Raw genomic sequence first — 53,721 nt, forward strand, 5'->3', positions numbered from 1 at the left:
GGGTGGAGAGGTTGAAGAACGGGCCCGCGACGGGGTTGGCCCCGCCCACGATCTGGCCGATCTTGTCGGTCCAGCCCGCGTACCAGACCCAGCGGTCGATGGCCGCGTCGACGACGGCGGCGGCCTTCGACTTGGACAGGCCTTCGGCCTCGCCGACCTCGCGGACGAACTGTTCGCGGCGGCCCTCCAGCATCTCGGCGATGCGGTAGAGGATCTGCCCGCGGTTGTACGCGGTCGCGCCGGACCAGCCGCCGAAGGCCTTGCGGGCCGCGACGACCGCGTCACGCGCGTCCTTGCGGGAGGAGAGGGGGGCGTTGGCCAGCCACTTGCCCTTGGAGTCACTCACCTCGTACACCCGGCCGCTCTCGGAACGCGGGAACTTCCCGCCCACGTACAGCTTGTAGGTCTTGAAGACGCTCAGCCGCGTCGAAGACTCAGACATCGAGGTAGCCCTCCAGGCCGTGGCGACCGCCCTCGCGGCCGAAGCCCGACTCCTTGTAGCCGCCGAAGGGCGAGGTCGGGTCGAACTTGTTGAACGTGTTGGCCCACACCACTCCGGCGCGGAGCTGGTTCGCGACCGCGAGGATGCGCGAGCCCTTCTCCGTCCAGATGCCGGCGGACAGGCCGTACTGGCTGTTGTTGGCCTTGGCGACGGCCTCGTCGGGGGTGCGGAAGGTCAGCACGGACAGCACCGGGCCGAAGATCTCGTCGCGGGCGACGGTGTGCGCCTGGGTGACGTTGCTGAAGAGCGTCGGGGCGAACCAGTAGCCGGCGGACGGCAGCTCGCAGGCGGGGGACCAGCGCTCGGCGCCCTCGGCCTCTCCGGTGTCCGCGAGTGCGGTGATCCGGGCGAGCTGTTCGGCGGAGTTGATCGCGCCGATGTCGGTGTTCTTGTCGAGCGGGTCGCCGAGGCGCAGCGTGGACAGGCGGCGCTTGAGGGAGTCCAGCAGCTCGTCGTGGATGGACTCCTGGACGAGGAGGCGGGAGCCCGCGCAGCAGACCTGGCCCTGGTTGAAGAAGATGCCGTTGACAATGCCTTCGACGGCCTGGTCGATGGGGGCGTCGTCGAAGACGATGTTGGCGCCCTTGCCGCCCAGTTCCAGGGTGACCTTCTTGTCGGTGCCGGCGATCGAGCGGGCGATGGCCTTGCCGACGGCGGTCGAGCCGGTGAAGGCGACCTTGTTGACGTCGGGGTGCTCGACGAGGGCCGCGCCCGCGTCGCCGTATCCGGTGAGGATGTTGACGACGCCCTTGGGCAGGCCCGCCTGGCGGCAGATGTCGGCGAAGAACAGCGCGGAGAGCGGGGTGGTCTCGGCGGGCTTGAGGACGACCGTGTTGCCGGTGGCGAGCGCCGGGGCGATCTTCCACGCGAGCATCAGCAGCGGGAAGTTCCACGGGATGACCTGGCCGGCGACGCCGAGCGGGCGCGGGTTCGGGCCGTAGCCGGCGTGGTCGAGCTTGTCGGCCCAGCCGGCGTAGTAGAAGAAGTGCGCGGCGACGAGCGGGAGGTCCGCGTCGCGGGTCTCCTTGATCGGCTTGCCGTTGTCCAGGGTTTCCAGGACGGCGAGCTCGCGGCTGCGCTCCTGGATGATCCGGGCGATGCGGAAGAGGTACTTGGCGCGCTCGGAGCCGGGCAGCGCGGACCACTTCTCGAAGGCCTTGCGGGCGGCCTTGACGGCACGGTCCACGTCGGCGGCGCCGGCCTGGGCGACCTCGGAGAGGACTTCCTCGCTGCTGGGCGAGACGGTCTTGAAGACCTTGCCGTCGGCGGCGTCGGTGAATTCGCCGTCGATGAAGAGCCCGTAGGAGGGGGCGATGTCGACGACCGAGCGGGACTCGGGAGCCGGTGCGTACTCGAAGAGGGATGCCATGGTGATCAGTCCACCGTCACGTAGTCGGGACCGGAGTAACGGCCGGTGCTCAGCTTCTGGCGCTGCATCAGCAGGTCGTTGAGCAGGCTGGAGGCGCCGAAGCGGAACCAGGTGTTGCTCAGCCAGTCCTCGCCCACGGTCTCGTTGACCAGGACCAGGAACTTGATCGCGTCCTTGGTGGTGCGGATGCCGCCGGCCGGCTTCACGCCGATCTGGATTCCAGTCTGCGCCTTGAAGTCGCGGACGGCTTCGAGCATGAGCAGGGTGTTGGCGGGGGTGGCGTTGACGCCCACCTTGCCGGTCGACGTCTTGATGAAGTCGGCGCCCGCGAGCATGCCGATCCAGGAGGCGCGGCGGATGTTGTCGTACGTGGACAGCTCGCCGGTCTCGAAGATGACCTTCAGGCGGGCGGCGCTGCCGTCGGGGCGGACGCAGGCCTCCTTGACGGCCTTGATCAGCTCGTACGTCTCCAGGTAGCGGCCGGCGAGGAAGGCGCCACGGTCGATGACCATGTCGATCTCGTCGGCGCCGGCGGCGACGGCGTCGCGGGTGTCCGCGAGCTTGACGGGCAGCGCGGCGCGGCCGGCCGGGAAGGCGGTGGCGACGGAGGCGACCTTGACGTCGGCGCCATTCAGCGCGGCCTTGGCGGTGGCCACCATGTCGGGGTAGACGCAGACGGCGGCCGTCATGGGGGTCGTACGGTCGGTCGGATCGGGGTTGACGGCCTTGGCGGAGAGCGCCCGGACCTTGCCCGGGGTGTCCGCGCCTTCCAGCGTCGTCAGGTCGATCATCGAGATGGCCAGGTCGATGGCGTACGCCTTGGCCGTCGTCTTGATCGAACGGGTGCCGAGGGAAGCCGCGCGGGCCTCCAGGCCGACAGCGTCGACGCCGGGCAGCCCGTGCAGGAAGCGGCGCAGCGCACTGTCGGACGTCGTCACGTCAGCGAATGCGGTGAGGGTGGTGGGCATGGTCACCAGATGAGCATATCTACGCGCGTAGCGACCTGTCACCCCCCTCTCCCGATTCCGGCCGATCCGCTACGGAATCGACACCTCCGCTCTCCGTTACCGGCCCATGACAGGAGAGCGATCAACCGCGCGCACACGATCAATAGATTGCTGCCCAGCAGCCCGTCAGAAGCTCACCGGACGAAAGCCCGACAGGCAGAACGCGGCATGCGGCTCTCCTCCACGTCCCGAACCACGCTTCCAGGAGTCGTTGTGCGAACCGCCCTCCATGCCTCCCTCGCCACGGCCGTCCTCGCGGGTGCGCTCCTCGCCCCCGCCGCGGGCACCGCGTACGCCGCCACCACCGCCGGGCAGGCTGCGACCGTCGTCCAGGGATCCCCCGCCGACCGGTTCTCCGGCACCCCGGTGCACCTCGGTGAGGGCCTGGTGGCGGTGCTGCGCCACGAGGCGGAGGGCCCGGAGGCCTGGATCCGGGCCGTCGGGCCGGACTGGAAGCCGGGCGACAACTACATGTACCGCGTGCTGACCGTGCTGGACCGGATGAACCCCGTCGACTCCGCGAACGGCCTGCGGCTGGAGATCACCCGGCTGAACTCCGCCGCGCCGCTCCTCACGGTCACGAAGGCGGGCGTCGCCACGTCCTTCCCGATGCCGCTGTCCGAGGCGGGCCGGACCCACGGCGCCGAGTGCGTCTCCGCGACGAAGCGGCTCGCTCTGCACGGGACGATGGTCGCCGACCTGACGACGACGCCCGACGGGCCGCTGGTGCAGCTGGTGGACGGGGTCACCAAGCAGCCCTACGACAGGCTGACGCGCACCGGCCCGGCCCTGGCGAAGGGCGACCGGACCGTCGCCCGCATCGTGAACCCGGGCGCGGCCCGGCCGTCGTTCGCATACGAGACGCCCGGGCAGGCGGACCCCTTCGGGATCGCGCTCTTCCCGGAGCTCCCCGCGGGCTGCGCGTTCACCTACGCGTTCCAGGACGAGGCCCCGGCCCCGAAGCCGGAGGCCACGCCGCCCGCGAAGCCGTCCGCCACGGCCGCCTCCTCCACCGTCCCCGGCGCCCCGAAGGCGCGGACCGCCGGCCGGACCGCCGCCCTGCCCGAGGACGGTGTCGCCGCCGGGACCGAGCCCTCCGCCGAGAACACCGGCGACTCCACGAACGCCTACGCCGGCGCCGGCCTCGCGGCCGTCGTCGCCGGCCTCGGCGCGGCCTTCGTCGCCCGCCGCCGCGCCCGCACCCAGCGCTGACGCACCCTCTCGTACCGCGCCTCCTCAGGGACGTCTCGCGCATCCGCACCGGCGAGGAGATCACGGTCTCGCGGGCCGACGGCACCACCGCCGTCTTCCGTGTCCGCGAGCTGGAGCAGGCCGCCGGGGACCGCTTCCCGACCGCCAAGGTGTACGGCGACACCACCCGCCCCGAGCTGCGCGTCATCACCTGCGGCGGCGAGTTCAGCGACGGCCGCCTGCCCGGCAGCATCATCCTGTACACCGATCTCGTGGGCTGATGTGCCCACGCGGGACCGTGGGGCAGAATCGACCCCATGAGCAGCCAGCAGCCGACCGATGAACCGGTCTACGAAGACCGGGTCTACCGCTCCACCATGGGCGTCGCCTCGGGGGTGCTGCTGCTCGCGCTGACGGCGTGGCTCTGCGGGGACGCCGTCCTGCGCGGCTCCGGGAACACCCCGTGGATCGCGCTGGCGGTGGCGCTGTGCCTGGTCCCGCTGATCGTGGCGTTCACGATCCGCCCGGCCGTCTTCGCCAACGACGACCGGATGCGCGTGCGCAACCCGTTCCGGATCATCGAGCTGCCGTGGGCCGCCGTGGACGCGGTGCGCTCCGGGTACTCGGCGGAGGTGCTGGCCGAGGGATCCAAGTACCAGCTGTGGTCCGTGCCCGTCTCGCTGCGCGAGCGGAAGAAGGCCAACCGCCAGCGCCTGCGCCACGAGGGGCTCCGCGACCGGGAACAGCGGTCCCCCGGCGAGAAGGCCCGGGTCCCGGCCGAGCCGATGCGGGCCAGTGCGGACCGGATCGTCGACGAGCTCCAGCGGCTGGCCGAGCGCGGGGCGGAGCGGGCCGGCGCCCAGGGCAGTGTGCGCGTGCAGTGGTCGTACGAGATCATCGCGCCCGCCGTGGCCGGCGCGCTGCTGCTGATCGTCCTGCTCGCGGTCCGCTGACCCGGCCGGCTGCCGACGGCAGGCTGTCGGTGGCCGACGGCGCCGGTCCGTGCCCGCCGCCACACCCGCCGGGCGGAACCGGGGCCACCACGTGGTGCGTCCTCGCAGGTGTGCAGCGTATTGAGGCCGACGGCAGTCCCGCCGGCGCCACCGCGATCCCCCTCCGTCTGCGACTCCTGGCCGGGGTCCTGCTCGCCGCCCATCTCCTGGCCGTCGGCTGGCTGACCCTGCGCCCTCTCGACGTTCCCTGGGCCGCCGCCGGCAATCTGTCCCCGCTGGAGGGGATCAGGGCCGACCTCGCCCTCGGACCGCTGGAGGCCACCCGGCGGATCGGGGAGGGACTCGCGCTGCTGGCCCCGCTCGGGGTGCTGGTACCGCTGGTCAGCGGGCGGCTGCGGCTGTCGCGGCTGGCCCAGTGGTCCTCGCTCGCGCGGACCACCGCCGCGGGTGCGCTGGTCTCGATGAGTATCGAGATGCTCCAGAGCGGGGTCCCGGGCCGGGTCGTCGACGTGGACTCGGTGCTGCTCAACACCCTCGGCGTGCTGCTGGCGCACGCTGCCGTCGTACCGGCTCTGCGGGCGCGGATGCGCCGCTCACAGGCCGTTTATCAGGGGGACACCCCGAGGATTTCCAGGGTCGGGCTCGGCCCGTGGACCGACGTTCTGTCCGCGGTCCAGCGGGAGTATTGAGGCATCGCAAGAAAGCGGTCCCGACGAAGGAGAACCTCATGAGCGCCCTGGTCCGCCCCCGTGACGGCCGTTGGATCGGTGGAGTCTGCGCCGGACTCGCACGGCGTTTCGGAATGTCCGCGAACACGATGCGCGCCATATTCGCGGTCTCGTGCCTGCTGCCCGGCCCGCAGTTCCTGATCTACATCGCGCTGTGGGTGCTGCTGCCGAATGAGAAGTCCACCTCGGCCGCCTGGTAGCGGGGCCGCCGCTCAGCCGGCCTTCCCGACCTTCTCCAGCTGCTTGTCGGTCACTTCCTGCGGCACCTGGACCTTCTGCTGACCACCCGCCACATTGAGGGCCATCAGCCGTACGACGGTGTCGCCCTCGCGTACGACGACGAGGTGGACCTGCGCCGAGACGCCCTGGGCGGCCGCGGTCGTGGTCCAGCTGACGCTCTCGTCACCGGCCGTGCGGTAGTCGGTGGCGCGGACCTCGCGGTAGCTGCCGGTCTGCTTGTCGACCGTGGCGGAGAAGCCCGTACCGCAGGCGGCGACGGCTGCCTTGAGCCGGGCCATCAGCGCCTTGGCGTCGCTCTCGGAGTAGGAGCTGACGGAGGCGGAGACCGCGAGACCCGCCTGCTTCTGGGACCCGATGCCGCGGTTGACGGTCTCGCGCGCGGCGGGGTCCGGCTTGTCTCCCATGATGTCGGCGAGCGGCTGGCAGGCCTTCTTGTCGGCCTGCGGCTGTCCGTCCGGGGCGTTGGGGTTCTTGCCCTGGGCGGAGATCTGGTAGCCGGGCAGGTCGCCCTGGGCGAGCGCGGACCGCTCCAGCTTGGTGCCGCCGGTCTTCGGCGGGGGCGATCCGCCCGGGGCCGGGGACGCCGCGGGGGCGCCGGGCGCGCCGCCGGTGCCGGCCTCGGACCCCTTGGGGTCGGGGGACCTGCCCGTCGCGGGGGCCTCCGTGCTGCTGCACCCCACTGCGGCGAACAGCAGGGCGGGGACCAGCGCGACCAACGTCGCTCGTGCCTTCACTCGTGCCTTCATGCGCATGACCGAGAACCTCATACCCCGTGCGTCGGCGGGCAGTTGGTGGTGATCGTGGCACACCGCACGGCGGCACACACACCTCGTCGAAGGAGCGTGCGACCGCCGTGCGCGCGTTCGCCGTTTCGCTTCGGTGTCAGCCGTTGAGGGCGCCGGTGACCGGACCCAGCAGGCCGGTGACCGCGGCGGTGGGGTCGCTCGGCTGTCCCTCTTCGGCCTTCATCTGCTGCTGGCTGGTGACGCCCTCGAGCGCGCCGGTGGCGGTGCCCAGCGCGTCGGTGATGCCGATGGCGGGAACGGCGGCGGAGGCGGTACCGGCGGCGACGGCGGCGAGGGCGGCACCGACGGCGGCGGCACCGAGGAACTTGGCAGCTGACTGCTTCATGAAAGGTATTCCTTGCGACGGGGAATTGAGCGGCTCCGCAAACTAGTCACTTCAAACCCCCGCCCGCAAACATCCGTTAATACGAGAAAGCGCCCGGAAATTGCCTCTCCCGGGCGCTTTCAGTACGTCATGCCATGGCCTACGCCGAGACAGAACCGCTGGTGGAGGCGGTCTGACGGAAAAGCCACTCCGACTTCAGCTCCGCATAGCCGGGCTTGATGACCTCGTTGATCATGGCCAGTCGTTCATCGAAAGGAATGAACGCGGACTTCATCGCATTGACGGTGAACCACTGCATGTCGTCCAGCGTGTAGCCGAAGGTATCCACGAGGTGCTCGAACTCGCGGCTCATGCTGGTGCCGCTCATCAGGCGGTTGTCGGTGTTGACCGTGAGCCTGAAGTGCAGCTTGCGCAGCAGACCGATCGGGTGCTCGGCGTACGAGGCGGCCGCGGCCGTCTGCAGATTCGAGGTCGGGCACATCTCCAGGGGGATGCGCTTGTCCCGGACGTAGCTGGCCAGGCGGCCGAGCTTGACCGAGCCGTCCTCGGCGACCTCGATGTCGTCGATGATCTTCACACCGTGACCGAGGCGGTCGGCGCCGCACCACTGCAGTGCCTGCCAGATCGAGGGCAGGCCGAAGGCCTCGCCCGCGTGGATCGTGAAGTGGTTGTTCTCGCGCTTGAGGTACTCGAAGGCGTCGAGGTGGCGGGTGGGAGGGAACCCGGCCTCGGCGCCGGCGATGTCGAAGCCGACGACGCCGTTGTCGCGGTAGCGGTTGGCCAGCTCCGCGATCTCCAGCGCGCGGGCCGCGTGGCGCATCGCCGTCAGCAGGGCGCCGACGCGGATGCGGTGGCCGTTGGCCTTGGCGCGGCGCTCGCCCTCACGGAAGCCGTCGTTCACGGCCTCGACGACCTCTTCGAGGGTCAGGCCGGCTTCCAGGTGCTGCTCGGGGGCGTAGCGGATCTCGGCGTAGACGACGCCGTCCTCGGCCAGGTCCTCGGCGCACTCGGCGGCGACGCGGTAGAGGGCCGCCTTCGTCTGCATGACCGCGCAGGTGTGCGCGAAGGTCTCCAGGTAACGCGGCAGGGAGCCGGAGTCGGCGGCCTCGCGGAACCAGATGCCGAGCTTGTCGGCGTCGGTCTCGGGGAGGTTCTCGTAGCCGACCTCGCGGGCCAGCTCGATGATGGTCCCGGGACGCAGTCCACCGTCGAGGTGATCGTGCAGGAGCACCTTGGGAGAACGACGGATCTGATCCGGGGTCGGCAGGTTGGGGGTCTCGCTCGTCATCTGCGCACTCTACTCCTACGCGCGTAGAGCGTCGTGTCCCCGGCGGGCGTCGATATGTAACAGAGACCGCGCGGACGGATGGCGTACACCCGAAGGTCTGAGACTGTTCCGCCATGGCACAGCATGCGCCGCCGGCGCGCGGGGCCCGCCTGGGGCGGGCGGCCGGCGCGAGAACCGGCTCGGATCCGACGCGAAGCCCGGTCAACGGGGTGGTGCTCCTGCTTCCCGGGGCGTCCAGATTCTCCCCCGGTCCCCTGCGTCCGCTCGCGCGGGCGCTGGCCCGGGCGGGCGGTAGGGACGGCCTGGTCACGCACGCTGTCGTCCATGGCGGGGAGTCCCCGCGGGAGGAGCAGGCGCGGTGGGCGGCGGAGGAGGTGGTGCGGCGGTACGGGGACGTGCCGGTGTGCCTGGCCGGCTACGACGCGGGGGGTCTGGCCGCGCTGCGGGCGGCGGGCCACGAAGCCGTCAACTCGGTTCTGGCACTGGCCCCCTGCCTGGCGGAGGGGACGCCCGCCGACTCCCCTGAACCGGTGAAACAGCTCTCCGGGCGGCAGGTGCTGATCGTGCACGGCACGAACGACGCGCGCAGCGACCCGGAGATCTCCTTCCGGCTCGCGGAGCGCGCGAAGAAGGCGAACCGGTCGACATGCCGGTTCGAGGTGCACTCGGACGGCCACAACCTGCGCGAGCACCAGACGGAAGTGGTCGCGCTGGGCGTGGACTTCGTCCTGGGCGCGGTCTTCTCGGGGCGGTACTCGCGTCCCGTCACGGACGCCCTGGCCGCGCCGCCGCCGCTGGGTCTGAGGATGCCGCTGGCCTCGGGGTTCGGGAGGTCGCTGCGGGGGTGAGGCCCTCGGTGCGGCGCGGGCCCGTACGGATGCCGCGCCGCGGGCCCGCGGCGTACCGTGAGAAGTGGACTCGGGGTGCTCGCATCATTCCCGGAGGCGATCCGTCATGGCCGCGATCGACCGCAGGACCTTCGACGAACCGGACGAGACGAGGCCGTTCGCCGACGGCATGGGCCGGCTGGATCTCGTGGACACGGGGGACGGCGCCGTCGGACGGGCCGTCTTCGAGCCGGGCTGGAAGTGGTCGGAGCACATCAAGCCGCTGGCCGGGACGGACAGCTGCCGGGCCGACCACACCGGGTACGTCGTGAGCGGCCGTATGAAGGTCGTCATGGACGGCGGGGAGAGCGCCGAGTTCGGTCCCGGCGACTACATGCGGGTGCACCCCGGGCACGACGCCTGGGTGGTGGGCGACGAGCCGTGCGTGGCGCTGGACTGGACCGGCTTCTCCGACTACGCGAAGCCCACCGGCTGACGGGTGCGCCCGCGGCCGCGCCGCGCCCCCGTACGCGCGCCGGTCCGTCCGTACCCGCCGTTCCGCCCCCTCTCGGTCGGATGGCACGGATGGACCGGCGCGACTGCGTTCCCCCTTCACGCCGTGTGACCACTGTGCCTCGCCGGCCTGTGCCGAATGGGTCCTCTCAGGCGTCGTCTTGCCGCCTTGCGGGAACACGAGGGGTTTACGAACCGGTCCGGACCGGGACGAATACGCACATGCCAGCCGAGGAGACCGGATCGTCCGGGACGCCGTCCGGCGCGACGTCCGGGGCGGCCGGTGTGTCCGGGGAGCTGTCCCCCGCCGCCCGGCGCCTGTACGCGTACGCCGTCGAGCGGCACGCCTTTGACGCCGACGAGGCCACGCGGGCCCTCGGCGTGCGCGCGGCCGCCGCGATCACCGAGCTGGCCGCGGCGCATCTGCTCCAGCGGGCGCCGGGCGGGGGGCCGGACCGGTGGAGCGCGGTGGCACCGCGGGCGGCGGCGGCCCGGGCCCTGGCCCCGCTGGCCCTGCTCGTACGGGAGACCCACGACGAGATGGACCGGCTGCGGGGCCGGCTGGAGGCGCTCGTACCCGCGTACGAGGCGGGCACCGCGCACCGGGACCTCAGCGGGGCGGGACATCTGGAGCTGGTCACGGACCTCGGCGCCGTAAGGGGTCTGATCGCGGAGCTGGCCGCGGCGTGCGAGCAGGAGCTGCTGACCTCGCAGCCGGGGGGCGGCCGTCCTCCGGAGACCCTGGAGGAGTCAATCGGACGAGACGAGTCGCTGCTGACCCGCGGGGTCCGGATGCGGACGATCTACCAGCACACCGCCCGGTACTCGCGGCCCACGGCGGCGTATGTGGAGCGGGTGACGGCGCTGGGCGCGCAGGTGCGCACGCTCGGCGACGGGCTGATGCGGATGCTCGTGTTCGACGGGCGTACGGGCCTGATGTCGGTGCCGGACCGCAGCGGGGCGGCGCTGGTGGTGCGCGAGCCGAGCGTCGTGCACTTCATGACCGCGGCCTTCGAGCGGTCCTGGCTGGGGGCGGAGCCCTTCCCCACGTCGGTGAGCCCGGAGGCGGCGCGGTCGATCTCGGACGAGCTGCGGCAGACGATCGTCCGGCTGCTGTCGGAGGGCCTGGAGGACAAGGTGATCGCACGCCGCCTCGGCATGTCGGAACGCACCTGCCAGCGCCACATCGCCGAGATCATGCGGGCGGTGGGCGCCAAGTCCCGCTTCCAGGCCGGGTACTTGCTGTCGCCGCACCCCGCCCCGACCCCCGCCCCGCCTGACCCGCCCGACAGGGCCTAGTACGGCCCGGGTCCGCTGTACCGGTCGTAGTAGGCGCGCAGCTCCGGGCGGCGGATGTCGGGGAGGTGGGCAAGGGTGTCGCTGAAGGCCCGGTCGTGGGGGTAGAAGCCGCGCCAGCGGTGCGGCGGCACGACGTAGTCGTCGCGCAGGACGCCTTCCGGGAGGGTGCCGGTCGCGGGCCGCGGCGAGGTCTCCGCCGGGAGTACCAGGTGGGCCCAGACCCCGATGTCCAGCGGCACCACGGGCGCGGTGCCGTGCGGGGGCCGCCACGGCTCGCCCGTGACCGGGTGGCGGGGCACGAGGAGGACCTCGCCTGTGCCGGACGGGGGCACGGGCCTGCCCGGCCCCGCGAGGCGGGCGGTGAGTACCGGGGGACCTGCGGGCAGGTAGTCGGCGACGGTGTCACCGACCAGGCCGGCGAGGGGGCCGGGCAGCTCCACGGGGCGGCCCTCGCAAGCCACCACCAGGTGCGCGAGGGCCACCGGGACGGCGGCCTCCCAGCGGCGGCTGCGAGAGCCGTCGAGTTCGACGGGCGCCACTGCGCAGGTCCGCAGGTCCAGCTCGTCCCAGTCGGGGACCGGGACGGCGGGCAGGCCCGAGGGCACACGCCGCACGGCGTCGGGCTCCAGCCACACCGTCTGCCACAGCCCGCAGTCGTCCATGCGCGTCGCCACCGGGCGTCCGCAGCCCTCGCACGCCAGGTTGGGCCCGTCACGGCCGTCGATGCCCATGCAGTAGCCCTCGCACTTCTCCAGGATCAGGGCCATGCCCCGGGAGTCACCGGGCGCGATGACGATCCTGTCCCGCGACCCGAAGGACACGGAGTACTGCGGCAGGTACACGCCCTGCTCGGCCGCCAGGTCCTCCCCCACGTCGCCCCACAGCCGCCAGGGCGGGCCGGTGGGCAGGGGTTCGACGGCGTACGTCGCCGGATCCATCAGCGGGGGATGCAGCTCCTCCCACGCTCCGTAGTGAGTGTGGTCGGGGAGGGCGACCCGGGATACCGGCGCCGTCAGCTCCGTACCGCACCCGGCGCACACGAACACGTCCAAACAGCTTCCCCCAGACCCCGGCAACCCTGTTGATTCTGCTGGCCGGAGCCGGGGACGGCCATCAGTTTTCGGGGTGGCGCCCCTCCTGCGCCGCGGGCTGTTCCAGTTCCGGGATGAGGCGGCCGCGGCGGGAGAGGAGGAAGCGTTTGAACTCGGCGACCGGCGGGGTGTCGGGGTGGCCGTCGAGCCAGGCGACGCCGATCTCGCGGACGGCGCGCGGGGCGGTGACGTTCAGCTCGACCACCCCGGGGCGGGCCACGGCGGGAGGCGGCAGCAGGGCCACCCCGAGGCCGGCGGCGACCAGGCCGCGCAGGGTCTCGGCCTCCTCGCCCTCGAAGGCGACGCGCGGGGTGAAGCCGGCTTCCGCGCACAGGTCGTCGGTGATGCGGCGCAGGCCGTAGCCGGCCTCCAGGGTGACGAAGGTTTCCTCCGCGGCCTCGGCGAGGCGGATGCGCTTGCGGCCCGCGAGGCGGTGGTCGTCGGGAACGACCAGGCGCAGCCGCTGTTCGTCGAGGCGGCGGGCGACGAGGTCGGGGGCGTCCGGCAGCGGCGAGGTGAGGCAGAGGTCGAGCTCGCCGGCGCGCAGCTTCTCCAGCATGGCCTCGCCGTAGTTCTGCACGAGGGAGAAGCGCACGCGCGGGTGGTCGGCGCGGAAGGCGCGGATGAGGCCGGGTACGGTCTCGGGGCCGAGGGTGTGCAGGAAGCCGAAGGCGACCTTGCCGTAGGCCGGGTCGGCGTCCTGCTGGACGGACTCGGCGGCGTGGGCGATGCCGTCCAGGGCCTGTTCGGCGGAGGCCAGGAAGGTGCGGCCCGCCGTGGTGAGGGCGACGGTGCGGCCCTTGCGCGCGAACAGGGAGACACCCAGGTCCTGTTCGAGGCGGACCATGGCCCGGGACAGGGTGGACTGCGGTACGCCCAGTTCCTGGGCGGCGCGGGTGACGTGCTCGTGCCGGGCGACGGCGACGAAGTACGCCAGCCGGGGCGCCAGCGAAGTTGTCACCGCCATGTCTTCTACGTAACGGTTCGTCGACATCCACACCCCTGACCTCTACTGATGCACCAGTGGATCGATTATCGCGATTCTGTGCATTGGACGCATGAAAAACGCGGGTCTACCGTCGAAGGCATGCCTCCCGTTCATACCGGGGCACCCGTCATCCCGGGTGCCTCCACCGCGTCGTCCCCCGCACCGGAACCCCACTCCCCCGGCCGCCCCGGCTACCGCCGGATGAGCCTCGCGCTCTTCGCCGCCGGACTGGCGACCTTCGCCCTCCTCTACTCCACCCAGGCGCTGCTGCCCGCGATCTCCGACGACCTCGGGGTGACGGCGGGTCAGGCCAGCTGGACGGTGTCCGCGGCCACCGGCGCCCTCGCACTGTTCGTGCTCCCGCTCAGCGCGCTCTCCGAGCGGTTCGGCCGGACCCGGATGATGACCTGGTCGATGGCGGTCGCCGTCGGCGTGGCGCTCCTCGTCCCCTTCGCGCCGAACCTGGAGTGGCTGGTGGTGCTGCGCGCCGTGCAGGGTGCGGCGATCGCCGGCATTCCGGCCTCCGCGATGGCGTACCTGGCGGAGGAGGTCCGGCCCCGGGCGCTGGTGGCCGCGATCGGCCTGTTCGTGGCGGGCAACTCCGTCGGCGGCATGAGCGGCCGCCTGGTCACCGGCTGGGCGGCGCAGCTGGGCGGCTGGCGCGCGGGTCTGGCGGCCGTCGCCGTGATGGCGCTGGTGTGCGCGGTGGCCTTCCTGGTGATGCTGCCGCGGGCGCGGTTCTTCCGCCCGGCGTCGCTGAACCCGCGCGCGGTGGGCCGTACCGTCGCCGGTCACCTGCGCGATCCTCTGCTGCTGCGGCTGTACGGGATCGGCGCGCTGTTCATGACGGTGTTCGGCGCGGTCTACACGGTGATCGGCTACCGGCTGGTGGACGAGCCGTTCTCGCTCGGGCAGGGCGTGATCGGGTCGATCTTCCTGATCTACCTGGTCGGTACGGTCTCCTCCGCGGCCGCCGGCCAGCTGGTGGCGCGTACGGGGCGGCGCGGCGCGCTGTACCTGGCGGTGACCACCACGGCGCTGGGACTGCTGCTGTCGCTGTCGGACTCCCTGGTGACGGTCGTGCTGGGGCTGGTGCTGATCACGGCGGGCTTCTTCGCCGGGCACGCGGTGGCCTCGGCCGCGGTGAGCCGGACGGCGAAGGCGGGCCGTGCGCAGGCCTCCGCCCTCTACCAGTCGGCGTACTACCTCGGTTCCAGCGCGGGCGGCACCCTCGGCGCCCTCGCCTACCACGAGGCCGGCTGGGCGGCGACGGTCGGGATCGCGCTGCTCGCGGTGCTCGGCGTCGTGTCGATCACCCTGTACGGGACGCACGCGGCCCGCGCGCAGCGGCGCATACCGGCTTCCGCGGTGGGCGCGCGCTGACGGGAACTTCGCTTCCGCCGGAGGCAACCCCTGCTCGTTTTCCGGGCATTCAACACGGAGAACGAAGTGCGGTGAGCAGGGGAGGACCGGATGGGGACGCGGAGGGCGCGCGGGCGGTCGGCGCGGCGCGCGGCGGTGTGGGGCGCAGCGGCGGCGCTGGCGCTGCCGTTGGTGGTGGTCGCGGGAGGCGGTACGGCAGAGGCCGCCTCCTGCAACCTTTCCACCGGGCCGTACCAGCGCCAGGTGGAGAAGTTCCTGGGACGGCCCGTGGACGGGAGGCAGTCGGCAGCCGACTGCACGGCCGTCCGGGCGTTTCAGAGAAGCCACGGGATCAGCCCGGCCCAGGGCTACGCCGGGCCGCTGACCTGGCAGGTGATGAGCACGATGCTCGCCCAGCGGGCGGCGGGCGACACCCCGAACAGGGCGGGCGACTGCCCGGTGAACCGGGGGCGGATCGCGTGCGTGGACCTGACGCGGCAGCTCAGCTGGATCCAGGACGGCTCCGTCCTGAAGTACGGCCCCGTCCCCGTCCGCACCGGCAAGGCCGGCACGCAGACGCGGACCGGCGCGCGGAAGATCTACCTCCGCCGCATCGACCACTGGTCGACGCTCTACAACGTGTCCATGCCGTACGCCCAGTTCTTCGACCGCGGCATCGCCTTCCACTCGACCACCAAGAGCATGTGGAACCCGCCCGGTTCGGGCGGCTGCGTGAACATGCGGCCCGCCGACGCGAAGGCGTACTGGAACCTGCTCGGGAAGGGCGAGGACGTCTACGTGTACGGCCGCAAGCCGGGTACGTAGCCTCAGGCGGCCGCGGGTGCGGGGGCGGCGGAGCGGGCCGACAGCTCTTCCAGCCGGCGCAGGCCGGCGCGGCGTTGGACGAGCGAGAGGCCCGCCACCGCTGCGCCGAGCGCCAGCCAGCCCGCCGGACCCGCGGTCATCACCACGCCGGTCAGCAGCAGCGGTCCGGCGGTCTTCTGCACGGACTGGGCCATGCCAGCCACTCCGAGGTACGAGGCGCGCGCCTCCCGGGGCGCGAGGGAGACGGCGAGCTCCCAGGAGCTCACCGAGCGCATCAGCTCCGCCGCGGTGGCCAGCACCGCCGCGGCGAGCAGGGCGGCGGAGGCGGCCCAGGCCCCGCGGCCGGCCGCGGCGGCCAGCAGGCCGCAGCACAGGAGCGTGGTCAGGCCGTAGAGGGCGACCGCTCCCGTCGCCCCGCGGGCGTCGCGGACCTTGGCCGACACGCGCAGCTGGAGGACGACGACGAGCACGGTGTTGATGACCAGGAAGGCCGGGATCAGCTCGTGCGGTGCGGTGGTGCGGCTCACCAGCCAGAGCGGGATGCCGATGCCCAGGATGGAGTCGTCGAGGTTCATCGGGATGTCCAGCAGGACGAACCGGAGGTAGCCGCGGTCCCGCCAGGGACTGCGCCCCGCGGCCGGGGCCGGGGCGGCGGTGGCCTCGGTGGCGGCGTCGGGTACGGGTGCGGGTGACGGTGCGGCCACGAGTCCGCGGCCGCGCGGTTCCCGGGTGTGCCACACCAGGGCGGCGGCCACGAGGAACGACAGCGCGTTGGCCAGGATGAGCACGTGGTACGCGCCGCGGGTGCCGACGGCGAGGCCGATGGCGGCGAGGCTCGCGCCGAGCGCGTAGCCGGCGTTCGCCGAACTGCGCGACAGCGCCTGGTAGGTGGCGCGCCGCTCGCCCGCGACCCGGGTGGCGAACAGCATCTCCAGGGTCTTGGCCGCCCGGTCCCCCAGGTGGGTCACGGCCACGACGCACAGCAGGAGCGCGAAGTCGGTGACGAGGAGCAGCAGGCAGAGGGTGACCAGGCGCAGCAGGTGGGCGCCGATCAGCAGGGAGCGTACGGGGAATCGGTCGGCGAGGTGGCCCGCCAGGGGCGAGCCGGCGATGCCCGCCACCCCGGACGCGCCGAGCAGGAGCCCGACCTGTCCGGCGTCGAGGCCGATGACGAAGGTGAAGTAGAGGACGCAGGCCGCGGCCCAGACGCCGGTGCCGGCGCGGTCCAGCAGCTGGGCGAGGAGCATGATGCGCGCGTCGCGGCCGCCGGGCGGCCGCCGCAGCTGGGCCACCAGGCCGGGTTCCCGCTCCGCCCGCCGTGTCTTCCGGATCTCCCCGCCGCGCCGCATCCCGGCCCCTCCCCCGTATAGAGGTATCTCGATATCGAGATACCTGGGGAAGCCTGCCCCACAATAATCTTGACGTCAAGATACTTGATGTCGATAGATCTGGATCCGGGCGGCTCCTCGCTTCCGGCTGCCGTTGTCGGTGCCCTCGGGTAGGTTCCGAAGGAGCCACGTACGCCAGGGGGACGGACCGCCATGAGTGACCTCGCCACCACCATCAGCAGCGACCTCGACGCGGCGATGGACCGCTACCGGGTCGAACTCACCGGCTACTGCTACCGGATGCTCGGGTCCGCCTTCGACGCCGAGGACGCGGTGCAGGACACCTACATCCGCGCCTGGCGCAGCCACGAGAAGTTCGAGGGCCGCTCCTCACTGCGGTCGTGGCTCTACCGGATCGCCACCAATGTCTGCCTGGACCTGCTGAACGCGGGGAACAAGCGGGCCCGTCCCATGGACCTGACCGCCCCTCAGCACCAGTCCTCCGCCGTGCTCAACCAGCGGCCCGAGGTGACCTGGCTGGAGCCCGTCCCGGACGGCCGGGTACTGCCGCAGACCGCGGACCCGGCGGAGATGGCGCTCGCGAAGGAATCCGTACGGCTCGCCTTCGTCGCGGCGCTCCAGCATCTGCCGGCCAGGCAGCGCGCGGTGCTCATCCTGCGCGAGGTGCTGGCCTGGAAGGCGGACGAGGTCGCGCAGCTGCTGGACACCACCGTGGCATCGGTGAACAGCGCGCTCCAGCGGGCGCGGGCCACGCTCGCCGGACAGCGGGTGCGCGCGAGCGAGTCGGCCGACCCGCTGGACGCCGAGCAGGCCAAGCTGCTGGAGCAGTACCTCGCCGCCTTCGAGTCGTACGACATCTCGCGCCTGACGACGCTCCTGCACGAGGACGCCGTCCTGTCCATGCCGCCGTACGACCTGTGGCTGCAGGGCACGGCGGACATCGCGGCATGGCACCTGGGCCAGGGCATCGGCTGCAAGGGCTCCCGCCTGATCCCGACGACCGCGAACGGCATGCCGGCCTTCGGCCAGTACCGGCCGCGCGAGGACGGCCGTCCCGGGCACACCCCGTGGGCGCTGCAGGTGCTGGAGGTCTCAGACGGCCGGATCGTCGGCCTCAACGCCTTCCTCGACACGGCCCGGTGGTTCCCGCTGTTCGGCCTCCCCGAGCAGCTCGACGAGTCCTACGAGGTCCAGCAGGGCGCGTAGGGCGGGCGCGGCACCGGTCACCCGCAGCGGCCGCCCCCGCGCGGTCAGCCGCAGCCGGGCCAGCACCTCCACGGCGCCCAGGCCCGGCGCGGTGACGGCCCGCGCGTCGCACTCCACCGCGCGGGCCCCGTCCGCGTACAGGCGGGCCAGGCGCGCACACAGCGTTGCGGCGTCGCGCGCGGTCGGGGCGGGTCCGGGCAGCACGAGTCGGGTGATCTCCACGAGGGGCTGACTCCCCCGCCCGCCGGAACTCATCGCCGCGGCCGGGCAATGACCCGATGCCGCCACCGCGACTTCGACGCCCACGTCGAACCGCGCCCGGGCGAGGCCCTGCCGCGGCTCTGAACTCAGGGGCGGGGGAAGCCGAAGGTGTCGAGGGCGAGGTCGAACGGCGCCGGGATGGGGACGGCCTCCCCGAACTTGCCCGCCCACAGGACGCGGTACGCGCCGTCACCGGGCTCGCCGTACAGGTGGATCGTGGGGCTGCCGGTCGCATTCGGGTCGATGAGCAGATAGAGCGGGATTCCGGCTGCGGCGTAGCCGTTGAGCTTGGCGATGCGGTCGTGGACGGCGTTCGACCGGGAGGTGATCTCCACGACGAGTTCGGCGACGTCCGCAGGAGTGAAGTTCTCCCCCCGGGGAACGGCCTTCCTGGGGACGACCACGAGGTCCGGGATGTAGAGGCCGTCGCGACTCGGAATCGCGACGTTGAGGGTCTGGAAGACACCCCAGCCGTCCGGGACCACCGAGTACAGCCGTTGCTGTACCAGGTCCGCGATCAGGTTGTGGTCGTTGACGGGCGGTGGTGCCACGGTGACGATCCCCTCGATGATCTCCACCTTGCAGCCCTTCGGCGCGCCCGTCCCCTTCCAGAGGCCGACCGCCGAGTCCCAGTCGTCACCGCTCAAGGGCGGGTGCTCGACCGCGAGTGCGCTCATGGTGTGCTCCTCAATCGTTCGTCACCGATCCCAGCATGCCGAACGGGACCGGCGGGGGTCCACCGGTCCCGTTCATCCGAAAGGGAAGCCGCAGGTCAGGCGATGCGGTCCAGGACGATCGGCGTGGCGGAGAAGGCCGTGCCCGCCGCGGCGATGTCGAAGGAGCCGTCCAGCGCCGCCAGGGCGTAGTCGAACTTCTCCGGGGTGTCCGTGTGCAGGGTCATCAGCGGCTGGCCGGCCGTGACGGTGTCGCCCGGCTTCGCGTGCAGCTCGATGCCGGCGCCCGCCTGCACCGGGTCCTCCTTGCGGGCGCGGCCCGCGCCGAGGCGCCACGCGCCGACGCCGACACCGTACGCGTCCAGGCGGGTCAGCACACCCGACTCCGGGGCGGTGACCACGTGCTGCTCGCGGGCGACCGGGAGGGCCGCGTCCGGGTCGCCGCCCTGGGCCGCGATCATCCGGCGCCAGTGGTCCATCGCGGAGCCGTCGGCCAGGGCCTTCGCCGGGTCGGCGTCCTTGATGCCCGCCGCGTCCAGCATCTCCTTGGCCAGCGCGATGGTCAGCTCGACGACGTCGGCGGGGCCGCCGCCCGCGAGGACCTCGACCGACTCGCGGACTTCGAGGGCGTTGCCGGCGGTCAGGCCGAGCGGGGTGGACATGTCGGTGAGGAGCGCGACGGTCTTGACGCCCGAGTCGGTGCCGAGGCCGACCATGGTGCGGGCCAGCTCGCGCGCGTCCTCGATGTTCTTCATGAAGGCGCCGGAGCCGACCTTCACGTCCAGGACGAGCGAGCCCGTACCCTCGGCGATCTTCTTCGACATGATCGAGGAGGCGATCAGCGGGATGGCCTCGACGGTGCCGGTGACGTCGCGCAGCGCGTAGAGCTTCTTGTCGGCCGGGGCGAGCCCGTCGCCGGCCGCGCAGATGACGGCGCCGGTGGTGTCGAGGACGTGCATCATCTCCTCGTTGGAGAGCAGTGCGCGCCAGCCGGGGATGGACTCCAGCTTGTCGAGGGTGCCGCCGGTGTGACCCAGGCCCCGGCCCGACAGCTGCGGCACGGCCGCGCCGCACGCGGCGACGAGCGGGGCCAGCGGGAGGGTGATCTTGTCGCCGACGCCTCCGGTGGAGTGCTTGTCGGCGGTCGGACGGGAGAGGGCGTCGAAGTTCATGCGCTCGCCGGAGGCGATCATCGCCGCGGTCCAGCGGGCGATCTCGGTCCGGTTCATGCCGTTCAGCAGGATGGCCATGGCCAGTGCGGACATCTGCTCGTCGGCCACGACGCCGCGGGTGTAGGCGTCGATGACCCAGTCGATCTGCTCGGGGCTCAGCTCACCGCGGTCCCGCTTGGTCCGGATGACGGAGATGACGTCCATGTGGTGCTTCCTTCTACGCGCATAGAGAGAGGGAGGAGAGGGGATCAGGGAACAGCAAGTGCGACGGCCCTCCGCCCGGCAGGGGCGAAGGGCCGTCGGCACGGCTATCTCAGGTGACCGGGCCCGAAGGCCTGCGGCAGCATCGCCGCGAGCGGCAGGACCCCGTCCGGGGTCTCCACCAGCAGCTCGTCGCCGCCGAACTCGTACAGCAGCTGCCGGCAGCGCCCGCACGGGACGAGGATCTCGCCCTTGCCGTCCACGCACGTGAAGTGCGTGAGGCGGCCGCCGCCCGTCGCCTGGAGGGAGGAGACCAGGCCGCACTCGGCGCACAGGCCCAGCCCGTAGCTCGCGTTCTCCACGTTGCAGCCGGTCACGACGCGGCCGTCGTCCACGAGAGCGGCGGCCCCGACCGGGAAGCCCGAGTAGGGGGCGTACGCCCGGGTCATCGCTTCCCGGGCGTACGTCCGCAGGGCTTCCCAGTCCACCGCGTGCTCCTCGGCCGCGCGCTCCTCGGTCACTTGCCCTGACCCTTGCGGTACGGCATGCCGTCCGCCTTGGGCATGCGCAGGCGCTGCGCCGACAGGGCGAGCACGAGCAGCGTGGTCAGGTACGGGGCCGCGTCGACGAACTGGCTCGGCACCTGGTCGGTCGTCGCGTACCAGACGAACAGCAGGGCGGCGAAGGCCGCCGAGATGCCGGCCTGGATGTACTTCTTCTTGTAGAGCTGCCAGACGCAGACGATGACCAGCAGGATCCCGATCAGCAGCAGCATCGCGTGGACGTTCTCGGCGCCACCGCGCAGCTTGAGGCTGTCGATGAAGCCGAACAGGCCCGCGCCCAGCGCCATGCCGCCCGGCATCCAGTTACCGAAGATCATCGCGGCGAGACCGATGTAGCCGCGGCCGCCGGTCTGGCCCTCCTGGTAGATGGGGCTGGCGACCTCGGACAGGTACACGCCGCCGAGGCCGGCGAGGGCGCCGGAGACGATCACGGCGATGTACTTGTACTTGTAGACGTTGACGCCGAGGGACTCGGCGGCGATCGGGTTCTCGCCGCAGGAGCGCAGGCGCAGACCGAAGGAGGTCCGCCACAGCACCCACCAGGTGGCGGGGATCAGCAGCAGGGCCACGATGGTCAGCAGCGAGATCTCGGTGATCAGGCCGCCGATGACGCCGGCGAGGTCCGAGACGAAGAACCAGTGCTTGGCCTGGAGGTCGGCCATCCAGTCCGAGAGGCCCGGAATGGTGATCTTGGCGATGGGCTCGACCTGCGGGGACTGCTTGGAGGAGCCGCCCGGCGCCTCGGCGAACGTGAAGTTCGACAGGTACTGGGTGAAGCCGAGCGCCAGGATGTTGATGGCCACACCGGAGACGATGTGGTTGACGTTGAAGGTGACCGTGATGATCGCGTGCAGCAGGCCGCCGACGGCGCCGCCGGCGATGCCGACGAGGACACCGGTCCACGGGCCCCACTGGTAGCCGGCCCAGGCACCGAACCAGGTGCCGAGGATCATCATGCCTTCGAGGCCGATGTTGACGACGCCCGCGCGCTCGGCCCACAGACCGCCGAGACCGGCCAGGCCGATCGGCACGGCGAGGGAGAGGGCGCCGGAGACCTGGCCGACGGAGGTCAGGTCGTCGGCCCCGGAGATCATACGGACCAGCGAGACGAGTGCGAGGCCGCCCGCGATGATCAGCAGGATCCAGGGCAGGGTGAGCTTCTTGCGGCCGCCCGGGGCGGGCGCCGCCTTCTTCGTGGAAACGGTGCTGGCGCTCACGCCGCGGCCTCCTTCTCGGTCTTCATGGCGTGGCCCGCGGCCAGCTCCTCGCCGACCTTCTGCTGCTGGCGGCGGATGCCGTAGCGGCGGATCAGCTCGTAGGAGACGACGACGGCGATCACGATCAGGCCCTTCATGATCGTGCCGATCTCCCTGGCGTAACCCTCCGTGTCGAGACCGGCGGACGCCTTGTCGATGAAGGCCATCAGGAGGGCGGCGAAGAAGATGCCGATGGGGCTGTTGCGGCCGAGCAGGGCGATGGTGATGCCGGTGAAGCCCACGCCCACGGGGAAGCCGAGGTTGTACGTGTGGGTCTCGCCCAGCAGCACCGGCATGCCGGACAGGCCGGCGACGGCGCCGGAGATGAGCATCGCGGTGATGATCATCTTCTTGGAGTCGACACCGGAGGCCGCGGCGGCGGACTCGCTGGCGCCGCTGGCGCGCAGGTCGAAGCCGAAGCGGGTGCGGTTGAGCACGAACCAGTAGACGACGCCGAGGGCGAAGGCGATGAAGGTGAAGCCGTAGATCTCCCCGGAGTCGCCCATGGAGACGGCCGGGAACCAGCCGGACTCGGCGATCTCACCGGTGGTGAGGTCGTTGGAGCCCTCCACCTGCACGCCGAGGTTCTTCGGCAGGATCAGCCAGGCGATGAGGCTGGTGGCGATGGCGTTGAGCATGATCGTCGAGACGACCTCGCTGACGCCTCGCTTGGCCTTGAGGACACCCGCGATACCGGACCAGAAGGCACCGGTCAGCATCGCGACGACGACGATCACCAGGATGTGCAGCGGGCCGGGCAGCGTTACGGCCGTGCCGACCAGCGCAGAGATCATCGCGGCGAGGCGGTACTGGCCGTCGACGCCGATGTTGAAGAGGTTCATCCGGAAGCCGATGGCGACGGCCAGGGCTGCCAGGTAGTACGTGCCGGCCTGGTTGACGATGAGGATCTGGACGTCCTCGTAGCCGCCGTTCTCGACCATGATGCGCAGCGGCTCGATCGGGTTGATACCCGTCGCCGCCAGCACGATCATGGTCAGCACGAACGCGCTGACCAGCGCGAGCAGGGGCCCGGCGATGGCGAGCAGCAGCCGGTCCTTGTCGAATTTCTTCATCGGGCCTCGTCCTCCGTCGTGTCACCGTCGGCAGCGGCGGAGTGGTTGTCGGTTGCTTCCAGGTGCCCCGTGGCGGCGCCCGTCATGGCGGTGCCGAGCTCCTCGGGGGTGACGGTCGCCGGGTCGGCGTCCGCGACCAGACGGCCGCGGTAGATCACGCGCAGGGTGTCGGACAGGCCGATGAGCTCGTCCAGGTCGGCGGAGATCAGCAGCACGGCCAGGCCCTCGCGACGGGCCTCGCGGATCGCGTCCCAGATCTGCGCCTGCGCGCCGACGTCCACACCGCGGGTGGGGTGGGCGGCGATGAGGAACTTCGGGTTGTGGCTCATCTCGCGGCCGACGATCAGCTTCTGCTGGTTGCCGCCGGAGAGCGAGGCCGCGGTGACGTCGATGCCGGGCGTGCGGACGTCGTACTCGCGCACGATCCGCTCGGTGTCCTTGCGGGCCGCCTTCGGGTCGAGGATGCCCTTCTTGGAGTTGGGCGCCTCGGTGACGTGGCCGAGGATGCGGTTCTCCCAGAGCGGGGACTCCAGCAGCAGGCCGTGGCGGTGGCGGTCCTCGGGGATGTAGCCGATGCCGCCCTCACGGCGCTTGCGCACCGACATCCTGGTGATGTCCGCGCCGTCGAGGGTGATGACGCCCGCGTCGGGGGCCATCATGCCCATGAGGGCCTCGATCAGCTCCGTCTGGCCGTTGCCCTCGACACCGGCGATGCCGAGGATCTCGCCCTTGTGGATGGTGAGGTTGATGTCGTCCAGGAGGAGACGGCCGGCCTCGGCCTTCTCCAGGGTCGCGGAGTCCGGGGCGCCCGCGGGGACCAGGACCTCCGGCTCGGCGACGACGGCGTCGGAGGCGGCGACGGTCAGGCCCGAAACCTGGAGCATCGGGGTCGTGGTGACCGTGGACTCGCGGGTCTCGGGCGACGGCAGCTCCGCACCGACCATCAGCTCGGCGAGCTGCTTGGGGGTGGCGGTCTTCGGGTCGGCGGTGCCGACCGTGGTGCCGCGCCGGATGACGGTGATGTCGTCGGCGACCTTCAGCACCTCGCCCAGCTTGTGCGAGATGAAGATGACGGTCAGGCCCTCGGACTTGAGCTCGCGCAGGTTGTCGAAGAGCGCGTCCACCTCCTGCGGCACGAGCACGGCGGTCGGCTCGTCGAGGATGAGGATCTTCGCGCCGCGGTAGAGGACCTTGAGGATCTCCACGCGCTGGCGGTCGGCGACGCCGAGGTCCTCGACGAGGGCGTCGGGGCGCACGCCGAGACCGTACGCGTCCGAGATCTCCATGATCTTCTTACGGGCCTTGGCGCCGATGCCGTACAGCTTCTCGCCGCCGAGAACGACGTTCTCCAGGACGGTGAGGTTGTCGGCGAGCATGAAGTGCTGGTGCACCATGCCGATGCCGCGGGCGATGGCATCGCCGGGCGTGTTGAAGGCGACCTGCTCCCCGTCGATGGCGATGGTGCCCTCGTCCGGCTTCTGCATGCCGTAGAGGATCTTCATCAGGGTCGACTTGCCGGCGCCGTTCTCACCGATCAGGGCATGGACCGTGCCCTTGCGGACGGTGATCGCGATGTCCTTGTTGGCGACGACGCCGGGGAAGCGCTTGGTGATGCCGTGCAGTTCTACGGCGGGGGGCGGGCTGGACGCGTTGATGACGCACTCTCCTTGGCGCGAAAGGAGCGGAAGGCAGGGAGGACAGGGCGGGGAGTGAAAGTATCGCGTCCACGATGCTTCTACGCGCGTAGCACTGTCGGAAGTGAAAACTCGCGGCCACAAAGGCTGCTTGGTCACAGACTAGTGATCACAGAATGAGGCTCGGGGCCCGGGAGCGACATCGGTCGCTTCCCGGACCCCGGAGACCCAGGACTACATGTCGCAGACTGCCTTACGGGGCGGTCTTGACAGTGATCTTCTTGGCGATGATGTCGGCCTTGGCCTTCTCCACCGCGGCGATGAGGTCGGTCATCTCCTTGTACTTCGGGTTGGAGTCGGCCAGGCCGACGCCGTCCTTGTCCAGGCCGTAGCGGATCTCACCGGTGGTGGGCTTGCCGTCCTCGACCGACTTGATCAGGTTGAAGACGGAGTCCGAGACGTCCTTGGTGACCGAGGTCAGGATGGAGTCCTTGTACTTCGCCAGACCGGCCTGGTTGTACTGGTCGGAGTCGACGCCGATGGCCCACTTGCCCTTGGTGGACGCGGCCTCGATGGCACCGGAACCGGCCAGGCCGGCGGCGGCGTAGATCACGTCGGCGCCCGCGTCGAGCTGGCCCTGCGCGGCGGCCTTGCCGAGGTCGGGCTTGGCGAAGCCGTCGAAGTTCGGCGGCTGGGTCAGGTACGCGGAGAGCACCTTGGCGTTCGGGTTGGTGTCCTTGACACCCTGGGCGAAGCCCGCCTCGAACTTCTTGATCAGCGGAACCTCGACGCCGCCGATGAAGCCGACCGTGCCGGTCTTGGACGCCTTGGCGGCGGCGACGCCGGCCAGGTAGGAGCCCTGCTCCTCGTTGAAGACCATGTTGGCGACGTTCGGGCCGGTCACCGAGGTGTCGTCGATGATGCCGAACGTGGTGTTCGGGAACTTCGGCGCGACCTTCTTGATGGCCGGGGCGTAGGCGAAGCCGACGCCGATGACCGGGTTGTTGCCCTTGCGGGCCAGCTCGGTGAGGCGCTGGACCTTGTCGGCCTCGCCCTCGCCGTCGGTGGGCTCCGCCTCGGCGCCCTTGATCTTGAGGTCCGTCTCGGCCTTCTTCAGACCGGCGTAGGCGGCGTCGTTGAACGACTGGTCGCCGCGGCCACCGATGTCGTACGCGATGGCTGCGGACTTCTGACCACCCGACTCCGAGGGGGAGGCGGCAGCGTCAGAGGACTTCTTACCGCCACAGGCGGTGGCCGAGAGGGCCAGCGCCGCGGACGCGATGCCCACGGTGGCGATCCTGGTGATCCGGCGCAAGGGGAGGCTCCTTAAAAACCTGACCGAAGCGCCACGACCGGCGCTGGTTTCGCGGCGATCGTAACGCGCGTAGATGTCAGTTAAAGGCCCGTTCATGAGTCGTTATCGGATCGTCGCGAACCGGACAGTGACCGATCGGTGACTGCCAACGCGTCCAGCCCTTGTGTACCAAGGGCCGGACGCGTCCGCGGGGAGGCTCGCCGATGCTGTAAGGAGCGGGGCGCGATCGCTACCTGGAAGGCGGCGTACGGCGGCCGTCGATCAAGGCGGCGGCGGTGAAGAACTCGACGCCGAAGGCGATCGCGTCCTCGTCCACGTCGAAGTCCCCGCGGTGCAGATCACGCTTGGCGGTGTCGCCCGGCGCGCGCACGCCCAGGCGTGCCATGGCTCCCGGGACGTGCTCCAGGTACCAGGAGAAGTCCTCCCCGCCCAGGCTCTGCTCGGTGTCCTCGACCGACTCGGCCCCACAGCGGGCCCCCATCGCCTCGCGCAGCAGCTCGGTGATCACCGGGTCGTTGACCACAGGCGGCACGCCGCGCACGTGGTTGATCTCGAACTTGGCCCCGTGCATGGTCGCGATCTCGTCGATCGCCGCGTGGATCATGTCCGGCGCCTCGTGCCAGGCCGCCAGGTCCAGGCACCGAACGGTTCCGGACAGCTCGGCGTGCATCGGGATCACGTTGCAGGCGTGCCCGGCCTCGATGCGGCCCCAGGTGACGGACATGCCCGAGCGGGCGTCCATCCGGCGGGCGAGCAGGGCGGGGGCGTCGACGGCCACCCGGGCGGCGGCGGTCACCAGGTCGGTGGTCAGGTGCGGCCGCGCCGTGTGCCCGCCGGAGCCGGTGAGGGTGACCTCCAGCCGGTCGCAGGCGGAGGTGATGGGGCCGGGCCGCAGTCCGATCCGGCCGGCGTCGACCCGGGGGTCGCAGTGCACGGCGACGATACGGCCCACGCCGTCCAGCACCCCGGACTCGATCGCGTCGGTGGCACCGCCGGGGAGCACCTCCTCGGCGGGCTGGAAGAGCAGCCGCACGGGCCGCGGCAGGAGACCCTGCCGGTCGAGCTCGGCGAGGACGAGGCCGGCGCCGAGGACGACGGCGGTGTGCACGTCGTGGCCGCAGGCGTGGGCGCGGTCCGGGAAGGTCGAGCGGTACGCGACGTGCGTCTTGGTGTCGGGAATGGGCAGGGCGTCGATGTCCGCGCGCAGGGCCAGCATCGGCCGGCCCCCGTCCCAGGTACCCACGTCACAGATCAGGCCGGTGCCGGACTTCAGGACCCGTGGTCGGAGGCCGGCTTGCTCGAGCCTGGCCTTGATCGCCGCGGTGGTGCGGAATTCCTGGTGCCCGAGCTCCGGGTGCATGTGCAAGTCCCGGCGGAAGGCGATCAGTTCGGTGCGCAGGTGGTCCGGAAGTTTGCCGGGCAGCTCGGGCCGGTCGGACGTGACGGGCTGGAGGGTCTGGGACTCGCGGGACATCAACTGGTTCACCCGTTGAAGGGTAGGCCCACGGATGGGTCAACTGGCCGGGGATCACGAAAAGTTCATGCCGTTAGGGGAAAGAAACCCAGCCTCTGGACGCATGACCGGGTGAGCCCGGGGGTAAACTCGCGCGCTCATCCGGCCTTGGGCGCCGCCTGGGCAGGCAGTCTGTGCACATCACGGGCGGTGTCGGTGACCCCCGCGAGGAAGCTGCGGGCGCGCGGGGACGCGGAGCCGGTGAGCCAGGCCGGGTCCACATCGCATACGGCGACCGTGACACCTGTACCGGTCAGGGCGTACGGCAGGGTGTGGACGACCGTGGACGGAAAGCTGAGGATCGTCCGGCCGACGGGACCCCGACGGGCGATCAGTTCCAGTGGCAGGTCCGGGCGTACGATCTCCAGCCCGGTCGCCCGGCTCAGCGCGCGCAGCTTCTCGGGGGACTCGCGGCGGTGGGCGAAGTAGCGGGTGGCGCCGTGCTCCAGGGCGAGGGAGCGGACCGCGTCCAGGTAGCGGTCGGGGTCCACCACACCGGTCTCCACGAGCGAGGTGCCGACGAGGTCGGTGCCCCTGGTCAGCCGGGGCGGGCCGAAGTGGGCGCGGGTCCAGGCGAACTCGTTGGCCCGCAGGGTCATCCCGCCGTGGGGGGCGACCGGCATCGAGGTGAACAGCTCGACGCGGCGCTCAGCCCCGGGGCCGGCGGCGCGGTCCGGGACGAAGCGGCGTCGTGCGGCCGCCGAGACGGGCGCGTACACCAGCTCGCGGACGCGGCCGGGCAGTCCTCCGCCGCCGACCCGGTGCCAGCGGACGAGGCGTTCGCCGCGGGCGGTCTGCGCGACGAACTCCATGGTGGCGGTGCCGTCGTCGACCACGACGAGTTCCTCGGCGCGCACCAGGGTGAGCAGGAGCTGGACGTAGCGCGAGAAGGGGTCGCCGATGACGACGGTGCGCGCCGCGCGGACGTCGCCCGCCAGGGCGGCGAGCGCCCGCAGCGGCGCGAGGCGGCTGCCGCGCGCCTCCTGCCACTGCACGTCGCACCCCTCGTCCCGGGCCAGTGCCGCCATCCGGCGCAGCTGGCCGCGGGACATGGGGTCGGTGGGCGGCAGGACGACGATCCGCACGGGTGCGAGCGTGTCGGCCGGGCGGGGGCCGGGCTCCGCCGCCCGTCCGGCGGCGCGGCGGCCGCGCTGGCTCGGTACGCCGTCCAGCGGTCTGTCGGCGGCGGTGCCGCGCGCGTACGCCCATTCCAGCACGTTGAGGAGTTGGACCGGGCTCTCTACGAACGCCAGGGTGGAGGCGGAGGTGCTCACACGTACTCCTTCACGTGGGGCTGGACCGGTGCGCGCCAGGGCGTGTCCGCGAAGGACACCTCCTAGACGGCTGCCAGCTCGCCGCGGACGCGGCGGAGCTTCTTCATGGGGCCGAGCTCGGAGTCGTAGACCCGCTTGACCCCGTCGCCGAGGGCGGTCTCGATGGTGCGGATGTCGCGGACCAGACGGGCCAGGCCGCCGGGCTCGACGGAGGCGGCCTGGTCGGAGCCCCACATCGCGCGGTCGAGGGTGATGTGACGCTCGACGAAGGTGGCGCCGAGGGCGACGGCAGCGAGGGTGGTCTGCAGGCCCGTCTCGTGGCCGGAGTAGCCGATCGGGACGTTGGGGTACTCCTCGCGCAGGGTGTCGATGACCCGCAGGTTGAGCTCCTCGGCCTTGGCCGGGTACGTCGAAGTGGCGTGGCAGAGGAGGATGTTGGCGCTGCCGAGGACCTCGACCGCGTGGCGGATCTGCTGCGGGGTGGACATGCCGGTGGACAGGACGACGGTGCGGCCGGTGGCGCGCACGGCGCGCAGCAGTTCGTCGTCGGTGAGCGAGGCGGAGGCCACCTTGTGGGCGGGGACGTCGAACTTCTCCAGGAAGGCGACGGCCTCGGTGTCCCACGGGGAGGCGAACCAGTCGATGCCGCGCTTGGCGCAGTGCTCGTCGATGGCGCGGTACTCGTCCTCGCCGAACTCGACCCGGTGGCGGTAGTCGATGTAGGTCATCCGGCCCCAGGGGGTGTCGCGTTCGATGTCCCACTGGTCGCGCGGGGTGCAGATCTCCGGGGTGCGCTTCTGGAACTTCACGGCGTCGCATCCGGCCTCGGCGGCGGCGTCGATGAGAGCGAAGGCGTTGCCGAGGTCGCCGTTGTGGTTGATGCCGATCTCGCCGACGACGTAGACGGGGTGGCCGGGGCCGGCGGTGCGCGCTCCGAAGGAACGCAGGCGCGGGTCGGGGAGGGAGGTCGTCATGGCAGGGGGCGTCCTTCGGTGCGGGGGTGTACGGGGGGCGTGGGGTGTGGGCCTCGGGTCGGCGGGGGCGCCGGGGCGCGGGTCGAGCAGCGGGGCGAGGAGCCGGGCTCGGGCCAGGTCGTGCGGGTCGTCGATCTCCAGGACCCGGGCGGGGTCGGTGGGGACCGGCAGGGTGCGGCCGAAGAAGCGGTGGCGGGCGGTGCGGAAGCCGGCGGCGTCCATGGCGTAGGCGGCGCCGGTCTCCAGCAGGTCCTGTGGCCGGTCCTGGCGGCGGGGCCGGTACGCGGGGTCGTGGTTGACGCCGGTGCCGCAGCCGTCGGGGGCGTCCCGCCAGAGGAAGCCGTGGAAGGGGGCCACGGTCAGGGCCGAGTCGGCCGCCCCGGAGGCGACGGCCACGGCGACCGACTCGACGTCGGAGGTCGTGAGGAAGGGGCTGGTGCACTGGACGAGGAGGACCACGTCCACGGTGAGCGAGTGCAGTTCCTCGAAGGCCGAGAGTGCGTGCAGGACGGCGGCCTCGCTGCTCGCGGTGTCGCCGGAGATCGCGGTGGGGCGGGCGATCACGTCGGCGCCCGCGGCGCGGGCGGCCCCGGCGATGGCCTCGGAGTCGGTGGAGACCACCACGTCGGTGACGGTCGGCGCGGCCCGGCAGGCCAGGACGGCGCGGGCGACGAGCGGGGTGCCGGCGACCTCGGCGAGGTTCTTGCCGGGGACCCCCTTGGAGCCGCCGCGGGCGGGAATGACGGCAAGGACCCTCACAGCTCCCCCAGCCTGCGGATCACCGGGGCGACGCGCTGCACCCCGTGGCGGTACACCCCGCGGGCGGCCTCGCGCAGGTGGGTGCGGAGCCGGCGGCGCAGCCGGGACTGCCCCGCCTCGGGCCGTGCGGCGCCGGGCTGCGGGGTGCCGTCGGGGGCGAGGCGGTGCCGGGCGAGGATGCCGGGCAGGTATCCGGGGGCGGTGGTGAGCGTGTAGTAGGGCGCGGGCGCGGGCAGTCGCGCTGCGGCCAGCAGCCCGGCGACCTTGGCGCGGGCGAGCGCGTAGGGGTCGTGGGCGTCGTGGACGGACGCGCCGTGGGCTGCGACGTCCTCGCCCGTGGTGGGCACGGCGGACGCGGGCACGGCGGACGCGGGCGTGCCCGCAGGCACGGCGGAGACCGGCGTCGCCGCGGGCGGTGCGGGCGGGCCGGCGGCGGACCCGTGGAAGGCGGCGGGCCCGGGGCTCGTTGCGCCGGTCGCCCGGGCGGCGTGCCCCGGTGCGGGCAGGGCGGCCCAGGCGTCGGGGCCCACGGCCGCCGGGCGGACGCCGTGGGCCGCGAGCCAGACCGGGTCGCCCTCCGGGAGGAGTCCCGCGTCGAGCTGGTCCCACGAGGCCAGGCAGCCGGAGCCCAGGAAGTGGTGGTTGCCGAGTGCCTCGCGGATGCCGAGGTCGGTGAGGACGGCCGTCGGGATGGAACGGTGCAGGGCTTCCAGGGCGGCCGTGGAGGAGACGGTGACCAGCAGGTCGGCGCCGTCCAGCACCTCGCCCATGTTCCCGTAGACCAGGCGGCAGTTGGCGGGCAGTCCGCCGCGGACGCGCTCGGCGAGCCGCTGGTAGGGCTGCTCCTCCAGGTGCGTGGTGTGTTCCCCGGGCTTGCTGCGCAGCTTGATCAGCACCTCCCGGGCGGGGTGCTTGCGGGCGTGGCCGACGGCCCGTTCCAGCAGGTAGGCGCGGTCGGCGCGGCTGTCGGGCACGGAGGGCTGCACGGCGAAGACCACCGTGTGGGCCCGGCTCCCGGCCGGCTCGTACGGCGCCCCTCCCAGAAAGGGCAGCGCGGTCTCGGTGACGGCGCCGGCGTCGGCGCCGACCCCCTCGTACACGGCGCGGAAGCGCTCCGCGTCGTGGCGGGAGTTGGCGAGGACGAGGTCGGCGCCGTGCCGCAGCAGCAGCCCGTCGGCGAGCTTCTCGTACACGACCCCGACGTATCCGGTGACGAGTACGGGGCGCCGGGCAGGGGCGGGCCACAGGGCGCGGGCCCCGTGCAGGACGGCCTGGACGGCCCCGCCGACGAGCGCGAGGACGACCACGTCGTAGCGCTCGCGTCCGATCTCGGCGAGGAACTCGGCGCAGGTCACCTCGGCCGGCCGGGCGGCCCCCACCCCCACCTCGCCGAGCTGGCGCGCGGTGGGCGTGGCCCGGCCGCGCAGCAGGTATCCGGTGAGCTGGTGGTCGGGCACGAGACGGCGGGCGGTGGTGGCGCCCCATTTCCATCTCGTGTCGGAATCGGCGAGTACGGCGACGCGTTTGCGTTCTGGCACGCGGCAGAAGCTATTCCGCCTTTTCGGTGATCGGCCCAACGAACGCACAACAGCGGGTTAACAAAGCGTCGACTGAATGCGAAAGCGTGCGGGTTAACCCGCCCGCCCCGCGCCGTTCACATGAAATCCGCATCCGGGCCACGGTGAATGCCGGGCGGCGTCCTAATGTCTCGCGGGTGCCCAAGCTCTCTGTTGTCGTGCCGTTCTACAACGTCCGGACATACGCGCCGGACGCCCTGCGGAGTCTCGAACTGAACGCCCGGGAGGATTTCGAGTTCCTGCTCGTCGACGACTGCTCGACGGACGGGACGGCGGACCTGCTGGAACGGGCGGCGGGCGAGCTGCCCGGGGCGGTGCACCTCAGACACGCGAGCAACGGCGGCCTGGCCACCGCGCGCAACACCGGGCTGGACGCGGCCCGCGGCGAGTACCTCGCCTTCCTGGACGGGGACGACTGGCTCGCCCCCGGCCACCTGGCCCGGATGCTGGCCGCCATGGAGGCGCTGGGCTGCGATTTCATCCGTACCGACCATGTGCGCTGCACCGGCCGGTCGCGGAGCGTGCAGCGGGTCCCCTTCGGTCCGCAGTCCGTCGTCACCGATCCGCGCGGCGCGATCCTGCCCGCCGACCGGGCGACCTCGGTGGACTATCCGTACGCCTGGGCCGGCATGTACCACCGGCGGCTGCTGGAGCGCGGCCTGCTGCACTTCACCGACGGGCTGCGCACGGCGGAGGACCGGCCGTGGATCTGGCGGCTGCACCGGGAGGCCGATTCCTTCGCGGCGGTCGGGCTGCCCGGTGTCTTCTACCGGCGCGGTGTTTCCACGTCGTTGACGCAGATCAGGGACGAACGGCAGCTCGATTTCATCCGGGCATTCGATCAGGTCCTCGCCGAGGTCGCCGCCGATCCGGAATCCGAACTGCTCCTGCCGAAATCCGTACGAACGTACTGCGCCATTATCGCGCACCATTTCGGATCCATCGAAAGGTACGAACCGGCCGTGGCAAAGAAACTCCGCCTGATGAGCGCGGCCGCGCTCGGCCGCATGCCCCAGGACGTGCTCGACCGGGTCCTGGACTCGATGGACGCCGAGCGCTCCACGCTCCTGCGCCGCCTGCGCGGCGGCCGCCGCATCCCGTCGGGGGCGACCGCCTGATGCTCACCCAGATCTTCCTGGCCTCCACCCTCTACGGCGCGGCCACGCTCGCGGCGGGCGTCGACGCGGGCTGTTTCCCGGCCGCGGGCCGCCGGATCCTGCTGACCAGCAACCACGCCGTCACCGCCGAGGTGGCCCCGGGCCTGGCCGGCGCGCCGGGTTTCGCCGCCCTGCGCACCCGCTTCGACGAGGTGCTCGACTGGAACGCCGTGATCGAGCCGCAGCACCCGAGCTCCTGGGCCCCGCGCGCCGAGGACGTACCGATCTGGGAGCGGCACCTGCGGGCGCTGTGGGGCCTCGGCGAGGACCGGGTCGAACTGGTCGTGGAATCCCTCCAGGTACCGCCGGCCCAGTCCCTGTGCCGGCTCTTCCCCGGTGCGGCGGTCGATGTCTACGCCGACGGGCTGATGAGCTACGGCCCCACCCGCTTCCGCCTCGACCCGCAGCTCGGGATGCGGGTGCGCCGGGTGCTCCACCTGGACCTGGTGCCCGGCCTGCAGCCGCTGCTGCTGACGGAGTTCGGGGCGCGCCGGGAGCTGGTGCCCGCCGAGGCCTTCCTGAGGGTCCTCGCGGAGCTCCCCCCGCACGGTCCGGACCTGGACGGCGTCGGGGAGTCCCCGGCCCTGCTGCTGGGCCAGTACCTGTCGGCGCTCGACCTGATGACCCCGGACGAGGAGGAGGAGCTGCACGCCTCGATGGTCCGGGGCGCCTTCGCGCTCGGCCACCGGGAGCTGGTCTTCAAGCCGCACCCCGGCGCGCCGGCCGAGTACGCCCGCCGGGCCGTGGCGGAGGCCGGACGGCTCGGCGCCCGGCTCACCGTGACGAGCAGCCCGGTCCTGGCCGAGACCCTCTACCGGCTGCTGCGCCCGGCGCTGGTCGTCGGCTGCTTCTCCACGGGCCTGCTGACCGCCGCCACACTGTACGGGCTGCCCGTCGCGCGCACCGGTACCGGGGCCGTACTGGCCCGCCTGGACCCGTACCCGAACAGCAACCGGGTGCCGCTGGTGCTGGTGGACTCGCTGCTGCCGGACCTGGCGGACCCGGAGGCGGTCCGCGCCTGGACGCCCGCGTCGCTGGAGCGGGCCGGAGCGGAACGGGCCGGGCTGCTGACCGCCGTCGGGTTCACCATGCAGCCGCAGATCCTGGCGGCGCGGCGGGACGCGGCCGAGGCGTACCTGGCCGCGCACCTGACCCCCGGCACCTGGCCGTACTTCACACGGCGCCGGCTGACGGCGCTGGGGCTGCCCGGCGGCATCCCCGCCCAGCTGTCGTTCCTGCCGCGCAGCCGGACCGTGCGGCGCGTGGCCCGGACCCTGCGCCGTGTCCTGAACTGACGACCCAGGGCGCTCGGCCGACTCAGCTGACCGCGAGCTTGGCCGCGAAGCCCAGGAACAGCACGCCCGCCGCCGAGGTCGCCCCGGCCGACAGCCGCTTGCGGCGGCGGAAGGCCTCCGAGAGGCGGGTGCCGCCGAATATCAGCAGCGTCAGGTAGAGGAAGCTGCCGGTCTGCAGCAGCCCGGAACACCCCGGCGGCGGCCTTGTAGCCCGTGCGCACACCGCGGCGGGCGGCGACGGACAGCACGTAGAGCGAGTTCGGTCCCGGCAGGAGAATGATCAGGACAAGGCCGGCGAGGTAGGTCGGCAGATCGATGACACCCAGCATGCGCAGGAGTGTCCCATGGGGACACACCTGACAGTCCAGTCGGTTTCACCATGTGGAACCGGTGGGCTCGTACGTCCCCCACACCTCCCGCAGCGTCCCGCACACCTCCCCCACCGTGGCCCGTGCGCGCAGCGCCTCCTTCATCGGGTACAGCACGTTCGCGGTGCCCGCCGCCGCCTCCCGCAGGGCCGCGAGCGCCGCCGTCACCGCCGCCGCGTCGCGCTCCGCCCGCAGCCGTGCCAGCGCCGCGCACTGCCGCTCCTCGATCGCCGGGTCCACGCGCAGCGGCTCGTACGGCTCCTCGCGCTCCAGTGCGAAGCGGTTGACCCCGACCACCACCCGTTCGCCGCTGTCGGTCTCCCGCGCGATGCGATAGGCGTTCCGCTCGATCTCCGCCTTCTGGAGGCCGGCCTCGATGGCGGCCACCGCTCCGCCCTGCTCCTCGACACGCCGCATCAGGCCGAGGGCCGCCGCCTCCAGTTCGTCCGTCATCCGCTCCACCGCGTACGACCCGGCGAAGGGGTCCACGGTGTGGGTGACGTCCGTTTCGTGCGCGAGGACCTGCTGGGTGCGCAGGGCGAGGCGGGCCGACTTCTCCGTCGGGAGCGCGATCGCCTCGTCGAAGGAGTTGGTGTGCAGCGACTGGGTGCCGCCCAGCACCGCGGCCAGCGCCTGCACGGCGACGCGTACGAGGTTCAGCTCGGGCTGCTGTGCGGTGAGCTGGACGCCGGCGGTCTGGGTGTGGAAGCGCAGCATCATCGACCTGGGGTCCCGCGCCCCGAACTCCTCCCGCATGACGCGGGCCCAGATCCGCCGGGCGGCGCGGAACTTCGCGACCTCCTCCAGCAGGGTGGTGCGGGCGACGAAGAAGAAGGAGAGCCGCGGCGCGAACTCGTCGACGGCCATCCCCGCCGCGAGGGCGGTACGGACGTAGGCGATGCCGTCGGCGAGGGTGAAGGCCACCTCCTGCGCGGGTGAGGCGCCGGCTTCGGCCATGTGGTAGCCGGAGATGGAGATGGTGTTCCACCGGGGGATCTCGGTCCGGCAGTAGCGGAAGGTGTCGGCGGTCAGCCGCAGCGACGGCTCGGGCGGGAAGATGTACGTCCCCCGGGCGATGTACTCCTTCAGGACGTCGTTCTGGATCGTCCCCGTCAGCTGCGCGCCCGTAATGCCCTGTTCCTCCGCGACCAGCTGGTAGAGCAGCAGCAGGAGCGCGGCGGGCGCGTTGATCGTCATCGAGGTGGAGACACGGTCGAGGGGGATGCCGTCGAACAGGGTCCTCATGTCGTCGAGCGAGTCGACGGCCACCCCGACCTTGCCGACCTCACCGTGGGCGAGGGGCGCGTCGGAGTCGTGGCCCATCTGGGTGGGCAGGTCGAAGGCGACGGACAGCCCGGTGCCGCCGCCCGCGATGAGCTGCCGGTAGCGGGCGTTGGACTCGGTGGCCGTGCCGAAGCCGGCGTACTGCCGCATGGTCCAGGGCCGGCCGGTGTACATGTTCGGATAAATCCCTCGGGTGTAGGGGAAGTCCCCAGGTACACCCAATTGGACCTGTGGGTCCCATTCCGTCAGATCGCCCGGTCCGTAGACCGGTTCGACCGGGATTCCGCTCTCCGTGCTGGCCATGTGACGAAGTCCTCCGTAGAGCAACCGTGCCCGGGGCTGATACAACCTTGCCCGCGCGTCGCTTCTTCAGGCCGTGGACGGTTGCTGGTCACAATGGCGCAACATCCCGGAACCCTGTGCAACTCTCCACGCGCGCCAGGCATCACCTAGATACACGACGTAGAAACCGGGGGACTGCAATGCAGCGCCAGAGAGTCATAATCCGCACGATCGGGGTGGCCACCGCCGTCGCGCTCGCCGCGACCGCCTGCGGTCCGCAGAAGACGGAGTCCGCCGGCTCCTCCTCCGCGGCACCGTCCTCGCCCACGGCGGGCGCCACCCCCGAAGCATCCCCGTCCACCGACAACAAGCCCGGCGAGGCATCGCCGTCGGCCTCGGCGTCCGCCTCCGCCTCCGCGTCGGCCTCGCCTTCGCCCTCGGTGAAGCAGATCATGGCCAACGGCGACGAGAGCGAGCAGGTCCGCGAGCTCCAGGCCCGCCTGAAGCAGCTCAAGCTGATGACCGTCGCGCCGACCGGTTTCTACGGCTCCAAGACGACGGCCGCGGTGAAGTCCTTCCAGTCGAAGAACGGCCTGGACGCGACCGGCGGGGTCGACGACAAGACCTGGAAGAAGATCCAGAGCTCCAGCAAGAAGCCCACCGCCGACGAGCTGCGCCCGCCGACCACCATCGAGGTCGCCGCTCCCGACCCGCGCTGCATGACGGGCCGCGTCATGTGCATCAGCAAGGAGAGCCGCACCCTCGCCTGGATGATCGACGGCAAGGTCGTCTCGACGATGGACGTCCGCTTCGGCTCGGAGAACACCCCGACCCGCGAGGGCGTGTTCAACGTGGGCTGGAAGGCCAAGGACTGGACGTCGACGATCTACCACACGCCGATGCCCTACGCGATGTTCTTCAGCGGCGGCCAGGCCGTGCACTACTCCGCGGACTTCGCCGCCCGCGGCTACAACGGCGCCTCGCACGGCTGCGTGAACGTCCGCGACAAGGGCAAGCTGTCGAAGCTCTTCGACGACGTGCAGGTCGGTGACAAGGTCGTCGTCTACTGGTGACCCCGCGGAGGGTGACGCCGGGGGCCCGGACGCCGGGCCCCGACCACGGAGCCGGCCGCGAGCCGGTGGAACGCATCAGGCCGTCCCTTTCGCAGCCCGCCGCACCGGCGGACTGCGAAAGGGACGGCCTGTCGCGTTGGACGGGTCGAAGTAAAGGGCGCGGGCAGGGCCGGGGGAACGTGCCCCGCCCGCGCCGGTTGCGCAGAGCCCAGGGGTACGGGGGGAACCCCGGCTCATGCGCGGCCGATGACCAGTCGGCTCGATTAGTACTGCGTCACCGGTTCGAAAAGTGTTACAGGCAGGTCAGCACATGTGTCAGCGGCCCGCGCGCAGGGGTGTGGAGCCCTGCGGGACCGCGGGCGACAGGGTCGGCGCCCGGAGCGTCCCGCCCAGCGGGGCGTCGCGACGAGTGGTGCCGCCGGAGTCCGCGTCCAGCACCGAGGCACAGTAGGCGGGGATCCGCAGGAGCCCGTCCGCCAGCCGTGAAAGCCGCTCGCGCCGGTCGTCGTTGAGCCGGCCCTTGCGGTACTCCTCGCAGAGGTCCACCTTGAGCCTGTTCTCCTGCTCGCGCTGCCGGTCCCTGGCCAGCTCACCGGTGCCCAGGGTGTCGGGGCTCACCTCCCGGTCGCCCGGACCGCTCTGGTCGTCCTTGCCGCCCCGGCCCGAACCGCCGGACGCGGAACTGCCCGGGAAGGAGTCGGGGACCGTTCCGCCGCCGGGTGTCGCCCGCCCGCCCGCGGTCGGTGACGGCGAGACGGGGGCGAACCCCGGGTTCGAGCCCTCCGGCAGCGGGGTGGGCAGCAGCTTCGGGGTGACGGTCGGGGCGCTGCCGCCGACCTCCGGGACCGGGCTCTCCCCGGCGCTGACCGACATCGCCGGTCCGGGTCCCGCGGTGTCCTGGCGGGACCGGTCCAGCAGCCCCGCGCCCGCCGCGGCGGCCAGACCGCCCGCGGCGACGCTCGCGAGGGCGGCGGCCAGACCGAAGCTCACGGTCCGGGCGCGCCGGCGGGCCGGTGCGGGGGCGGGACGAATGCGGCCGAGGGCAACCAGGGGCTCACGGGAGGCGCCGGCTGCGGACGGCACGGTGGCGCGGCCCGCGGTGGCGGGACGTGCGGCGGCGCGCGCCGCGCGGTAGGCCTCCACCGCCGGCTCCTCGCCGGGCAGTTCCGTACCCGTGGGTGCGGCCGCCATCGCGGCCAGGGCGTCCAGGGCGGCCCGCAGCCGGGCGGCCTCCGCCGCGGCACGCGTGTCGGCGGCGGGCCCCACAGGTTCCGTCGGTCCGCCGCGCAGGAGTGCTTCCGCCGCGGCCTCGTCCAGCCACCTGTCGCGCTCGTCGGCCATCACATGTCCTTCTGCGTCCGCCAACGTGAATGCGTCACACCGGTTTGTTCTGCGTAACTTCCGCCCCTGCCACGCTGTGCGGGTACGGCGTCGAGATCCCTCCCGCCCCCGCCGTCCCACGCATGGCCACCGGCATTATGGCCGACCACGGCGCCCGCCTTGGACCCGGTGCCCTGACCTGCTTCGAAGCCGCTGTCCGCGCCCTGCGCGGCGAGCAGTTCCGCCAGCTTCTTCAGACCGCGGTGCGCGGCGGTGCGTACGGCGCCGGGCCGCTTGCCCAGGGTCTCGGCCGCGCTCTTGGCGTCCAGGCCGACCACGACCCGCAGGACGACGGCCTCGGCCTGGTCCTGGGGCAGCTGGGCTATGAGCGCCATGGTGCGCCCGGTGTCGAGGGACTCCATCGCCGCGCCGGCCGTGTCGCACTCGGCGGCCCAGCCGCTGAGCTCGGTGTCGTCGCCGCCGATGGCGGGGCGGCGGCCGCGCATGCGTATGTGGTCGAGTGCCCGGTTCCGGGCGATGCGAGCGGCCCAGCCGCGGAAGCGGTCGGCGTCGCCGGTGAAGGAGTCGAGGTCGCGGGCTATCTGCAACCAGGCCTCCGAGGTCACGTCCTCGGCATCGCCGTCTCCGACGAGCGTGCGTACGTAACCGAGCAGGCGTGGATGCACGGCACGGTACACAGCACGGAACGCGTTCTCGTCGCCGTCCTGTGCCGCGAGCACCGCGGCGGTCAGCTCCGCGTCGTCCCCCAGCAAAGTCCCCAACCTGTCCTGTACGTGTGGCGCAAATCAGCACGTTACGGCTTTCAAGCACCTCTCGTCCACGAGTGATACAACGTGCAACCAATCCTGCGCGGAGCGAGGTGTGACACAAAACGCACCCCCGGCGCTGACAGGGGTACGGGCTTGTCGCACGAGCCCGTGACGGATGGCGGCCGGGGCCTCTCCTGTGGGGGGTGGCGGCCTCGGTCGCCCTCCCCCTTTCGGGCATCCCACCATGCCTGCCCGGCGCGCCCGCGTCATCCTTTCGGCTCACTTCCGGGTGAAATCCCCGCACGGGTACGACACACCATGCCCTGCGTCGATAGCGTTGCGGCACATCCGCGCCACCCCGAGGAGCCCCCCGCTGTCCAGCCATCTTCCGGCACAGGCCCGCGGCTGCTCCGACCCCTCCCCCGGCCCCGGACTGACGCGGTTCAACACCCTGTCCCCCGAGGCCGCCCGGGCGGTCCTCCTGCACTGCTGCGGCAGCCGCCGCTGGGCGCACCGGGTGGCGGCGCACCGCCCGTACCCGGACGCGGGCGCCCTGCTCGCCGCCGCGGACGAGGCCTCGTACGACCTGTCGCAGGCCGACCTGACCGAGGCGCTGGCCGCGGAGCACTCGGCCGAGCTGGACCACGGGGCGCCGTACGCCGCGCTGCTGGCCCTCGACGCGGCCCATGCGGAGTACGAACGGAAGTTCGGCCACGGTTTCGTGATCTGCCTGGACGGCCACCCGCCGGAGGAGCAGGCCGACCAGCTCCTGGGGGCGATCCGGCGGCGGATGGGGCACGAGGTGGACGAGGAACGCTCGATCTCCGCGGACGAGCTGCGGCGTGTCGCGCAGTCCCGGCTGCTGGACCTGACGCGCCGACTGACCCGCTCCGAGGGGGCGTCTATGGCCGAAACCGGGCTATTCGCCCCTGTGGGATAGCCCGTACGTGCCTGTTTGATCACACAGCCGGACCCCGGGCGAGGGAACCGACAACTCGTCGCTACGATGTCCGGGGCCGGTGGACCGTACCCGGCCGGGCCCGACCGACAAAGAAGCCGGCTGGCCCCCGCCCCGCTTCCGGAGGGTTTTCCGTGCCGGCTGGAACGTTGTACCGCGGCCGGGAAGGAATGTGGTCCTGGGTGGCTCATCGAGTCACCGGCGTCCTCATCTTCTTCTTCCTGTTCGTACACGTCCTCGACACCGCTCTCGTCCGCGTCTCCCCCGAGGCGTACGACGATGTCGTGGCTACCTACAAGACCCCGATCGTCGCGCTGCTGGAGTACGGCCTCGTCGCCGCCATCCTCTTCCACGCGCTCAACGGTCTCCGTGTCATCGCCGTGGACTTCTGGTCCAAGGGCCCGCGCCACCAGAAGACGATGCTCTGGTGGGTCGTGGGCATCTGGGTCGTGCTGATGGTCGGGGCCCTCTACCCCGTGCTCGGCCACGCCTACCTCGAACTGTTCGGGAAGTGACGCGCATGTCCTCTGACACTTCTTCCGCCAAGGTCATCGGCGACGTGGAGGGCGTTTCCCTCTACGACGTCGACAACCCCGCGCCGTACATCGAGGCCCCGCGCAAGCGCACGGGCAAGACGCCCCGCTCGACCCGCGGCAACTTCGAGATGGCCGCGTGGCTCTTCATGCGCCTCTCGGGCATCGTGCTCGTCGTCCTCGTCATCGGCCACCTGCTGATCCAGCTGGTGCTCGACGGCGGCGTCTCCAAGATCGGCTTCGCCTTCGTGGCCGGCCGCTGGGCGTCCCCGTTCTGGCAGGTCTGGGACCTGCTGATGCTGTGGCTGGCCATGCTGCACGGCGCCAACGGCCTGCGTACCGTCATCAACGACTACGCGGAGCGTGCCAACACGCGGCTGTGGCTGAAGGGCCTGCTCTACACCGCCACGGTGTTCACCATCCTTCTGGGCACGCTGGTGATCTTCACCTTCGACCCGAACATCCGCTAGGCAACGGGGCTGAGGCGAAACCAATGAAGATCCACAAGTACGACACCGTCATCGTCGGCGCAGGTGGCGCCGGCATGCGCGCCGCCATCGAGTCGACGAAGCGCAGCCGCACCGCGGTGCTGACGAAGCTCTACCCCACCCGCTCCCACACGGGCGCCGCGCAGGGCGGCATGGCCGCCGCGCTGGCGAACGTGGAGGAGGACAACTGGGAGTGGCACACCTTCGACACGGTCAAGGGCGGTGACTACCTGGTCGACCAGGACGCCGCCGAGATCCTGGCGAAGGAGGCCATCGACGCGGTCCTCGACCTGGAGAAGATGGGCCTGCCGTTCAACCGCACCCCGGACGGCACCATCGACCAGCGCCGCTTCGGCGGTCACTCCCGCAACCACGGCGAGGCGCCGGTCCGCCGGTCCTGCTACGCCGCGGACCGCACCGGTCACATGATCCTCCAGACGCTGTACCAGAACTGCGTCAAGGAGGGCGTGGAGTTCTTCAACGAGTTCTACGTCCTGGACCAGCTCCTGGTCGAGGAGGACGGCGTCAAGAAGTCGGCCGGTGTGGTCGCGTACGAGCTCGCCACCGGCGAGATCCACGTGTTCCAGGCCAAGGCCGTCATCTACGCCTCCGGCGGCACCGGCAAGTTCTTCAAGGTGACCTCCAACGCGCACACCCTCACGGGTGACGGCCAGGCGGCCTGCTACCGCCGCGGCCTGCCGCTGGAGGACATGGAGTTCTTCCAGTTCCACCCGACGGGCATCTGGCGTATGGGCATCCTGCTGACGGAGGGCGCCCGCGGTGAGGGCGGCATCCTCCGCAACAAGGACGGCGAGCGCTTCATGGAGAAGTACGCGCCGGTCATGAAGGACCTCGCGTCCCGTGACGTCGTCTCGCGCTCCATCTACACCGAGATCCGTGAGGGCCGCGGCTGCGGTCCGGCCGGTGACCACGTGTACCTGGACCTCACCCACCTGCCGCCGGAGCAGCTCGACGCGAAGCTCCCGGACATCACCGAGTTCGCGCGCACCTACCTGGGCATCGAGCCGTACACGGACCCGATCCCGATCCAGCCCACCGCGCACTACGCCATGGGCGGCATCCCGACCAACGTCGAGGGTGAGGTCCTGTCCGACAACACCACCGTCGTCCCGGGCCTGTACGCGGCCGGCGAGGTCGCCTGCGTGTCGGTGCACGGCGCGAACCGCCTGGGCACCAACTCGCTGCTGGACATCAACGTCTTCGGCAAGCGCTCCGGCATCGCCGCGGCCAGGTACTCGCAGGAGAACGACTTCGTCGAGCTCCCCGAGAACCCGGCGCAGCAGGTGTCGGATCTCGTCGAGCGCCTGCGCAACTCCACGGGCAAGGAGCGGGTCGCCGACCTGCGTCTGGAGCTCCAGGAGACGATGGACGCGAACGTGATGGTGTTCCGTACGGAGCAGACCATCAAGACCGCGGTCGAGAAGATCGCGGAGCTGCGCGAGCGCTACAAGAACGTGTCCGTCCAGGACAAGGGCAAGCGCTTCAACACGGACCTGCTGGAGGCCATCGAGCTGGGCAACCTGCTCGACCTGGCCGAGGTCATGGCCGTGTCCGCCCTGGCGCGCAAGGAGTCCCGCGGTGGTCACTACCGCGAGGACTACCCCAACCGCGACGACGTCAACTTCATGCGCCACACCATGGCGTACCGCGAGGTCGGAGCCGACGGCTCGGACTCGGTCCGGCTCGACTACAAGCCGGTCGTGACGACCCGCTACCAGCCGATGGAGCGTAAGTACTGATGGCTACCCCCACCCTGGACAAGATGGAAGAGGCGGCTGCGGCCTCCCCGTACATCACGGTCACCTTCCGGATCCGCCGCTTCAACCCCGAGATCTCGGACGAGGCGCAGTGGCAGGACTTCCAGATCGAGATCGACCCGAAGGAGCGCGTGCTCGACGGTCTCCACAAGATCAAGTGGGACCTGGACGGCACGCTCACCTTCCGCCGCTCGTGCGCGCACGGCATCTGCGGCTCGGACGCGATGCGGATCAACGGCAAGAACAGGCTCGCCTGCAAGACGCTGATCAAGGACATCAACCCCGAGAAGCCGATCACCGTCGAGGCCATCAAGGGCCTCACGGTGATGAAGGACCTCGTGGTCGACATGGAGCCCTTCTTCCAGGCGTACCGGGACGTCATGCCGTTCCTGGTCACCAAGGGCAACGAGCCGACGCGCGAGCGCCTGCAGTCCGCCGAGGACCGCGAGCGCTTCGACGACACCACCAAGTGCATCCTGTGCGCCGCGTGCACGTCCTCGTGCCCGGTGTTCTGGAACGACGGCCAGTACTTCGGCCCGGCGGCGATCGTCAACGCGCACCGCTTCATCTTCGACTCGCGTGACGAGGCCGGCGAGCAGCGGCTGGAGATCCTGAACGACAAGGACGGCGTGTGGCGCTGCCGCACGACCTTCAACTGCACCGACGCGTGCCCGCGTGGCATCGAGGTCACCAAGGCGATCCAGGAAGTCAAGCGTGCGCTGATCACGCGCCGCTTCTGACCTCCCGGTCCCTGCCTGTACGAGGGCCCCGTCCCCGGTTCACCCCGGGGGCGGGGCCCTCGTGCGTCACCGGCGGTTCAGCTGGCTGGTGATCGTCGGGTCGGTGATCTCCGTGTCCTTCGCGAGGAGCATCGCCTTGGAGAGGATGACGGCCAGGGTCCGGTCCCCCTCGAAGGGCAGGTAGCCGGGGTCGGCGGCGCCGGCCGCGCCCGCGCCGCCGGGCACGATGCACAGGTACTGGTCGTTCGGCGACATCAGGATGTTCCCCGAGCCGAGGTGGATCTTGTACGTGTGCAGCTCGCCGCGGACGTGGAGGAAGCGGCCCGCCACGGTGCAGCGGTCCGCGACGGCCAGCCGCGGCACCAGCCGCTCCAGCAGGGCGCGCCTGGTCTCGGCGCTCGCGCCCAGCTCGCCGAAGCCGTAGGAGGTCCAGTAGTCCCGGAAGCGGCCCTCGGGGCCACCGTCGGACCAGGTCGGGTCGTTGCCGACGCTGGCCACGCCCACGAAGAGGTCCACGTCGCGCATGACCTCGCTCAGCACCAGTTCGGGTATCTCCGTGAGCGGCAGCGGATCGGTGGCTCCCTGTCCGTCGCTCAGCCACATCGTGTATCCGCCGCCGTAGGTGCTCGCCCAGTTCTGCGGGGCGTCGATCGGGTAGAAGCGCACCTGGTCGGTGCGCAGCCGCAGGTAGGTCCCCGACTCGGTGGTGTCGATCCCGTACTCGTGGCCCTCGCCCTCGATCCAGTACTCGGCCCGCAGCCCCCACCGGGGCAGCTCACGGGTGGCGGGCGGGAGGGAGTCGTCGACGCACAGGCGGAGCCTGTTGTGCCATCCGCGCGCCGAGGTCAGCGAGTTGAATTGGTGCTGGCGCAGGACATGAGCGGCGAACCGGTTGGAGTACGTACGGGTCCTGCGTTCGGCGTCGGTCAGCAGGTACACCTCGCGGTGGGCCTGCTTGAAGGGCTGGGTCACGGTGTGCCGCTCCAGCCACTCCCGCCAGGCCAGCACCTCGGCGGGCTCCCGGCCGACGGGGTGCCACAGCTCGACGGCGGCGCCCTCGGTGACGGTGGCGCCCGCGAGGGTGCGCAGTGCCCCGTCGGCGAAGCAGACGGGCGTCCCGTCCACGGTCCAGATCAGCCGCCGGGCCAGGGTGCCGACGAGCGGATGGTCGAGGTACCGGGCGCGCCACTGCCCGTACGCCCAGCGGCGGCGGGCGAGGAACTGCCGGTCCAGCCGCTCCGCCTGCGCCGACAGGGACTTCTCGATGTCCTTGACCAGGCCCTTGACCTCCTTGAGCTCCTCGGGGTGGTCCCGCCGCACGGTGGCGGGCACGGTCTTGACCTGCTTCCCGGCGGCGTTGCGCCAGAGCAGGGCGGCCCGGTTCCCGGACACCCTGAGCTCCGCGGCGGCCTCCCCGAAGCCGAATGCGGCCTTCCCGACCTCCGTGAGCCCGTACGCGGGGACGGCCAGCTCCTCGATCTCCTCGCGGCTCAGCCCGAGCGCGCCGGCCCGGTCCTCCAGGGCCGCGTCGATGAGCTTGAGGGTGCCCTTGTACGTGACCCGGGTGCCGAGCCGGGCCAGTTCGGCGAGGGCGGCCTCCCCGTCGGACCGGGCCAGGGCGCCCACCGCGGCGTTGGCGACCTTGGGGTTGCGCGGGCCAAGCCCGGCGGCCTTGCGCAGCGAGGTCTCCACGAGCGCACCCAGGGCGCGCGCCGTGTCGGGGTGGGCCGGGAGCAGGGCAAGCAGCCAGACCAGGCCGCGCAGGGCGTTGGCGTTGTACGGGTCGAAGGCGGCGTTGACGTCCGGCTCGTACGCCGCCCGCTCCAGCTCGAAGGTGCGGGGCCGTCCGACGAGGGCGAGCAGCGGCAGCAGGGCCTCGCGCACGGCCTCGGCGCCGAGGTCCAGGGCGAGCGCCCGGCCGCGCTTCTCCCAGGCGGCGGAGGGCTTGGCGGCCTTGGCGGTCACGGCGTGGGCGAGCAGTTCCCGCAGCCGCCCGTCCTCCATGGCCCGCTCCGCCCACGCCTCGCCGACGTTGAGCACGGGTTCGGCGAAGCCCGCGGCGAACCGGACGAGTTCCTGGTCGCTGTACGTGCTCACTGCGGTGCGGCGGACGGTGGCGATGACGGCGGGGGAGATCGCGCGGCCGGCCGCGGCCTCGGCCCTCACGAGGGACTCGCAGCGGTCGACGTACCAGAAGGAGTGGGCGCGGCCGAGGACGTCGAGCTGTGCGGCCCGCTCCTCGGCCAGCGGCAGGCCGTCCAGGCCGTGTCCGACGAGCGCGGTCAGGGTGAGCAGCCTGACGCGGACCGGGAGGGTGTCGCCCCCGTGCCGGTGGCGGTAGGCGAACGCCTCGACCACGCGGCGGCGGTCCTCGGGCGGCAGCTCCTGCATCTCGGCGAGCCGTGCCCTGACCGACGGGTGGTGGAGGGAGGAGTCGGCCACCTTGCGGACCAGCCGGTCCGCCATGACCTTGATCTTGACGTCGTCCATCGTCAGCCTCCCACCAGCGCGACGAGCTTGAGGAAGGTGACCTCGACGCCGAGCGGGAGGGAGATCTCCTCGTCCAGGGCGGTGATCTGGTGGTCCCCCACCAGGACCAGGAAGCCGTTGCGTTCGAAGGCCCGCAGCGCCAGCTCGGTCTGCTTCTCCGGGTCGATGCGGCGCGGCGTCCGTAGCGCGTACCCGTTGAGGGTGCGCTCGGCGCCCTCCGGCCGCACCAGCCCCTGGAACACCTCGGGCCGCTTCGCGTGGTACTCCGCGACCTCCTGGAACACCCTGCGCCGGATCAGCTCGCGCAACGCGAGCCGCTCCTCGGCGATCTCGAGTCCCCAGCCGTCGCCACGGCTTCCGGCGGTCGTCTCGTCGACGAAGGTCACCATTCCCATGCCCTGAACCGTAGGGGCGGGCACTGACAACGGCCCCGGGCCGCCCTCGGGGATGCGTCAGGGCCGGGTGAGGGGCTTCCCCCATGGCCGGTGGATCTTCGCGGCACAGACTTACGGGCATGACGAACTCCGCGAACTGCGCTGCACACAAGGCCCGTTGGACCACCCTGGCCGTCGCCGGCGCGGCTGTGGCGGCGCTCGCCGCCGGTGCCGTGCCGGCCTCGGCCCAGCCGGTGCGGCCGCCGGGGACGGCCGGCGCCGCGGATCAGCGGGTCGGCACCGGGAAGCTGGCCGCGCTGATGGCTCCCGGCGACAGGGCGAGCGGGACCATGGTCCGGGTGGGCGGCACGGGGATCCGGTGGACCGCGGCCACGGGGCCCCTCTCCCAGGACCCCGCCGCGAATTTCCGCATCGGCAGCATCACCAAGCTGTTCACCTCCACGGTGGTGCTCCAGCTGGTCGGCGAGGGCCGTTTCGGCCTGGACACCCCGGTGCAGGACCTCCTCCCCGGGACCCTCCCGGCCCGGTGGGGGCCGATCACGGTGGGGCAGCTGCTGAGCCACACCAGCGGCCTCGGGCTGCCCTGCGTCGAGTTCGCGGAGGGCGGGGCCCCCACCCCGGAGCAGGTCGTCTCCCACTGGACCGACCCCGCGTGCGCCGCGCCGCAGTACCCGGTGCTCGCGCAGCAGTACAACGGCGTCAACTACTTCCTCCTCGGCATGGTGATCGAGAGGACCGCCGGCCGCTCCTACGCCGAGGAGGTCCAGCGGCGCATCGCCCGCCCGCTCGGCCTGAGCCACACGTACTGCCCGGGGCCCGGGGACCGGTCCGTCCCCGGGCCGGTGCTGGCGGACGCCCGGGAGATCGAGCCGTGGGCCTGGGCGGAGGGCGGCATGATCTCCAACGCCCCCGACCTGGAGCGGTTCCTGACGAGCCTGATGCGCGGCCACCTGCTGAGGCCCGCCCAGCAGCGGCAGTTGTTCTCGATGCCCCCGCTCCCGGAGGGCGCCAGGGACCGTTTCAGCATGGGCGGGCTGATGCGCGTCGAGGTGGACGGCACCGTTCTGTGGGGCAAGACCGGCTCCATGGGCGCCTCCACGAGTGGGGTGTTCGCCACCGGGGGCGGCCGCCGGACCGTCGTCTACTCCCTTCTCCCGGCCGTCAGGGAGCGGGAGTTGATGCGGACGCACATCGAACAGCTGCTGGCCGCCTCCCTCTGAGCGGGGATCCCCGGCTGCGGCACCCGGGATACAGGGCGGGCGGGCCTGTGGAAGGATCGGCCACATGAGCGAGCAGCAGCCGAACCCGTACGCGAGCGACCCCGCCGGTCAGGGCGGCCAGGCCGGCGCCCCCGGCCAGGGTGATTACAAGTGGGGCCCCGGAGAGGCCAGTTACGGATACCCCCAGCCGTACCCGGCGGCTCCGGCCTACCAGCCGACCATCGGCGCGGGCATGCCGTCGCCCGCCGGATACTCCGCGGCCCCGGCCGCCGGCGCCGGTTTCGCCCTCGGCGACATCACCGTCGCCGGCGACCAGATCATCACCCCGTCGGGCACGATGCCGCTGAGGGGCGCAATGTGGAACGCGACCGACTTCTCGCGCACCGAGGAGAAGATCCCGCCCCACGCGATCGTGCTGGCGATCGTCTTCTTCCTCTTCTGCCTGCTCGGCCTGCTCTTCCTCCTGATGAAGGAGAAGACCACCACCGGCTACATCCAGGTCACGGTGACCAGCGGCGGCCGTCACCACTCCACGATGATCCCGGCGGTGGACGCGAACACCTTCCACTGGGTGATGTCGCAGCTCGGCCACGCACGGGCGCTCAGCATGTGAGCCCCCGGTACGACATGTGCGGGCCCCGGCCGAACGGCCGGGGCCCGCATGCGTTTCCGGGGCGGCGAGCCCACGCGACCATTCGCTTGAACTTGTTCAAAAAAGGCTCTAGAGTCATCGACGTCAGAGCATTTGAACACGTTCAAAGGGGCTGGGGCAATGGACCTCACCGTGGTCACGTACGTCATCTACCTGCTCATCAGCATCGGCCTCACGGTCTGGGTGGCCCGTACGCTCAGCCGCAACGGCCGCGTCTTCATCGGGGACGTCCTCCACGGCAACGAGAAGCTCGCCGACGCCGTCAACCAGCTCCTCGTGGTCGGCTTCTACCTCGTCAACATCGGCTTCGTGACCCTCTATCTCCGCTCGACCAAGGAGGTCGACAGCGCCCGCGCCCTCTTCGAGGCCCTCTCGGTCAAGCTCGGCGTCGTCCTGCTGGTCCTGGGCGTCATGCACCTCGGCAACGTGTGGGCGCTGAACCGGATGCGCCGCCGCGGGATCATGGAACGCCAGCAGACCCCGCCCGTCCCCCCGCAGGGGTGGACCGCGCCGGTCGGAGCCTGAGCCATGGCGCCCACCGCGGCCGTACGGCACCTGACCGTCCTCTACGACGCCGACTGCCCGCTCTGCGTGCACATCCGGCACTGGCTGCTGGGGCAGCGGCTGCTCGTCCCGATCGCCCTGGTCCCCGCCGCGTCCTGGGAGGCGCGGCGGCGGTTCCCCCGGCTCGACCACGCCTCGACGCTCCGCGAGATCACCGTCGTCGGGAACTCCGGCCAGGTGTGGACCGGGACCGACGCCTTCATCGTCTGCCTGTGGGCCCTGGCCGAACACCGTCCGAGGGCGAACTGGCTGGCGACGCCGGCCGGCCGCCCGTTCGCCCGGGCCGCCATGTTCACGGCCTCCGCGTGGCGGCAGGCCGTGCGCACCGAAGGGCCGCCCGAGGACGCCGAGGGACCGGCCTGTGACGACCAGTGCGCCGTCCCCCGATAGGCTCGTGCACCGTGACTGAACAGAAGGCTCCCAAGAGCGAGCAGACCCGCACGCTCATCCTCGAAACCGCGCTCCGCCTCTTCCAGGAGCGCGGCTTCGACAAGACGACCATGCGGGCCATCGCGAAGGAAGCCGGGGTCTCGGTCGGCAACGCCTACTACTACTTCGAGTCGAAGGAACACCTGGTCCAGGGCTTCTACGACCGGATCAGCGCCGCTCACCAGGCCGCGGTCCGGCCCATCCTGGACAACGAGACCGATCTGCAGAAGCGGCTCGCGGGGGTACTGACGAGCTGGCTGGACATCGGCGCCCCGTACCACGAGTTCGCCTCGCAGTTCTTCAAGAACGCGGCGGACCCCGAGAGCCCCCTCAGCCCCTTCTCACCGGAGTCGGAACCGGCGCGCAAAGCCGCGATCGACATCCACCGCGAGGTGCTGGCGGGCGCGAAGACCAAGGTGCCGGCCGAGCTGGCCGACGTACTGCCGGAGCTGATGTGGCTCTCGCAGATGGGCCTGGTCCTCTACTGGGTCTTCGACCGCTCCCCGGACAGCGAGAAGTCGCGCCGCCTCGCCGAGCGCGGCGCGCAGCTCACCACGCGGGGCATCGTGCTGGCCCGCTTCCGCGTGCTGCGGCCGCTGGTGCGCGAGGTCCACGAGCTGTTCGCGGACTTCCTGCCGGGCATGGCCCAGACGGCCGCGGGCCGGCGCAAGGCCTCCGACCCGCACCCGGCTTCGGACAAGGCCTAGAGGCCTGGAGGACCAGAGCCGCGGAAGTCGGCGTCGGCGTCGGCGACCCGCTGTCCGACGACCGGATATCCCATCACGGAATACCAGCCACCGGAAGATCGCTCCGCGGAACGGGAGTCGGGGGTGGGGGCGGGTCAGGCCCGGTACGAGGCGAGTTCGACGACCGTGATGTCGGACGGCGCGCCCACCCGGACCGGCGGACCCCAGGCCCCCGCCCCGCGGGACACGTAGAGCTGGGTGTCGCCGTAGCGCTCCAGGCCCGCGACGGTGGGGTTGGCGAGCTCCGCGAGGTACTCGCCCGGCCAGAGCTGGCCGCCGTGGGTGTGGCCGGAGAGCTGCAGGTCGACGCCGTGCTTGACGGCGTCGTGGATGACCACCGGCTGGTGGGCGAGGAGTACGGCGGCCCGCGTCCGGTCGCGGTCGCCGAGGGCGGCCCGGAAGTCGGGGCCGCTCCCCTCCCGCTCGCCCTGGATGTCGTTGACACCGGCCAGATCGAAGTGCGGCAGGGCGCGCCGGGCGTTCTCCAGCGGGGTCAGGCCGAGCTCGCGCACGTGCTCGACCCACTGCTCGGCGCCGGAGAAGTACTCGTGGTTGCCGGTGACGAAGAAGGAGCCGTGGCGGGCGGTCAGCCCGCGCAGCGGTTCCGCGGCCGGTCCGAGGTCGGGGACGCTGCCGTCGACGAGGTCGCCGACGATGGCGATGAGGTCGGGCTGGGTGCGGTTGACGGTGTCGACGATGCGCTGGGCGTGGGCACGGCCGAGCACCGGTCCGAGGTGGACGTCGCTGACGACGGCGATCCGGAAGCCGTGCGCCGCGCGCGGCAGTTTGGCCAGCGGGACCTGGACGCGCCGCACGCTCGGGCCGCGCATGACTGCGTACGTGCCGCCCGCGACGGTGCCGACGGCGACGGCGGCGGCCGCCCCGCCCACCGCGCGCGCGACGAAGGTGCGGCGGGTGAGGCCGCCGCCCGGCGCCGCGGCGGCCGGTTCCGTGACGGCCGGTTCCGTGGGCGCGCCGTCCGCGGCGAGCAGCGCGCCGGGCTCCGCACCCGCCCCCACCCCTGCCCCCGCCTCGGTGTCGGCGGCTGCGGACGGCGACGACGAGGCCGCAGCCGCGGCCTTGGCCGGGCCGGCCCCGGTGGCGGACTGCTGCGCGGGAGGTCCGGCTGTCGCCCCGGAGGGGGCGCGGTGGGCCAGACGGCGGAGCAACAGCGCGCGGATCGGCTCCGCGACCAGCATCGTCAGGGTCAGGTACAGGAGCACCGCGAGCCACAGGTACCCCGGCCAGGACACCGTCTGCTGCAGCCAGAAGGGGGCCCCGGCGCGGCCCGCGGTCAGGGCGGCCACGGACAGGAGGGGCAGGACGATGGTCAACGCGGTGCCGATGCGGCGGGGCAGGCCGCCGGGGGCGGTGGTGTCACGGACCAAGCGGACCCACAGCCAGCGGTGCACCCCGACGAGCAGGGCGCAGACCGCCAGTGCGACCAGCGCGGCGATCAGGACCGTCATGCCGCACCGTCCTCGGCGCCCGGGCGTGACGCACGTCGCAGGGCCAGGACCCCACGCAACCCGATCACACCGACCGCCGTCCCCAGGAGAAAGGACGTCACGGCGAGCGTCAGGTGGACCCAGAAGTAGGCAGTGGGGTCGCCCGCCGTGTCGAAGGCCAGGCCACTGCCGTTCTTCCACAGGTTCCGGACGAAAGACACCCAGATGAACCAGGTCCACACGCCGAAGGCGAGCAGGAACCAGGAGGCGGCACGGCTGAGTTTCATGCCCTCAGTATCGGTTTCCTCCCCGGTACGGACGCGCCGGGGTGGGCTGTCCCGGGGTTGGTTGCCACGAAATGGCCGGTCCGCGACGCCATACAGCTCATCGGGATGTACTTTCACCTGCGTGTCTGCCAAGACGACCGCTCTGACGGTCCTTACCGCCGCGTTGCTGGTGCCCACCCTGCTGGTGGTGCCCGCACACGCCGCGCCGACCCCGCCGGCCGACGGGAAGGGCGGGCCCGCCAAGGCCCCGGCGGCCCCCGCGCCGCCCGCGTCGATGTCCACGGTCGGCGGATCCCTGCTCGGCCAGCCGGGGACGCAGGTGAACCTGCTGCCGGGCGCGCCCGCCCTGCCGGCGAACCTCACCGGCCGGTCGTGGATCGTGGCGGACGCCGAGTCCGGCGAGGTCCTGGCGGCGTACAACGCGCACTGGCGGCTGCCGCCGGCCTCCACGATGAAGATGCTCTTCGCGGACACCCTGCTGCCGGCCCTGCCCAAGGAGCAGGTGCACAAGGTCACCGACGCGGACATGGACGGCGTGGGCCCGGGCAGCAGCCTGGTCGGGGTCAAGGAGGACCACGAGTACTCCGTGCACGACCTGTGGCTCGGGGTGTTCCTGCGGTCGGGAAACGACGCCGTGCACGTACTTTCGGCCATGAACGGCGGCGTCGAGAAGACCGTCAAGGACATGCAGGCGCACGCGGAGGAGCTCCAGGCGCTGGACACCCACGTGGTGTCGCCCGACGGGTACGACGCCCCGGAGCAGGTGTCGAGCGCGTACGACCTCACGCTGATCGCCCGCTCCGGATTGCAGAAGCAGGACTTCCGCGAGTACTGCGGCACGGCGAGCGCGAAGTTCCCCGGCCTGCAGGAGCCCGGGAAGCCGCGGGACTACTTCGAGATCCAGAACACCAACCGGCTGATGACGGGCGCGGGCGGGCTCTCCCCGTACAAGGGCATCGCCGGGGTGAAGAACGGCACCACGACCATGGCCGGCTCCACCTTCACGGGGGCGGCGCAGCAGGGCTCCCGGAAGCTGCTGGTGACCGTGATGAACCCGGGCGCGGGCGGCGCGAACTCGGTCTACGAGGAGACCGCCGCGCTCTTCGACTGGGGCTTCGCCGCGGCCGGGAAGGTCAAGCCGGTGGGTGAGCTGGTGCCGCCGAAGAGCGCGGACACCTCACCGCACGGCTCGCCGGCCCAGTCGCACGAGAACCACCCGTCGGCGAACGGCATCGCCCCGGGCGGCGGTATGGGCACCGCCCTGGGCGTCGCGGGCGGTGCGCTCGCCGTACTGGCGGGCGGCGCGTACGTGGTCAACCGCCGCTGGCC

Annotated in this window: 53 protein-coding genes and 2 pseudogenes (1 of these 55 cut by a window edge); 25 read left to right on the top strand and 30 right to left on the bottom strand. The window is 71.7% G+C overall.

Going from position 1 to position 53,721, the window contains the following annotated elements:
- The 3 genes in view from AAT21_RS24520 to deoC are tightly spaced (at most 5 nt apart) and all read right to left on the bottom strand, a layout consistent with a single transcriptional unit that may run on beyond the window.
- Nucleotides 1–442, bottom strand: the beginning of a protein-coding gene (locus AAT21_RS24520; RefSeq protein ID WP_046779140.1) for an aldehyde dehydrogenase family protein. It extends 455 nt beyond the left edge of the window; only the first 442 of its 897 coding nucleotides appear in the window; its start codon is at nucleotides 440–442; its stop codon lies off the left edge, out of view.
- A complete protein-coding gene (locus AAT21_RS24525) occupies nucleotides 435–1,871 on the bottom strand; it encodes an aldehyde dehydrogenase family protein (protein WP_046779141.1) in 1,437 nt (478 codons plus the stop codon). Before AAT21_RS24525 ends, AAT21_RS24520 begins: the two co-directional genes overlap by 8 nt.
- Nucleotides 1,872–1,876: 5 nt before the next feature.
- Entirely contained in the window at nucleotides 1,877–2,839 is a 963-nt protein-coding gene (gene deoC / locus AAT21_RS24530) for a deoxyribose-phosphate aldolase (RefSeq protein WP_030896165.1), read from the bottom strand.
- Between the two features lie 252 nt (nucleotides 2,840–3,091).
- Here deoC and AAT21_RS37740 point away from each other — a divergent pair, with 252 nt between their 5' ends.
- The 5 genes from AAT21_RS37740 (at nucleotide 3,092) to AAT21_RS24555 (ending at nucleotide 5,950) form a co-directional block, all read left to right on the top strand.
- Nucleotides 3,092–4,090 carry an LPXTG cell wall anchor domain-containing protein gene (locus AAT21_RS37740; protein WP_046779142.1) on the top strand — a complete coding sequence of 333 codons (999 nt, stop codon included), beginning with the start codon at nucleotides 3,092–3,094 and terminating at the stop codon, nucleotides 4,088–4,090.
- Complete coding sequence (locus AAT21_RS40080) at nucleotides 4,087–4,350, top strand: sortase domain-containing protein (protein ID WP_412180340.1); 264 nt, start codon at nucleotides 4,087–4,089, stop codon at nucleotides 4,348–4,350. Before AAT21_RS37740 ends, AAT21_RS40080 begins: the two co-directional genes overlap by 4 nt.
- Nucleotides 4,351–4,386: 36 nt before the next feature.
- A complete protein-coding gene (locus tag AAT21_RS24545) occupies nucleotides 4,387–5,022 on the top strand; it encodes a PH domain-containing protein (protein WP_046779143.1) in 636 nt (211 codons plus the stop codon).
- 119 nt (nucleotides 5,023–5,141) lie between these two features.
- Nucleotides 5,142–5,711 (top strand): VanZ family protein, encoded by a 570-nt coding sequence (locus AAT21_RS24550; RefSeq protein ID WP_046779425.1) that lies wholly within the window; start codon nucleotides 5,142–5,144, stop codon nucleotides 5,709–5,711.
- Nucleotides 5,712–5,749: 38 nt separating this feature from the next.
- The gene (locus AAT21_RS24555) at nucleotides 5,750–5,950 is read left to right on the top strand and encodes a PspC domain-containing protein (protein ID WP_030964393.1); all 201 of its coding nucleotides are present in this window, start codon (nucleotides 5,750–5,752) and stop codon (nucleotides 5,948–5,950) included.
- Nucleotides 5,951–5,962: 12 nt separating this feature from the next.
- Here the strand turns inward: AAT21_RS24555 and AAT21_RS24560 are convergent, their stop codons facing one another.
- The 3 genes from AAT21_RS24560 to AAT21_RS24570 form a co-directional block, all read right to left on the bottom strand.
- Nucleotides 5,963–6,736, bottom strand: a complete 774-nt coding sequence (locus AAT21_RS24560) for a hypothetical protein (protein WP_235439212.1) — start codon at nucleotides 6,734–6,736, stop codon at nucleotides 5,963–5,965.
- 136 nt (nucleotides 6,737–6,872) lie between these two features.
- Complete coding sequence (locus tag AAT21_RS24565; protein ID WP_030964396.1) at nucleotides 6,873–7,121, bottom strand: hypothetical protein; 249 nt, start codon at nucleotides 7,119–7,121, stop codon at nucleotides 6,873–6,875.
- Nucleotides 7,122–7,260: 139 nt separating this feature from the next.
- Complete coding sequence (locus AAT21_RS24570; RefSeq protein WP_030851223.1) at nucleotides 7,261–8,409, bottom strand: adenosine deaminase; 1,149 nt, start codon at nucleotides 8,407–8,409, stop codon at nucleotides 7,261–7,263.
- A gap of 113 nt (nucleotides 8,410–8,522) precedes the next feature.
- Here AAT21_RS24570 and AAT21_RS24575 point away from each other — a divergent pair, with 113 nt between their 5' ends.
- The 3 genes from AAT21_RS24575 to AAT21_RS24585 all read left to right on the top strand — a co-directional run bounded on the left by AAT21_RS24575 (nucleotide 8,523) and on the right by AAT21_RS24585 (nucleotide 11,048).
- Complete coding sequence (locus AAT21_RS24575) at nucleotides 8,523–9,257, top strand: alpha/beta hydrolase (protein WP_079025940.1); 735 nt, start codon at nucleotides 8,523–8,525, stop codon at nucleotides 9,255–9,257.
- A 106-nt stretch (nucleotides 9,258–9,363) separates the two neighbouring features.
- Nucleotides 9,364–9,732, top strand: coding sequence for a cupin domain-containing protein (locus tag AAT21_RS24580; RefSeq protein ID WP_046779145.1), 369 nt, complete (start codon nucleotides 9,364–9,366; stop codon nucleotides 9,730–9,732).
- A gap of 239 nt (nucleotides 9,733–9,971) precedes the next feature.
- Entirely contained in the window at nucleotides 9,972–11,048 is a 1,077-nt protein-coding gene (locus AAT21_RS24585) for a helix-turn-helix transcriptional regulator (protein WP_235439213.1), read from the top strand.
- On the opposite strand, the gene AAT21_RS24590 is transcribed toward AAT21_RS24585, so the two are convergent.
- Both AAT21_RS24590 and AAT21_RS24595 read right to left on the bottom strand, forming a co-directional pair.
- Entirely contained in the window at nucleotides 11,045–12,094 is a 1,050-nt protein-coding gene (locus AAT21_RS24590; protein ID WP_327152760.1) for a hypothetical protein, read from the bottom strand. The two genes, AAT21_RS24585 and AAT21_RS24590, sit on opposite strands and share 4 nt — an antisense overlap.
- A gap of 67 nt (nucleotides 12,095–12,161) precedes the next feature.
- Nucleotides 12,162–13,106: a LysR family transcriptional regulator gene (locus AAT21_RS24595; RefSeq protein ID WP_235439214.1), complete on the bottom strand. Its 945-nt coding sequence runs from the start codon at nucleotides 13,104–13,106 to the stop codon at nucleotides 12,162–12,164.
- A gap of 120 nt (nucleotides 13,107–13,226) precedes the next feature.
- Between AAT21_RS24595 and AAT21_RS24600 the strand changes: the two genes are divergently transcribed.
- Entirely contained in the window at nucleotides 13,227–14,510 is a 1,284-nt protein-coding gene (locus AAT21_RS24600; protein WP_046779148.1) for an MFS transporter, read from the top strand.
- A gap of 90 nt (nucleotides 14,511–14,600) precedes the next feature.
- Nucleotides 14,601–15,314: a L,D-transpeptidase family protein gene (locus AAT21_RS24605; RefSeq protein ID WP_046779149.1), complete on the top strand. Its 714-nt coding sequence runs from the start codon at nucleotides 14,601–14,603 to the stop codon at nucleotides 15,312–15,314.
- Between the two features lie 2 nt (nucleotides 15,315–15,316).
- Here AAT21_RS24605 and AAT21_RS24610 read toward each other — a convergent pair whose 3' ends face one another.
- The gene (locus tag AAT21_RS24610) at nucleotides 15,317–16,663 is read right to left on the bottom strand and encodes an MFS transporter (RefSeq protein ID WP_235439215.1); all 1,347 of its coding nucleotides are present in this window, start codon (nucleotides 16,661–16,663) and stop codon (nucleotides 15,317–15,319) included.
- Nucleotides 16,664–16,855: 192 nt separating this feature from the next.
- Here AAT21_RS24610 and AAT21_RS24615 point away from each other — a divergent pair, with 192 nt between their 5' ends.
- Entirely contained in the window at nucleotides 16,856–17,869 is a 1,014-nt protein-coding gene (locus AAT21_RS24615) for a sigma-70 family RNA polymerase sigma factor (protein WP_046779150.1), read from the top strand.
- Here the strand turns inward: AAT21_RS24615 and AAT21_RS36085 are convergent.
- The 13 genes and pseudogenes from AAT21_RS36085 to AAT21_RS39325 form a co-directional block, all read right to left on the bottom strand.
- Nucleotides 17,756–18,091, bottom strand: a complete 336-nt coding sequence (locus AAT21_RS36085; protein WP_235439216.1) for an STAS domain-containing protein — start codon at nucleotides 18,089–18,091, stop codon at nucleotides 17,756–17,758. The two genes, AAT21_RS24615 and AAT21_RS36085, sit on opposite strands and share 114 nt — an antisense overlap.
- A 125-nt stretch (nucleotides 18,092–18,216) precedes the next feature.
- The gene (locus AAT21_RS24620) at nucleotides 18,217–18,807 is read right to left on the bottom strand and encodes a Uma2 family endonuclease (protein WP_046779151.1); all 591 of its coding nucleotides are present in this window, start codon (nucleotides 18,805–18,807) and stop codon (nucleotides 18,217–18,219) included.
- A gap of 95 nt (nucleotides 18,808–18,902) precedes the next feature.
- Nucleotides 18,903–20,180, bottom strand: a complete 1,278-nt coding sequence (locus tag AAT21_RS24625; RefSeq protein WP_046779152.1) for a thymidine phosphorylase — start codon at nucleotides 20,178–20,180, stop codon at nucleotides 18,903–18,905.
- A 104-nt stretch (nucleotides 20,181–20,284) separates the two neighbouring features.
- On the bottom strand, nucleotides 20,285–20,698 hold the full coding sequence (locus AAT21_RS24630; protein ID WP_079025942.1) for a cytidine deaminase: 414 nt from the start codon (nucleotides 20,696–20,698) through the stop codon (nucleotides 20,285–20,287).
- Nucleotides 20,695–21,957 carry an ABC transporter permease gene (locus AAT21_RS24635; RefSeq protein ID WP_046779153.1) on the bottom strand — a complete coding sequence of 421 codons (1,263 nt, stop codon included), beginning with the start codon at nucleotides 21,955–21,957 and terminating at the stop codon, nucleotides 20,695–20,697. Before AAT21_RS24635 ends, AAT21_RS24630 begins: the two co-directional genes overlap by 4 nt.
- Nucleotides 21,954–23,069, bottom strand: coding sequence for an ABC transporter permease (locus AAT21_RS24640; protein ID WP_046779154.1), 1,116 nt, complete (start codon nucleotides 23,067–23,069; stop codon nucleotides 21,954–21,956). Before AAT21_RS24640 ends, AAT21_RS24635 begins: the two co-directional genes overlap by 4 nt.
- Nucleotides 23,066–24,724 (bottom strand): ABC transporter ATP-binding protein, encoded by a 1,659-nt coding sequence (locus AAT21_RS24645; protein WP_079025966.1) that lies wholly within the window; start codon nucleotides 24,722–24,724, stop codon nucleotides 23,066–23,068. The genes AAT21_RS24640 and AAT21_RS24645 overlap by 4 nt, the downstream gene beginning before the upstream one ends.
- A 232-nt stretch (nucleotides 24,725–24,956) precedes the next feature.
- Entirely contained in the window at nucleotides 24,957–26,018 is a 1,062-nt protein-coding gene (locus AAT21_RS24650; protein WP_046779156.1) for a BMP family lipoprotein, read from the bottom strand.
- Nucleotides 26,019–26,247: 229 nt separating this feature from the next.
- Nucleotides 26,248–27,492 (bottom strand): amidohydrolase, encoded by a 1,245-nt coding sequence (locus AAT21_RS24655; protein WP_046779157.1) that lies wholly within the window; start codon nucleotides 27,490–27,492, stop codon nucleotides 26,248–26,250.
- Nucleotides 27,493–27,629: 137 nt separating this feature from the next.
- Nucleotides 27,630–28,805: a hypothetical protein gene (locus AAT21_RS24660; protein ID WP_046779158.1), complete on the bottom strand. Its 1,176-nt coding sequence runs from the start codon at nucleotides 28,803–28,805 to the stop codon at nucleotides 27,630–27,632.
- Nucleotides 28,806–28,867: 62 nt separating this feature from the next.
- Complete coding sequence (locus AAT21_RS39315) at nucleotides 28,868–29,779, bottom strand: N-acetylneuraminate synthase family protein (RefSeq protein WP_046779430.1); 912 nt, start codon at nucleotides 29,777–29,779, stop codon at nucleotides 28,868–28,870.
- 393 nt (nucleotides 29,780–30,172) lie between these two features.
- Nucleotides 30,173–30,538, bottom strand: a pseudogene (locus AAT21_RS39320) (acylneuraminate cytidylyltransferase family protein); the annotation flags it as partial.
- Nucleotides 30,535–32,076, bottom strand: a complete 1,542-nt coding sequence (locus AAT21_RS39325) for a DUF6716 putative glycosyltransferase (RefSeq protein ID WP_046779159.1) — start codon at nucleotides 32,074–32,076, stop codon at nucleotides 30,535–30,537. The gene AAT21_RS39325 and the pseudogene AAT21_RS39320, both read right to left, overlap by 4 nt.
- A 176-nt stretch (nucleotides 32,077–32,252) precedes the next feature.
- Here AAT21_RS39325 and AAT21_RS24675 point away from each other — a divergent pair, with 176 nt between their 5' ends.
- Nucleotides 32,253–33,233, top strand: coding sequence for a glycosyltransferase family 2 protein (locus AAT21_RS24675; protein WP_046779160.1), 981 nt, complete (start codon nucleotides 32,253–32,255; stop codon nucleotides 33,231–33,233).
- Nucleotides 33,233–34,567: a polysialyltransferase family glycosyltransferase gene (locus AAT21_RS24680; protein ID WP_046779161.1), complete on the top strand. Its 1,335-nt coding sequence runs from the start codon at nucleotides 33,233–33,235 to the stop codon at nucleotides 34,565–34,567. The genes AAT21_RS24675 and AAT21_RS24680 overlap by 1 nt, the downstream gene beginning before the upstream one ends.
- 22 nt (nucleotides 34,568–34,589) lie before the next feature.
- Here AAT21_RS24680 and AAT21_RS24685 read toward each other — a convergent pair.
- A pseudogene (locus AAT21_RS24685) lies at nucleotides 34,590–34,896 on the bottom strand (LysE family translocator).
- 45 nt (nucleotides 34,897–34,941) lie between these two features.
- Nucleotides 34,942–36,522, bottom strand: coding sequence for an acyl-CoA mutase large subunit family protein (locus AAT21_RS24690; RefSeq protein ID WP_046779162.1), 1,581 nt, complete (start codon nucleotides 36,520–36,522; stop codon nucleotides 34,942–34,944).
- A 179-nt stretch (nucleotides 36,523–36,701) separates the two neighbouring features.
- On the opposite strand from AAT21_RS24690, the gene AAT21_RS24695 reads away from it, so the two are divergent.
- Nucleotides 36,702–37,574, top strand: coding sequence for a L,D-transpeptidase family protein (locus AAT21_RS24695; protein WP_046779163.1), 873 nt, complete (start codon nucleotides 36,702–36,704; stop codon nucleotides 37,572–37,574).
- A 315-nt stretch (nucleotides 37,575–37,889) separates the two neighbouring features.
- Here the strand turns inward: AAT21_RS24695 and AAT21_RS34700 are convergent, their stop codons facing one another.
- Nucleotides 37,890–38,915 (bottom strand): hypothetical protein, encoded by a 1,026-nt coding sequence (locus tag AAT21_RS34700; RefSeq protein WP_052757979.1) that lies wholly within the window; start codon nucleotides 38,913–38,915, stop codon nucleotides 37,890–37,892.
- Nucleotides 38,915–39,667 (bottom strand): RNA polymerase sigma factor, encoded by a 753-nt coding sequence (locus tag AAT21_RS24705; protein WP_046779164.1) that lies wholly within the window; start codon nucleotides 39,665–39,667, stop codon nucleotides 38,915–38,917. The genes AAT21_RS34700 and AAT21_RS24705 overlap by 1 nt, the downstream gene beginning before the upstream one ends.
- Before the next feature lie 334 nt (nucleotides 39,668–40,001).
- Between AAT21_RS24705 and AAT21_RS24710 the strand changes: the two genes are divergently transcribed.
- The 5 genes from AAT21_RS24710 to AAT21_RS24730 all read left to right on the top strand — a co-directional run bounded on the left by AAT21_RS24710 (nucleotide 40,002) and on the right by AAT21_RS24730 (nucleotide 44,161).
- Entirely contained in the window at nucleotides 40,002–40,604 is a 603-nt protein-coding gene (locus tag AAT21_RS24710; protein WP_063838144.1) for a 2-oxo-4-hydroxy-4-carboxy-5-ureidoimidazoline decarboxylase, read from the top strand.
- Between the two features lie 152 nt (nucleotides 40,605–40,756).
- A complete protein-coding gene (gene sdhC, locus AAT21_RS24715; protein ID WP_075970878.1) occupies nucleotides 40,757–41,137 on the top strand; it encodes a succinate dehydrogenase, cytochrome b556 subunit in 381 nt (126 codons plus the stop codon).
- Between the two features lie 5 nt (nucleotides 41,138–41,142).
- Nucleotides 41,143–41,625, top strand: coding sequence for a succinate dehydrogenase hydrophobic membrane anchor subunit (locus AAT21_RS24720; protein ID WP_046779165.1), 483 nt, complete (start codon nucleotides 41,143–41,145; stop codon nucleotides 41,623–41,625).
- A 23-nt stretch (nucleotides 41,626–41,648) separates the two neighbouring features.
- Nucleotides 41,649–43,403 (top strand): succinate dehydrogenase flavoprotein subunit, encoded by a 1,755-nt coding sequence (gene sdhA / locus AAT21_RS24725; protein ID WP_046779166.1) that lies wholly within the window; start codon nucleotides 41,649–41,651, stop codon nucleotides 43,401–43,403.
- The gene (locus AAT21_RS24730; protein ID WP_030764336.1) at nucleotides 43,403–44,161 is read left to right on the top strand and encodes a succinate dehydrogenase iron-sulfur subunit; all 759 of its coding nucleotides are present in this window, start codon (nucleotides 43,403–43,405) and stop codon (nucleotides 44,159–44,161) included. Before sdhA ends, AAT21_RS24730 begins: the two co-directional genes overlap by 1 nt.
- 66 nt (nucleotides 44,162–44,227) lie before the next feature.
- Here AAT21_RS24730 and AAT21_RS24735 read toward each other — a convergent pair whose 3' ends face one another.
- Nucleotides 44,228–46,651 carry a DUF4132 domain-containing protein gene (locus AAT21_RS24735; RefSeq protein WP_046779167.1) on the bottom strand — a complete coding sequence of 808 codons (2,424 nt, stop codon included), beginning with the start codon at nucleotides 46,649–46,651 and terminating at the stop codon, nucleotides 44,228–44,230.
- Between the two features lie 2 nt (nucleotides 46,652–46,653).
- Entirely contained in the window at nucleotides 46,654–47,046 is a 393-nt protein-coding gene (locus AAT21_RS24740) for a hypothetical protein (RefSeq protein WP_046779168.1), read from the bottom strand.
- A gap of 119 nt (nucleotides 47,047–47,165) precedes the next feature.
- On the opposite strand from AAT21_RS24740, the gene AAT21_RS24745 reads away from it, so the two are divergent.
- The 5 genes from AAT21_RS24745 to AAT21_RS24765 all read left to right on the top strand — a co-directional run bounded on the left by AAT21_RS24745 (nucleotide 47,166) and on the right by AAT21_RS24765 (nucleotide 50,618).
- Entirely contained in the window at nucleotides 47,166–48,266 is a 1,101-nt protein-coding gene (locus AAT21_RS24745) for a serine hydrolase domain-containing protein (RefSeq protein ID WP_046779169.1), read from the top strand.
- A gap of 64 nt (nucleotides 48,267–48,330) precedes the next feature.
- Entirely contained in the window at nucleotides 48,331–48,879 is a 549-nt protein-coding gene (locus AAT21_RS37745; RefSeq protein ID WP_046779170.1) for a hypothetical protein, read from the top strand.
- Nucleotides 48,880–49,038: 159 nt separating this feature from the next.
- Entirely contained in the window at nucleotides 49,039–49,443 is a 405-nt protein-coding gene (locus tag AAT21_RS24755; protein WP_046779171.1) for a hypothetical protein, read from the top strand.
- 3 nt (nucleotides 49,444–49,446) lie between these two features.
- A complete protein-coding gene (locus AAT21_RS24760) occupies nucleotides 49,447–49,872 on the top strand; it encodes a thiol-disulfide oxidoreductase DCC family protein (RefSeq protein WP_046779172.1) in 426 nt (141 codons plus the stop codon).
- Nucleotides 49,873–49,883: 11 nt separating this feature from the next.
- Nucleotides 49,884–50,618, top strand: coding sequence for a TetR/AcrR family transcriptional regulator (locus AAT21_RS24765; RefSeq protein WP_046779173.1), 735 nt, complete (start codon nucleotides 49,884–49,886; stop codon nucleotides 50,616–50,618).
- Nucleotides 50,619–50,752: 134 nt separating this feature from the next.
- Here the strand turns inward: AAT21_RS24765 and AAT21_RS24770 are convergent, their stop codons facing one another.
- Entirely contained in the window at nucleotides 50,753–52,126 is a 1,374-nt protein-coding gene (locus tag AAT21_RS24770) for a metallophosphoesterase (protein WP_046779174.1), read from the bottom strand.
- Nucleotides 52,123–52,392: an SCO4848 family membrane protein gene (locus AAT21_RS24775; RefSeq protein WP_030961055.1), complete on the bottom strand. Its 270-nt coding sequence runs from the start codon at nucleotides 52,390–52,392 to the stop codon at nucleotides 52,123–52,125. Before AAT21_RS24775 ends, AAT21_RS24770 begins: the two co-directional genes overlap by 4 nt.
- Before the next feature lie 121 nt (nucleotides 52,393–52,513).
- On the opposite strand from AAT21_RS24775, the gene AAT21_RS24780 reads away from it, so the two are divergent.
- The coding region (locus AAT21_RS24780) for a D-alanyl-D-alanine carboxypeptidase family protein (RefSeq protein ID WP_046779433.1) at nucleotides 52,514–53,721 on the top strand (1,208 nt) is incomplete at its 3' end.

This window comes from Streptomyces yangpuensis (assembly GCF_001005295.1).
In the GTDB taxonomy this organism is placed as follows: Bacteria; Actinomycetota; Actinomycetes; order Streptomycetales; family Streptomycetaceae; genus Streptomyces; species Streptomyces yangpuensis.

Excerpts from the sequence above, each read along its gene's own strand:
- AAT21_RS24525 (WP_046779141.1), bottom strand. The coding sequence starts at position 1,871 with ATGGCATCCCTCTTCGAGTACGCACCGGCTCCCGAGTCCCGCTCGGTC.
- deoC (WP_030896165.1), bottom strand. The coding sequence starts at position 2,839 with ATGCCCACCACCCTCACCGCATTCGCTGACGTGACGACGTCCGACAGT.
- AAT21_RS24545 (WP_046779143.1), top strand. The coding sequence starts at position 4,387 with ATGAGCAGCCAGCAGCCGACCGATGAACCGGTCTACGAAGACCGGGTC.
- AAT21_RS24555 (WP_030964393.1), top strand. The coding sequence starts at position 5,750 with ATGAGCGCCCTGGTCCGCCCCCGTGACGGCCGTTGGATCGGTGGAGTC.
- AAT21_RS24560 (WP_235439212.1), bottom strand. The coding sequence starts at position 6,736 with ATGAAGGCACGAGTGAAGGCACGAGCGACGTTGGTCGCGCTGGTCCCC.
- AAT21_RS24565 (WP_030964396.1), bottom strand. The coding sequence starts at position 7,121 with ATGAAGCAGTCAGCTGCCAAGTTCCTCGGTGCCGCCGCCGTCGGTGCC.
- AAT21_RS24570 (WP_030851223.1), bottom strand. The coding sequence starts at position 8,409 with ATGACGAGCGAGACCCCCAACCTGCCGACCCCGGATCAGATCCGTCGT.
- AAT21_RS24575 (WP_079025940.1), top strand. The coding sequence starts at position 8,523 with ATGGCACAGCATGCGCCGCCGGCGCGCGGGGCCCGCCTGGGGCGGGCG.
- AAT21_RS24580 (WP_046779145.1), top strand. The coding sequence starts at position 9,364 with ATGGCCGCGATCGACCGCAGGACCTTCGACGAACCGGACGAGACGAGG.
- AAT21_RS24585 (WP_235439213.1), top strand. The coding sequence starts at position 9,972 with ATGCCAGCCGAGGAGACCGGATCGTCCGGGACGCCGTCCGGCGCGACG.
- AAT21_RS24595 (WP_235439214.1), bottom strand. The coding sequence starts at position 13,106 with ATGGCGGTGACAACTTCGCTGGCGCCCCGGCTGGCGTACTTCGTCGCC.
- AAT21_RS24600 (WP_046779148.1), top strand. The coding sequence starts at position 13,227 with ATGCCTCCCGTTCATACCGGGGCACCCGTCATCCCGGGTGCCTCCACC.
- AAT21_RS24605 (WP_046779149.1), top strand. The coding sequence starts at position 14,601 with ATGGGGACGCGGAGGGCGCGCGGGCGGTCGGCGCGGCGCGCGGCGGTG.
- AAT21_RS24610 (WP_235439215.1), bottom strand. The coding sequence starts at position 16,663 with ATGCGGCGCGGCGGGGAGATCCGGAAGACACGGCGGGCGGAGCGGGAA.
- AAT21_RS24615 (WP_046779150.1), top strand. The coding sequence starts at position 16,856 with ATGAGTGACCTCGCCACCACCATCAGCAGCGACCTCGACGCGGCGATG.
- AAT21_RS24620 (WP_046779151.1), bottom strand. The coding sequence starts at position 18,807 with ATGAGCGCACTCGCGGTCGAGCACCCGCCCTTGAGCGGTGACGACTGG.
- AAT21_RS24625 (WP_046779152.1), bottom strand. The coding sequence starts at position 20,180 with ATGGACGTCATCTCCGTCATCCGGACCAAGCGGGACCGCGGTGAGCTG.
- AAT21_RS24640 (WP_046779154.1), bottom strand. The coding sequence starts at position 23,069 with ATGAAGAAATTCGACAAGGACCGGCTGCTGCTCGCCATCGCCGGGCCC.
- AAT21_RS24655 (WP_046779157.1), bottom strand. The coding sequence starts at position 27,492 with ATGTCCCGCGAGTCCCAGACCCTCCAGCCCGTCACGTCCGACCGGCCC.
- AAT21_RS39315 (WP_046779430.1), bottom strand. The coding sequence starts at position 29,779 with ATGACGACCTCCCTCCCCGACCCGCGCCTGCGTTCCTTCGGAGCGCGC.
- AAT21_RS24680 (WP_046779161.1), top strand. The coding sequence starts at position 33,233 with ATGCTCACCCAGATCTTCCTGGCCTCCACCCTCTACGGCGCGGCCACG.
- AAT21_RS24690 (WP_046779162.1), bottom strand. The coding sequence starts at position 36,522 with ATGGCCAGCACGGAGAGCGGAATCCCGGTCGAACCGGTCTACGGACCG.
- AAT21_RS24695 (WP_046779163.1), top strand. The coding sequence starts at position 36,702 with ATGCAGCGCCAGAGAGTCATAATCCGCACGATCGGGGTGGCCACCGCC.
- AAT21_RS34700 (WP_052757979.1), bottom strand. The coding sequence starts at position 38,915 with ATGGCCGACGAGCGCGACAGGTGGCTGGACGAGGCCGCGGCGGAAGCA.
- AAT21_RS24720 (WP_046779165.1), top strand. The coding sequence starts at position 41,143 with ATGTCCTCTGACACTTCTTCCGCCAAGGTCATCGGCGACGTGGAGGGC.
- sdhA (WP_046779166.1), top strand. The coding sequence starts at position 41,649 with ATGAAGATCCACAAGTACGACACCGTCATCGTCGGCGCAGGTGGCGCC.
- AAT21_RS24730 (WP_030764336.1), top strand. The coding sequence starts at position 43,403 with ATGGCTACCCCCACCCTGGACAAGATGGAAGAGGCGGCTGCGGCCTCC.
- AAT21_RS24735 (WP_046779167.1), bottom strand. The coding sequence starts at position 46,651 with ATGGACGACGTCAAGATCAAGGTCATGGCGGACCGGCTGGTCCGCAAG.
- AAT21_RS24740 (WP_046779168.1), bottom strand. The coding sequence starts at position 47,046 with ATGGGAATGGTGACCTTCGTCGACGAGACGACCGCCGGAAGCCGTGGC.
- AAT21_RS24745 (WP_046779169.1), top strand. The coding sequence starts at position 47,166 with ATGACGAACTCCGCGAACTGCGCTGCACACAAGGCCCGTTGGACCACC.
- AAT21_RS37745 (WP_046779170.1), top strand. The coding sequence starts at position 48,331 with ATGAGCGAGCAGCAGCCGAACCCGTACGCGAGCGACCCCGCCGGTCAG.
- AAT21_RS24755 (WP_046779171.1), top strand. The coding sequence starts at position 49,039 with ATGGACCTCACCGTGGTCACGTACGTCATCTACCTGCTCATCAGCATC.
- AAT21_RS24760 (WP_046779172.1), top strand. The coding sequence starts at position 49,447 with ATGGCGCCCACCGCGGCCGTACGGCACCTGACCGTCCTCTACGACGCC.
- AAT21_RS24770 (WP_046779174.1), bottom strand. The coding sequence starts at position 52,126 with ATGACGGTCCTGATCGCCGCGCTGGTCGCACTGGCGGTCTGCGCCCTG.
- AAT21_RS24775 (WP_030961055.1), bottom strand. The coding sequence starts at position 52,392 with ATGAAACTCAGCCGTGCCGCCTCCTGGTTCCTGCTCGCCTTCGGCGTG.